The sequence below is a fragment of the Shinella oryzae genome (genome assembly GCF_023038235.1).
Lineage (GTDB): Bacteria > Pseudomonadota > Alphaproteobacteria > Rhizobiales > Rhizobiaceae > Shinella > Shinella sumterensis.
Genome location: NZ_CP081987.1, coordinates 167753 through 223210, shown reverse-complemented (window position 1 = coordinate 223210; position 55458 = coordinate 167753). Strand labels below are relative to the sequence as shown.

Here is a 55458-nt window from a genome sequence, read left to right as displayed (position 1 = left end):
CCCCGGCCCGGCCGGGATGAGGAAGCGAGGGGCCACCCTCGCTTTTTTCATGTCTGCTGTCATGGCGGATGGACCCTGCCCCGCGCGTCGTCCCATCACCGAATTCGATGCATGTGTCAAAGAAACGCGCGTGAATGGTCCTGCAAAACCGGTTAGAGCTTGGTGACCCCGCCCGACGGGCACGTCTTGTCGCGATTTTCCGGAGAGATTTGCATGACCATCGCCGAAAGCCTCAGCCCCCGTTCGCTTCGTGCGCCGGAGAGCGGCATCGTCGAAGTCGTGAATTATGCGCGCGGCCGCGAGGGGCTGATCCCGCTCTGGGTGGGCGAAGGGGACCTGCCGACGCCGGATTTCATTGCCCGCGCGGCCTCCGATGCCCTGATGCGCGGCGAGACCTTCTACACCTGGCAGCGCGGCATTCCCGAGCTCAGGGCAGCGCTGTCGCGCTACTATGCCCGGCGCTTCGGCATCTCGCTGCCGGCCGAGCACTTCTATGTCGTCGGCTCCGGCATGCAGGCCATCAAGCTCGCCATCGAAGCGCTGGTCTCTCCCGGCGACGACATGGTCTATCTCACGCCGGCCTGGCCGAACTTCGCGGCGGCGGCCGAGCTTTCCGGCGCCAATCCTATCGCGGTGCCGCTCGATTTCGCAAACGGCCGCTGGCAGATCGATCTGGCCCGCGTGGAGGCCGCCATCACGCCGAAGACCCGCGTGCTCTTCATCAATACGCCATCCAATCCGACCGGCTGGACCGCGACGCGCGAGGACCTTTCGGACCTGCTTGCGATGGCCCGCCGCCATGGCCTGTGGATCATGGCCGACGAGATCTACGCGCTCTACCACTATGCCGGCGGCCGCGCGCCGTCCTTCCTCGACGTGATGGAAGAGGGCGACCGCGTCATCTTCGTCAACTCCTTCTCGAAGAACTGGTCGATGACCGGCTGGCGCGTCGGCTGGATCGTCGCGCCGCCGGAAATGGGCCAGGTCATCGAGAACCTCGTCCAGTATTCCACCTCGGGCGTGCCGCAATTCCTGCAGCAGGGCGCCATTACCGCGCTCGACGAGGGCGATGCCTTCGTGCAGGCCAATATCGACAAGGCGGCGAAGAACCGCGACGTCTTCTGCGACGCGCTGATCGCGACCAACCGGGTGGAAACGCTGAAGCCCGACGGGGCGCTCTATGCCTTCCTGAAGATCGACGGCGTCACGGATTCGCGGCGTGCCGCCCTCGATATCGTCGACCGCACCAATGTCGGCCTCGCCCCGGGCACTGCCTTCGGGCCGGGCGGCGAATTGTTCATGCGCGCCTGCTTCCTGCGCGACCCCAAAGACATCCTCGAAGCGGCCGACCGGCTGGCACGGTACATCGCGGCACGCTGACGGCTCTCACAGCCGGGCAAGCACGAAATCCGCCCGCGCCTCCACCGAAACCTTCGGCAGCACGACCGTTTCGTATCCGAGGCGCGGATAGGCCTGCTCCAGCTGCGCATATTCCTCCAGCGCGGCATCGAAGCCGTGCCGGCGTTCCGCATCCCCGGCATAGATTTCCGGCCATGGCGGCGTGAGGAACACCTTGCGATGATAGCGGTGGGCGGCGGCCAGGCTGTCCAGAACCCGCTCGCCGCCATGGGCCGCCAGCGCGCAGGCCGCATCGATGAGCCCGCGGTCGAAGAAGACGAGGCCGGGATGGTCCTGCATGCGGGCCCGGTCCGCCAGCGCGGCATCGAAGCCGTGCCGGCGTTCCGCATCCCCGGCATAGATTTCCGGCCATGGCGGCGTGAGGAACACCTTGCGATGATAGCGGTGGGCGGCGGCCAGGCTGTCCAGAACCCGCTCGCCGCCATGGGCCGCCAGCGCGCAGGCCGCATCGATGAGCCCGCGGTCGAAGAAGACGAGGCCGGGATGGTCCTGCATGCGGGCCCGGTCCGCCAGCGCGAGATCGATGGCACGGCGGGCAAAGGCGGCCATGTCGCGCCACGGCAGGGCGCTGCCGCCCGCCGCCAGTTCCGCCTGCACGATCCGGCGGCCGGGCTCCTCGACCGTGGCATGGCCGCGTCGGCGCAATTCGTCGAGCAGGGTCGATTTTCCGCCGCCGGAGCAGCCGGACAGCACGATGAAGCGATCGGACATGCTGCATCCCTCATATTGGTGTGCCGGCACCGCACAATAAGCGGTTGCGTCTTCCGGGCAGGCAGAGTGATATGCCTGAAATTCAGGCGATTCGGAGATTTTCCATGGCGGTTCTTGTCACAGGGGGCGCGGGCTATATCGGCAGCCATATGGTCTGGGCGCTGGTGGATGCCGGGGAAGACGTCGTGGTGCTGGACCGCCTGTCCACGGGCTTCCGCTGGGCGGTGGCGCCCGAGGCGCGGTTCTACGAGGGCGATATCGCCGATGCTGCGCTGCTTGCCACGATCTTCGCCGAAAACAGTATCGACGCCATCATCCACTTCGCCGGCTCGATCATCGTGCCGGAATCGGTCGCCGATCCGCTCTCCTACTACGAGAACAACACCGTCAAGTCACGCGCCTTGATCGCCGCCGCCGTGGCGGCGAAGGTGCCCTATTTCGTCTTTTCGTCCACGGCCGCCGTCTATGGCACGCCCGATGGCACCGAACCCGTGCTTGAAAGTGCGGCCCTGCGCCCGGAATCGCCCTACGGCTCCTCCAAGCTGATGACGGAGATCATGCTGCGCGACACCGCCGCCGCCCATGACTTCACCTATACGGCGCTGCGCTACTTCAACGTGGCCGGCGCCGATCCGCGTGGCCGCACCGGCCAGTCGACGGCGGGCGCGACGCATCTCATCAAGGTGGCGAGCGAAGCCGCACTCGGCAAGCGCAACGGCATGGATGTCTACGGTACGGACTACCCGACCCCCGACGGCACCTGCATCCGCGACTATATCCACGTCTCCGATCTTGCCAATGCGCATCTGAAGGCCCTGCAGCGCATGCGCGCCGGCGGCGGCTCGATCGTCGCCAATTGCGGCTACGGGCGCGGCTTCTCCGTGCTGGAGGTGCTGGAGCAGGTGAAAGCCGTCTCCGGCAAGGATTTTCCGGTCCGCATCGCCGGCCGCCGCCCGGGCGACGCGGTTCTGATCGTCGCCAATCCTTCGGTCGCGATGAAGGAGCTCGGCTGGACGCCGCAATATGACGACCTGCCCTTCATCGTGCGGACCGCGCTGGAATGGGAAGACCATCTGGGCAAGCGCAACCAGCGCTGACCCGCGGCACTTCAGCCCTCGCCGAGCTGCGTCTTCTCATAGGCGATGGCGTGCTCGATGAGCTGCGCCCAGATCTCCTCGTAGAAATCGCCGTCGAGGCCATGGGCCTGCGCGTTGCGGTTGGCATTGTCGCGCACTTCCTTCACGCGCGCCGGGACATCGGCGGGAATGCCAAGGCCCGCCTTGATCTGCGCAGCACGGCGGATGAAGCTCCAGCGTTCCTCGAAAAGCGCCATCAGGGCTTGGTCGACCCGATCGATGTTTTCCCGGATTTCCGCCATCGTCGTGCAGTCTGCCGCAGTCTTCACCATTCCGGTCTCCTTCATGAGCACCCGGATAGCAGAGGAATGTTTGGGGGGAAAGGCATCTGTCGGCGACGGGACACAAGGCCACATGCAGGCCCGGGGCGTGAGCGGAAGGAGGGTGCGGTCCTGTCTTCTGCTGGCGGGCCTGCATGCTGGCCGACGCGGAACCTAAAGCGGCAAGCTGGCGTCAGGCTGGAGCAATTGACGTTACGTGAGCTCAGGTTCCGATCGCCAGCTTGATGACGAAACCGACGGCGGTGACCGTCAGGACGCCGGCCATCCACAGCGCCACGAACCACAGCAGTTTGCGGCCGAGAGAGCGTTCCGCCATCAATGATAGCCCTCCTCCGGATCGACCTTTCCGCGGAACACCCAGTAGGCATAAACGGTGTAGCAGAGGATCATCGGCACGAGCACCAGCGCGCCGACGATGAGGAAGGCAAGGCTCTCATGCGGTGCCGCCGCCTCCCAGATCGTCAGCGAGGCCGGCACGATATAGGGATAGAAGCTTATGCCGATGCCGGCGAAGCCGAGCACGAAGAGACCGAGCGCCGCGACGAACGGCCAGGCATCGTGCCGGGTCTTCAGGCCGTAGACGAGCAGCGCGAAACATCCTAGCACGAGTGCCGGCACGAGCACGCTGAAGATGACGGTCGGCCAGCCGAACCACCGCTCGAAGTAGAGCGGCTCGGTAAACGGCGTCCAGAGGCTGAAGATGCCCATGGCGGCGAGCGTGCCGATGCCCGCCCGCATGGCATAATGGCGGGCGCGGGCGGCGAGATCGCCGCTCGTCTTCATCACCAGCCAGGTGGCGCCCAGCAGCGCATAACCGACAAGCAGCGCCAGACCCGTCGCGATGGAGAACGGTGTCAGCCAGTCCCACCAGCCGCCGGCATAGGCGCGGTTCTCGACCTCGATGCCCTGCACCAGCGCCCCGAGCGCCACCCCTTGCGTGAACGAGGCAACCATCGAGCCGCCGGCAAAAGCGAAGTCCCACAGGAATTCGCCGCGCCGCGTGCGCCAGCGGTATTCGAAGGCGACGCCCCGGAATATGAGACCGAGCAGCATGAGGATGAGCGGCATGTAGAGCGCCGGCAGGATGGTGGCATAGGCCAGCGGAAAGACCGCCATCAGCCCGCCCCCGCCCAGCACGAGCCACGTCTCGTTGCCATCCCACACGGGCGCGACCGAGTTCATCATGACATCGCGGTCATGCTTTTCCTTGAAGAAGGGAAACAGGATGCCGACCCCGAGGTCGAAACCGTCGAGAATGACATAGGCAAGCACCGCGAAGGCGATGATCGCCGCCCAGAGGAAGGGAAGGTCAAGCGCCATGGTGCTGGCTCCCGGGTTTGGTGGCAATGGCAGGGGCCGGCGTGATGCCGGCGGAGCGTATCGGCCCCTCCCCGAGGTCTGGCATCGGATCGCGCGGCAGGCGGCCCATCAGGCGCAGGATGTAGAAGGTGCCGGCACCGAAGATCAGGAAATAGACCACGATGAAGGCGATCAGCGATGTCGCGACCGCGGGTGCCGCGATGGGCGCCACCGATTGCGAGGTCAGCAGATGGCCATAGACGGTGTAGGGCTGCCGGCCGACCTCGGTCGTCACCCAGCCGGCGAGCACGGCGACGAAGCCGGCCGGTCCCATCACGACGGCGGCGCGGTGCAGCCATCTGTTCTCGCCGAGCGTGCCGCGCCAGCGACACCATAGCGACCACAGGCCGAGGCCGAGCATGGCAAAGCCGATCCCCACCATGATCCGGAAGGCCCAGAAAACGATGCCGACGGGCGGGTGAAGCTCGCGCGGCACCGTATCGAGGCCGGCGAGCGGCGCGTTCAGGTCATGCTTGAGAATGAGGCTCGAAAGTTTGGGGATTTCGACGGCGTAATCCACCCGCTGCTCGGCGGAATTCGGAATGCCGAACAGGATGAGCGGCGCGCCGTCGGGATGGCTCTGGTAATGCCCTTCCATCGCCATGACCTTGGCGGGCTGGTGCTCGAGCGTGTTGAGGCCGTGCATGTCGCCGGCAAAGATCTGGATCGGCGCGACGATCGCCGCCATCCACATGGCCATGGAGAACATCTTGCGGGCGCGCTTGGGCGCATCGCCGCGCAGCAGGTGAAAGGCGCCGACGCCGCCGACCACGAAGGCGGTCGTCAGGTAGGCGGCCAGCACCATGTGCACCAGCCGGTAGGGGAAGGAAGGATTGAAGATCACCGCCCACCAGTCGACGGGCACGAACTGGCCGGCATCGTTGACGGAGAAACCCGCGGGCGTCTGCATCCAGGAATTGGCCGCGAGAATCCATGTCGCCGAGATCAGCGTGCCGACGGCGACCATGAGCGTGGCGAAGAAATGCAGCTTCGGACCGACGCGATTGAGCCCGAACAGCATGATGCCGAGGAAGCCCGCCTCCAGGAAGAAGGCGGTCAGCACCTCATAGCCCATCAGCGGCCCGATGACGGGGCCGGCCTTGTCGGAGAAGACGCTCCAGTTCGTACCGAACTGATAGGACATGACGATGCCGGACACGACGCCCATGCCGAAGGCGAGCGCAAAGATCGTCTTCCAGAAATTGAAGAGCGCGAAATAGACCTCGTCCTTCGTCCAGAGCCACAACCCCTCCAGCACGGCCAGGTAGCTGGCAAGCCCGATGGAGAACGCCGGGAAGATGATGTGGAAGGACACCGTGAAGGCAAACTGAAACCGTGCAAGCAGCGTTGCGTCCAGGGATTCGAACATCGGGCCGGCCTTTCTGAAGACGTCGCAACGCTTCGGGCGCTGCGTCTCTTCAAGGATGTTCCCCTGCCTGGCAAAGGTCAATTCCGCCCGCCTGCCCGCATTGCCGCACCGCGACAATCACACGCGTGCGGCATTTCGCACCGCCACGAACCCTTCCTTCAAACGCACGAAGCTCCTGATGTTTCCGTAAGACGCCACGAACGTTTCGGGCCGATCGGCCGGGGATTACCTGATCACGCCGGGCGAAGATAATGCTCCGCGAGTTCGGTCCAGAAGGCGGCGCCGACGGGGAGCAGGTCGTCGTTGAAGTTATAGGCGGGATGGTGGAGCGAATGGTCGTTCTCGCCGCTCTTGCCGCCGAGGAAGAAATAGGTGCCCGGGCGTTCCTTCAGCATATAGGCGAAATCCTCGCTGCCCATGAAGGGTCGCTCGAGATCGACGACCTTGTTGGCGCCGGCAAAGCGGATGGCAAGGTCCCGCACCAGATCCGTCTCCGCCTTGTGGTTGATGGTCGCATCGTAGAAGCGCTGGTAATCCACCGTCGCCGTCATTCCGTAGCTTTCCGCCTGCCCACCGGCGACGAGGCGGATGCGGCGCTCCAGCGCATTGCGCACATCGGCATCGAAGGAGCGGACGCCGACCACGATCTCGGCGCGGCTGGGAATGATGTTGCTTGCCGAACCCGAATGGAACGAACCGACCGTCACCACCGTCGGATCGATCGGGTGGATGTTGCGCGACACGATGGTCTGGAGCGCCATGACGATGGAAGCGCCGCAGACGATGGGGTCGAGCGTCTCCTGCGGTTCCGCGCCATGGCCGCCGCGCCCGTTGACGGTGATGCGCGCCTCGTCCACCGCCGCCATGATCGGGCCTTCGCGCAGCGCGAACTGGCCGAAGGGAAGGCCGGGCTCGTTGTGAAGCGCAAAGACCGCGTCGCAGGGGAAGCGGTCGAACAGCCCCTCTTCCACCATGATCTTCGCGCCGCCGAAATTCTCCTCTGCCGGCTGGAAGATTAGATGCACGGTGCCGTCGAAATTGCGCCGCTCGGCAATGGCCTTCGCCGCGCCGAGCAACATGGCCGTGTGGCCGTCGTGCCCGCAGGCATGCATCCGGCCCGGCGTCTTGCTGGCATAGGGAAGGCCGGTTTCCTCCAGGATCGGCAGCGCGTCGATATCGGCGCGAATGCCGATGGATTTGCGGCTCGTACCATTGGTGAGCGTCGCCACGAGGCCCGTGCGGGCCAGGCCGCGCGACACCGTGTAGCCGTAGCTTTCGAGATGGCGCGCGATGACGTCGGACGTACGCACCTCCTCCAGGCCGAGTTCGGGATGCTCGTGCAGGTCGCGGCGAATGGCCACCATTTCGGGCATGTTGTTGATGAGCGTCGTGTGGATGGTCATGTCTTCACCGGCATCAGGCGCCCCGTGTCGGGATCCTGCTTTCGAAATAGCGAAAGCCCACCACGAGAAGCGCGGTCAGGCAGAGATAGATGAGCGCCAGGAGAAGCAGCGGCTCGTAGGTGATGTAGGTCTCCTGCCGCACCTTGGAGACGACGGCGTAGACGTCGATCACGGTGATCGTTGCAACGAGCGGTGTCGCCTTCAATTGCAGCACCGTCTCACCGTTCAGCGTCGGCAAGGCGCGATGGATGGCGCGCGGCAGCCAGATGCGGCGGAAGACGGTAAAGGGGCTCATGCCATAGGCGCGCGCGGCTTCCAGTTCGCCGGGCGGCACGCCGGCAAAGGCGCCGCGCATCACCTCGCCCTCATAGGCGGCAAAGGAGATGGTGAGGGCGGCCACCCCATAGGGCCATGCCTCGCGCAGATAGGGCCAGAGGAAGGAATTGCGGATTTCCGGAAACTGCGGGAAGAGCGAGCCGAGACCGTAATAGAGCAGCCACAGTTGCAGCAGCAGCGGCGTGCCGCGCACGATGGTGCAGAACCCCTTCGCGAGCATCTTCAGCGGCCACGGCCCAGTGACCTGCACAAGGCCGATCGGTACCGCGAGCAGGAAACCGAAGATCGATGTCACGAACAGCAGCATGAGCGTGACGCCGACGCCATGGACGAGACGGCCGGAATATTTCGGCACCCAGTCCCAGCGCATGAACCAGACGATGCAGAAGACGAGCACGGCGGCGATCGCCATCAGCACGATGCGGTGCGGCTTGAAGAAGCTCTGCCTGGTCGGCAGTTCGGTCAGCGCCATGGCGGCGACGGTCGGATCGCTCATCGCACGGTCTCCGGCATGCCGCGCCGGTAATGGCGCTCGATGAAGCCGATCAGCACGTTCGAAACCAGCGTGATCATCAGATAGAGCGCCCCTGCCGCGCAGAAGAAGAGCAGGTAGGCCTTGGTGCTGCCCGCCGCCTGACGGGTCACCAGCGTCAACTCACTGAACCCGACGACGGCCAGAAGTGCGGTATCCTTGGTGGCGATCAGCCAGAGGTTCGACAGGCCGGGAATGGCGTGCGGCAACATGGCCGGCAGCGTGATGCGCCGCATAATCTGCAAGGGCGACATGCCGTAGGCGCGCGCGGCCTCGATCTGCCCGGCCGGCACCGCCTTGATGGCACCGCGCAGCACCTCCGTCGAATAGGCGCCCTGCACGACGCCGATCACGAAGATGCCGGCAGCAAGGCCGCTGATATCGACGGGCCCCCAGCCGGCGGCGCTCGACAACCGGTTCAGCACATCCGTGCCGGCGTAGTAGAGAATAAGGATCAGCACGAGCTCCGGCACCGCGCGCACCAGCGTGGTGTAGACCTCCAGCAGGTCCTTTGTGACGGGGCCGCCGTAGAGCTTGCCCATCGCGCCGCCCGTGCCGAGCACCAGCCCGAGCGCATAGCCGCCGATGGCGATCTGCACGGATTGCCACAGACCTCCCAGAAGCACGCCGCCCCAGCCGGGCGGGTCAAGCGCAAGCAGGCTCCAGTTGATCAGCGATCCGGCATCGGCCATGGGGTCTCGTATCCATTCGGGAAGGAAGCGCGGCGGTGACCGGCACCGCCGCGGTGGTCGTCAAAACCCGATCAGCCCCCGTAAACGTCGAAATCGAAGTACTTCTTGGTGATCTCGTCATAGGTGCCGTTGGCACGGATGGCCTTGATCGCGGCGTTGATCTTTTCCTTTAGCTCTGTCTCGCCCTTGCGCAGGCCGACGCCGACGCCCAGCCCGAGGATTTCAGGGTCGTCCTTGACGTTGCCCTTCAGGTCGCAGCAGGCAGCGCCCTGCTCGGATTTGAGGAAGGCGGACAGCGCGATGGAATCGGCCTGCACCGCATCGATGCGGCCGGCGGCGAGGTCGTTGTTGGCCTCGTCCTGCGTCTGGTATTCCTTCACCGTCGCGCCGTTCTCGCCGAAATACTTGTTGGCGTAGACCTGGTGGATGGTGGCGACCTGCACGCCGATGGTCTTGCCCTTCAGGCCTTCCGGGGTCGCTTCGAAGCTTTCGCTCTTCGGGCCGATGACGGCCGTCGGGGTGTTGTAATACTTGTCGGAGAAATCGATCGTCTGGAGGCGTTCGGCGGTGATCGACATCGAGCCGATGATCATGTCGATCTTGTTGGAGGTCAGCGCCGGGATGATGCCGTCCCAGGCAACGGGCGTGATCACGCAATCAAGCTTTGCTTCGGTGCAGATCGCCTTCATGAAGTCGACTTCCCAGCCTTCCCAGTTGCCGGAAGCATCCGGCGAGGTGAAGGGCGGATAGGGCTCGGCGGCGAAGCCGACACGGACCTGCTGGGCCGCAGCGCCCGAAACGGCGGCGATACCGATGGCGGCAGCAAGGGCGATTGTCTTCAAGGCATTCTTCATGATCTTCCCTCTGTTGGTCTTGTGATTTTCAGTGGATGGAGCTGATGAATTTCTTCAGCCGTTCCGATTTCGGCGATCCGAACAGTTCGTCCGGCGGACCCTGTTCCTCGATGACGCCATTGGCCAGGAAAACGACATGGCTCGCGACGTTGCGGGCGAATTTCATTTCATGCGTGACGAGGATCATCGTGCGCTTTTCCTTGGCGAGATCGCCGATGACGGAAAGCACTTCGCCCACCAGTTCCGGGTCGAGCGCGGAGGTGGGTTCGTCGAACAGCATGACATGGGGCTGGATGGCGAGCGCGCGGGCGATCGCCGCGCGCTGCTGCTGGCCACCCGAGAGGAAGGCGGGATAGGCATCGCGCTTCTCGTGAAGGCCGACGCGCCGCAGCAGCGTTTCGGCGCGGTCGACCGCCTCGTCCTTGCGCACACCGAGCACATGCACCGGCGCCTCGATGACGTTTTCGAGGATCGTCATGTGCTGCCACAGATTGAAGCTCTGGAACACCATGCCGAGGCGGGAGCGGATGCGCTGCACCTGCTTGCGGTCGGACGGCAGCTGCCCGCCATGGCCGTCCTTCTTCATGGCGATGGTTTCGCCGTGGATGGTGACCGAACCGGCGCTCGGCAGTTCCAGCATGTTGATGCAGCGCAGCAGGGTCGACTTGCCCGAGCCCGAGCCGCCGATGATGGCGATGACGTCGCCCTCATGCGCCGTGAGCGATACGCCCTTGAGAACCTCGAGCGGTCCGAAGCGTTTGTGCAGGTCCCTGACCGCGATTGCCTCGGCACGCTCCATCATCGTGCGTCTGCCTCGCGCGCACGGAAAGTCGATGCATGACTCATGCCAAATTCCCCTGTTTTTCAACGTTCCCGCGGGCATCTTCGGCCCGTCGTTTCCTTTGTTAAAGTCATCGTGGCACTTGTTAAGAAATTGTTCAAGCGTATAATAATCGTCACGCCGACTTTTATTCCGGCGCCCGTCCATCGATCCCGTTTCCGCCAGGAGTATTGAATGACCGCCTTCGGTTCGCAGGAAATGTCTGCCCCTCTTCAGCGCGTTCTCATGCGCCGCCCCGGCGCAAGCCTGCGCGCTGCCGATCCGGCCAAATGGCATTACGGGCCGACCTTCGATGGCGAGCGCGCGGTCGCACAATATTCGGCCTTCGCGGAGATGGTGGAACAATCCGGCGCCGAAATCATCTGGCTGGAGGACGATGGCGACGGCCTCGCCGACGCGATGTTCACGCATGACCCGTCGCTGATGTCGGATCACGGCGCCGTTCTGCTGCGCATGGGCAAGCCGCTGCGTGTCGCCGAAACCGCGCTGCACGAAAAGGCCTATGCCGAGCGGCAGATTCCGATCCTCGGCCGTATCACGGGCGACGGCACCGTCGAGGGCGGCGATTGCATCTGGCTCGATGCGAAGACGCTCGTCATCGGCCGCGGCGTGCGCACCAACCAGGAGGGCATCGACCAGATCACGCGCATCCTCGCGCCGCATGGCGTGAGCGTTCTCGCCTACGATCTCCCGCTCTGGCAGGGCGAAGAAGCGTGCCTCCACCTGATGAGCGTGATGAGCCCGCTTGCCGACAATCTCGCGCTCGTCTTCGCGCCGCTCCTGCCCGCCGCCTTCTACCAGCTCCTGAAGAAGCGCGGCATACAGCTCATCGAAGCCCCGGCCGACGAGTTCCATGCCAGCAACGGCCTGTCGCTCAACGTCTTGCCGACGAAGCCCTACGAGGTCATCATGGTCGACGGCTTCCCGGCCACCAGGGCGGCGATGGAAGCCGCCGGCTGCACCGTCCAGACCTTCGAGGCGGACGCGCTCTGCATCGCCTGCGAAGGCGGGCCGACCTGCCTGACGCGGCCGGTGCTGCGCCGGGCGGCCTGAAGCAGATCAGCCAGCGCATTCGGGCGGACGCGCCGTGGACGCCGCCCGGCCCGAGAGCCAGAACGAGAGCCAGAACGAGAGGATGACATGGCCCGCCGGACCTTTCATCGCGCCCCCGAGGCCGAGCGCCGCCACGACCTGATCGAGGCGACGCTCGACTGCATCGCGGAATACGGCCTGCAAGGCGCGACGGTCCGGCAGATCGCCATCAAGGCCGGCGTCACCGCCGGGCTGATCCGGCACTATTTCCAGTCGAAGGAGCACATCCTTCAGGAAGCCTATCGCGTCGTCATCGCGCGGCTGACCGAAAAGGCCGAGCGCGTCACCGGCGACGCCGAAACCAGGCTGCGCGACTTCATCGTCATCAACCTGACGGAACCGGTCGCCAACAGCCGCAGCCTTTCGCTCTGGGCCTCGTTCATCAGCCGGGTCAGCGTCGATCCGGAACTGGCGGCAATCCATCGCGAAGGCTATCTGAGCTTCCGCGATGCGCTCGAAACCCTGCTTGCGGACTTTCTGGCGGAGCGCAACGTGGATGCCTCGCCGGAGCGCTGCCGCCGGCTGGCCATCGCCATCAACGGCCTTCTCGACGGCCTCTGGCTGGAGTGCTGCCTTGCCGGCGAACTCTTCGGTGAAAGCGAGCTCGTCGAGATCGCGCTGACATCCATCGAAACGCTGCTCGGGCTGCCGCTGAGACCGGCCGATGCCGGGCCGCGATCCTAGACTCATCATTCCATGCGGAGGACAGCCATGCGCTACGCATCCATCACAGACCGGCTCGCGAATCTCGGCTCCGAGAAATGGGCGATCCATGCGGAGGCACGGCGCATGAAGGCCGAGGGCCGGCCGATCATCGAGCTGACCATCGGCGAGCCGGACGTGCCGCCGGATGCGACCCTTCTGGCAGAGGCGGTGCGCGCCATGCATGCCGGCCGCTACCGCTACTCCAACGGCCGCGGCGAGCCGTCCGTCGTCAGTGCGCTGGTGCGCAAGTACGCCAAGCGCCGGGCCGGCGTGACGGAGGAGAACGTGCTCTGCTTTCCCGGCACGCAGACCGCACTTTTCGCCGTCATGCTGGGCCTTGTCGAGGCCGGCGACGCCGTGCTCGTCGGCGATCCGCTCTATGCGACCTATGAAGGCGTCATCCGCGCGACCGGCGCAGCACAAATCACCGTGCCGCTGCGCCCGGAAAACGGCTTCCACATGAAGGCCGCCGATCTCCAAGCCGCCATCACGCCGCAATGCCGCGCGGTGCTACTCAACACGCCGCACAATCCCACCGGCGCGGTGCTGACGGCGAGCGAGATTGCCGAGATCGGCGCGGTCTGCCGCAGGCACGAACTGTGGATCGTCTGCGACGAAGTCTATGAACAGCTGATCTTCGGCGGCGCCTTTGCCTCGCCCTTCGACAATCCGGATCTGGCCGAGCGCACCATCGTCGTCTCCTCCATTTCGAAGTCCCATGCAGCACCCGGCTTCCGCAGCGGCTGGGCCATCGGCCCGGCGGAATTCTGCACGCGCCTGCTGTCGGTTTCGGAGACCATGCTATTCGGCGGGCAGCCCTTCATCGCCGACATGACCGCCCATGCGCTGGACAACCCCATCGGCACCGCCGCCACGATGCGCGAGACCTACAAGGCACGCGCCGCCCGCTTCGCCGAGGCCCTCGCGCGCGCGCCGGGCCTCGTGCCCCTGCCGCCGGAAGCTGGGATGTTCATCGTCGTCGATGTCTCCGGCACCGGGCTCAGCGGCGAGGAATTCGCCTGGGCGCTGCTGCGCGAGGAGGATGTCGCCGTCATGCCGGGCTCTTCGTTCGGCGAAGAGGCAAAGGGTTTCATCCGCCTCAGCCTCACCGTCCCCGATACACATATAGACGAGGCCTGCACGCGCATCGCAGCGCTTGCCACCCGCGCCACAAGCCCGAAGGAGCGCTACGCATGACCACCAAGACTGTCGGCGAAGTTCTGGTCGACCTGCTCGAAGCCAATGGCGTGGATGTCGTGTTCGGCATTCCCGGCGTGCATACGGTGGAGCTCTATCGCGGCCTCGCTGCGTCGAAGATCCGCCACATCACGCCGCGCCACGAACAGGGCGCGGGCTTCATGGCGGACGGCTATGCGCGGGTCTCCGGCAAGCCGGGCGTCGCGCTCGTCATTACCGGCCCGGGCCTCACCAACACCATCACGGCGATGGCGCAGGCGCGGCAGGATTCCGTTCCCATGCTGGTGATATCGGGCGTCAACAAGCGGGATTCGCTCGGCCACGGGCGCGGGCTTCTGCATGAACTGCCGGACCAGCACGGCATGATGAAGACGCTCGCCCTCTATTCGCACACCCTGCTCAATCCCGCCGACCTGCCGCTCGTCGTGGAGCGTGCCTTCGCCGTTCTCCTGTCGGGCCGTCCCGGCCCCGTGCATATCGAGATCCCGACGGACGTGATGGCAAAGCCCATCGAGACCGGCAGCTTCAAGCCGGCGGTCGCGACACGCCCGCGTGCCGACGCCGAAACGCTGCAGCGCGCCGCGATCCTCTGCACCAATGCCTCGCGCCCGGTCATCCTGGCCGGCGGCGGCGCGGTGACCGCGGAAGACGAGATCCGCGACCTTGCAGAGCGCATCGGCGCGCCGGTCGTGACCACCGTCAATGCGCGCGGCATGCTTGCCGGCCATCCGCTGCGCGTGCCGGCCAGCCCCAGCCTCAAGGCCGTGCGCCGCCTGCTGTCGGATGCCGATCTGGTCATCGCCTTCGGCACAGAGTTCGGCCCGACCGATTACGACATCAATGTCGACGGCGGCTTTCCGCGGCTCAAGTCGCTGATCCGCGTCGACATCGACGCCGCCCAGCTCGCCCGCACGCCGCAGATGGGCCTTTCCGTCTTCTCCAGCGCCAAGACGGCCGCTGCGGGCATGCTCGGTTTCCTCGAGGGCCACAAGCCGATCGGCAACGGCAACCAGCGCGCGGAAGCCGCCCGCAAGGGGTCGTGGGGCGAACTGACGGCGAAGATGCAGGCCGAAGTCGGCGTCATCGACGCGATCTGGCGCACGCTGCCCAGGGCGATCATCGTCGGCGACTCGACCCAGGCCGTCTATGCCGGCAACTACTATTGCGATGCGCCGCGCGCCCGCAGCTGGTTCAACGCCGCGACCGGCTACGGCGCGCTGGGCTTTGCGCCGCCCGCCGCAGTGGGCGCCGCCCTCGCCGACCCGGCCGCGCCGATCGTCTGCCTTGTCGGCGACGGCGGGCTTCAATTCTCGCTTTCGGAAATCGGCTCCGCGGTCGATGCCGATGCCCGCGTCATCTTCCTCGTCTGGAACAATGACGGCTATCAGGAAATCGAAAACTACATGATCGATGCCGGCATCACGCCCGAGGGCGTCAAGCCGTCCGCGCCGGACTTCATCGCCATCGGCACGGCCTATGGCGTACCCTCGGAACGGCTTGCGGATGTCCGCGACCTGCCGGAGGCACTGGAGCGCGCCGCGGCCCGCAAGGGTCCGAGCCTTGTGGAAATCCACCAGACCAGGACGGCCGGCGCGACGGCCTGACAAACGAAAAGGCCCGGTCTCCCGGGCCTTTTCTCATGCTCGAAGCAAATCGCCTCAGACGACCGGGCGGCTCTGGCTTTTCAGGAGATCGCGGATCTCGGTGAGCAGCTGCACGTCTTCCGGCGGCGGCGCGGCCTCGGGCGTGCCGGCGGCCTTTTCCTTTTCCAGCGATGCCCGCATGCGGTTCACGCCCTTGATCATCAGGAAGATGATCCAGGCGAGGATGAGGAAGTTGATCAGCACGGTGATGAAGTTGCCGTAGGCGAAGACGGCGCCCTGCTCACGCGCCGCAGCCAGCGACGTCGCCGTGACATTGCCCGACAGCGCGATGAAGTAGTTGGAGAAATCGAAACCGCCCCCCGTCAGCGCGCCGACGATCGGCATGACGAGGTCGTTGACCACGGATTCGACGATCTTGTTGAAGGCAGCGCCGATGATGACACCCACGGCGAGGTCCATCACATTGCCGCGGGCGATAAACTCCTTGAACTCATTGAGCATGAGGGCCTCCTTTTGCTGCGAGTGACAAGGAAACTAATTGAGTTTTACTTCCGATGGAACTGCGAACTGTCAATCGCCTGACGGTTACACACCGCCATTTCGCGGGCAGCCGTTGCCGCCTGCCTTCGCGCAGCCTTGCGTCTACACCCAAGGCATCATTTGCTTCCTTGCCGCTTTCGCCTATTCTCGGGCAAAAGGCCGAAGGACTGCGGGAGGAAGCATGCCGGGCTCGCTGATCATCGCGCTCGCGCTCGCCTATCTGCTGCTGCTTTTCGCGGTCGCAAGTTACGGCGACAGCAAGGCCCGGCGCTCCGAACGCGCGTCGAAGGGCCGGCCGCTCGTCTATGCGCTGAGCCTTGCGATCTACTGCACTTCCTGGACCTATTTCGGCGGCGTGGGCCTCGCCACCACGCATGGCCTTGAATTTCTCGGCATCTATATCGGCCCGATCCTGATGTTCACGCTCGGCATGCCGCTGCTGCGCCGCATCGTGACGCTCGCCAAGTCCGAGCGCCTCACCTCGATCGCCGATTTCGTGGCCGCCCGCTACGGCAAGAACCCGGGTGTGGCCGCCGTCGTCGCACTCATCTCGCTGATCGGCTACATTCCCTATATCGCGCTGCAATTGAAGGCCGTGTCGAGCTCGGTCGCCGCGATGGTGGACACGACCGGCTTCGGCATCGCCGCTTCCGGCGGCCTCATCGACCTGCCGCTGGTCGTTTCGCTGTTCCTCGCCTGCTTTGCCATCGTCTTCGGCACGCGCCACACGGATGCGACCGAGCATCAGGACGGGCTCATCCTCGCCATCTCCATGGAATCGGTGGTCAAGCTCATCGCCATGGCCTCGGTCGGCTTCTACGTCATCTTCTTCATGTTCGACGGCCCCGGCGATCTCTGGCAGCGGGCGTCCGAAAGCGTGCCCGTGATGCAGGCGCTGACTTACGAGACGCCGCTCGCGCGCTGGATCCTGCTGATCGTGCTGTCGGCCTTCGCCATCGTCATGCTGCCGCGCCAGTTCCACGTCACGGTCGTGGAAAACCGCACGATGGGGGAATTGCGCACGGCGGGCATCCTCTTTCCGCTCTACCTCATCGCCATCAACCTCTTCGTCCTGCCCGTCGCGATCGGCGGCGTCTTGACCTTCAACGGGCAGGGCGATGCCGATCTCTACGTTCTCACCCTGCCCTTCGCGCTCGACCAGCCGCTCCTGACCCTGATCGCCTTCATCGGCGGCTTTTCGGCCGCCACCGCCATGGTCATCGTCGCCTCGGTGGCGCTGTCCATCATGGTGTCGAACGACATCGTCATCCCGGTCGTGCTGAGGCGCAACCTCATCGGCGGCGTCGAGCAGCAGGACGACCTGTCGCGCATGCTGCTGCGCATCCGCCGTCTCGCCATCTTCTTCGTGATCCTGCTCGGCTACGCCTATTATCGCGCGACGACCGCCAACGCCGGGCTCGCCTCGATGGGGCTTCTGGCCTTCGCCGCGGTGGCGCAGGTCGCGCCCGCGCTGCTCGGCGGCCTGTTCTGGCGCAATGCCAATGCACGCGGCGCCATGGCGGGCATGATCTGCGGCCTCGTGGTCTGGGCCTACCTGCTGTTCCTGCCCAGCATCGGGGTCGCCGACAACGCCTATGTCGCCGAAACCATCCTCGGCTTCCTCTTCCCCGGCACCACGCTCTTCACCGGCGAGGCCGCGGATCCGCTGGTCAACGCCACGCTGGTCGCCATGATGGTCAATGTCGGCGCCTATGTGATCGGCTCGCTGACGCGCAATCCGACATCGCTTGAGCGTCTTCAGGCCGGCACCTTCATCCGCTCCAAGCCCCGCCTGGAGCGCGCCTTCCGCGGCCGCCGCACCAAGGTCACGGTCCGCGACCTCAAGACCACCATCGCCAAATATCTCGGCGAAGAGCGCATGCAGCGCTCCTTCCACACCTATGAGCGGCAGGTCGGCCGGTGGCTGGAGGACAATGCGCCGGCGGATGCCGCCATCGTGCATTTTTCCGAACAGCTTCTCGGCAGCGCCATCGGTTCGTCCTCGGCCCGCCTCGTGCTCTCGCTCGTGCTCCAGCGCATCGACGACACGCCGACGGACACCGACTGGCTGCTCGACCAGGCCAGCGAGGCGCTGCAATACAATCAGGACATGCTCCAGACCGCGCTTGGCCAGATGGACCAGGGCATCGCCGTCTTCGACAGCGACGGCAATCTCACCGTCTGGAACCGGCGCTTCCGCCAGTTGCTCGACCTGCCGGAATATGTCGGCCAGGTCGGCTTCCCGCTCGCCGATATCGTCGAGATCCTCGTCGAGCGCGGCGATATCGCGGAGAACGACAGGGAAACCGCGATTTCCCGCATCATGACCTTCGACGAGGCCTTCCCGCTGGTGCTGGCCGGCGGCGAGCGCATCGTGGAGGTTCGCACCAATGCCATGCCGGAAAAGGGCTTCGTTTCCACCTATACCGACATCACCGACCGGGTGGCGGCCGACCGCGCGCTCAAGCAGGTCAACGAGACGCTGGAACATCGCGTCGCCGAGCGCACGGCGGAGCTGACCCGTGTCAACACGGCGCTGGCCGAGGCCCGCGCCGCCGCCGAGGAAGCCAATATCGGCAAGACGCGCTTCTTCGCCGCGGCCGGCCACGACATCCTCCAGCCGCTGAATGCCGCCCGGCTCTACTCCTCCTCGCTGGTCGAGCGGCTGGGCGATACGGAAAACCGCGAGATGATCCACAACATCGATTCCTCGCTGGAATCGGTGGAGGCGATCCTCGGCGCCGTGCTCGACATTTCGCGCCTCGATACCGGAGCGATGAAGCCGCGGGTGCAGACGGTCCTGCTCAAGGACCTGCTGAAGCGCATCGAGACCGATTTCGCTCCCATCGCGAGGGCCAAGGACCTCCGCTTCAAGGTGCTGCCGAGTTCGCTCGCCATCCGCACCGATCCCAACCTGCTGCGCCGCGTCGTGCAGAACCTCGTGTCCAACGCCATCAAGTACACCCAGTCCGGCAAGGTGCTCGTCGGCGTGCGGCGCAAGGGCGGGCATGCCGTGATCCAGGTGCTGGATTCCGGCATCGGCATTCCCGCATCGAAATTCCGCACCGTCTTCAAGGAATTCGCCCGCCTCGACGAGGGCGCCCGCACGGCGCCGGGCCTCGGGCTCGGGCTTTCCATCGTGGATCGCATCTCGCGCGTGCTCTCGCATCCCGTCGAGTTGCAGTCGATGCCCGGCCGCGGCACCAGCTTCAAGGTCCGTGTGCCCATCGATGCCATGGCAAGCCGGCCCGTGGCCGAAAACTCCGCACGCGCGCCGGTGAGCGAAGAGCCGCTGAAGGGCCTGCGGGTGCTGTGCATCGACAACGAACCCAGGATCCTCGATGGCATGCGTCTGCTGCTATCCGGCTGGGGCTGCACCGTGACGCTCGCGGATTCCGTCGCGGCGGTCGAAGCGATCGTGGCGGAGGACGCAGCCGGATTCGATGCCGTGATCGCCGACTATCACCTCGACGACGGGACCGGGATCGCGGCGATCGCGAGGCTGCGCAAGGCGCTTGGCCGCGAGGTGCCGGCGCTGCTCGTCACCGCCGACCGTACGCCGGATGTGCGCGCCGAGGCGGAACGCGACAATATCCTCGTGCAGAACAAGCCCGTCCGCCCCGCCTCGATGCGAGCCTGGCTTACGCAGCTTTCAACGGTGGAGCGCGCGGCCGCGGAATGACGTCAGGCCGCAGCCTGCGCGGCGCCGATCTTGCCGAGCTGGATGACCGCCTGGGTGCGGCTGTCGACATTGAGCTTCAGCAGAATGGCCGAGACATGGGCCTTGATGGTCGCCTCGGATACGCCGAGCTCATAGGCGATCTGCTTGTTGAGCAGGCCTTCGGCCAGCATGGCCAGCACGCGCGACTGCTGCGGCGTCAGCGTGCGCACGCGGGCGATGAGGTCTGCCACCTCGCCGTCCTGTTCGGGCGCGCGTACATAGCCGCCCGGCGTATAGACATTGCCTGACAGCACCGAGCCGATGCCTTCGCGGATATCGTCGATGGAGGCGGATTTGGAAATGAAGCCGGACGCGCCGAGGTCCAGTGCCCTGCGGATGGTGGCGGGATCGTCGCTGGCGGAAACGATGACGACGGGCAGGCTCTGGAACTCGGCCCGAAGCGCGATCAGGCCCGACAGGCCGCTGACGCCGGGCATGGCGAGATCGAGCAGCAACAGGTCGGCATCCGGACAGGCTTCGGCAGCCTTGCGCGCTGCCTCGAAATCCCCCGCCTCAACGATATCGGGATTGCCCGCCATTCCGGTCAGCGCCTGTTTCAGCGCGCCGCGGAACAGCGGATGGTCATCCGCAATGATGATCGTAAGTGCCGATGCCATGCGCTCCCTCCCAAGAGTTGATGGACCCTGCGACGGAACAGGCGCGGCTTAGCCGGCAAAACGCTCCGTCAGGTCTTCTGCGGGACCGCGTCCTTCCCGGGGGCGGGCTCCTCCTTGCCGTCCTCCAGGTTTTTCACGATCCCCATGAACCTTTGCATCATCTTTTCCATGATGCTCATGGTCCGGTCAATCTCTTCATCCGATGGTAGAGCAGGTTTTGCGGTTGACTGGCCGGTTGCAACCGCTTTTTCCAGCGCTTCGACGCGTTTGGTCAGGAGATCGAGTTCCTTTTCGAAGGCCGCGCGCTCGTCGGCCGCCATGCGGCAGACGATCTGCCCGTCCTTTTCCTGGCAGAGCGAAAGGTCGCCCGAGGCGGTATCGAGCCGCACGAAGCCGGTATCCGTCTTCTCCATGCGGTAGCGGCCTTCGCCTTCGGCATGGGCGGCGCCGGCGGCGAGCGCGGCAACGAGGGTCAGGGGAAGAGCAGAAATTCGCATGCAAAATCCTCCAAGAGCCGGTTTGCCGGGCTGTGGCCGGTGGACATTCGCCGTTCTTTGCGGCAAGCGCTAGCATGGAACGCGCCAGGCGGGAGAAACGGACGAGATGACCAAGACAATCTACAAGATCGTTCCGTCAAGTCTGTGGCAAAAAGCGAAGGCGGCCGGAATATTCGAAGGCGCGGCCATCGACCTCTCGGACGGCTACATCCATTTCTCCACCGCATCGCAGGCGAGAGAAACCGCCGCACGCCATTTCGCCGGCCAGGGCGACCTTCTCCTCGTCGCGGTCGACGGCGATGCGCTGGGCGATACGCTCGTCTACGAACCCTCGCGCGGCGGCGATCTCTTTCCGCATCTTTATGCCGCGCTTCCTCTCTCCGCCGTCCTCTGGGAGAAGCCCCTGCCGCTCGGGCCCGACGGCGCCCACCAGTTTCCGGAGATGCCGCTCTGATGTCATTGCTTTCCTCGCTCGGCCGCAAGGGCCTCTTCCTGTTCGACCCGGAAACCGCGCACGGCCTGTCGATTGCGGCGCTGAAGACCGGCATCGTGCCCGCCTGCCCGGCAAAGGCCGATCCGCGCCTCGCGCAGACCGTCGCCGGCCTGCATTTTCCCAATCCGCTCGGCATGGCCGCCGGCTATGACAAGAATGCGGAGGTGCCCGAAGCCCTCATCCGCCTGGGCTTCGGCTTTGCGGAGGTCGGCACGCTGACGCCGCGCGCGCAGGAGGGCAATCCCAAGCCGCGCATCTTCCGCCTCGTCGCCGACGATGCCGTGATCAACCGGCTCGGCTTCAACAATGCCGGCCATGCCGCCGCCCTCGAACGCCTGAAACGCTGCCGGCGCGATGCGCTGATCGGCGTCAATATCGGCGCCAACAAGGACAGCGCGGATCGCATCGCGGATTATGTGGCCGGCATCCGCACCTTCTACGATGTCGCCCGCTACTTCACCGCCAACATTTCCTCGCCCAACACGCCGGGCCTGCGGGACCTGCAGGCGAAGGAAAGCCTGCACGCGCTGCTGTCGTCCGTGCTGACGGCACGGGCCGAGGAAGCGACCCGCAGCGGCCGGCAGGTGCCGGTCTTCCTCAAGATCGCGCCCGATCTCACCGAAGAAGGCTTGGACGATATCGCCGAGGTGGCGCTGGCCCATCCGCTCGACGGGCTGATCGTTTCGAACACGACCCTCTCGCGTGACGGGCTGCGCGACACAAGCCAGGCCGGTGAGGCCGGCGGACTTTCCGGCAAGCCGCTCTTCGAGAAATCGACCGTCGTGCTTGCCAAGATGCGAAAGCGCGTCGGCGACGACCTGCCGATCATCGGCGTGGGCGGCGTTTCGGATGCTGAGACCGCGGCGGAGAAAATCCGCGCGGGCGCGAACCTCGTGCAGCTCTATTCCTGCATGGTCTATGCCGGCCCCACCCTGCCCGGCACGATCGTCAGTGGCCTCTCGCGCCTGTGCGATCGCGAGCAGGTGTCGTCGATCTCGGCGTTGCGCGGCAGCCGTATGGCGCACTGGGCCGACCGCAACATCTGACGACCGTTACGGAACAAAAGACAGTCCTAATGGATTCTTGGTGAGGCGGGTGGAGTGTTCGGCAAAAGCGGTTCACATCGACGGTAGCCTGCACCGACCCCGCCATAATGGCCGAATGGCCAAGGAGGGACGCACCATGGAAGACCAGGACGACAGGATTCGCAGAAGGGCTCATGAAATCTGGAAACAGGAAGGCAGCCCCGAAGGGCGGGAATATTCCCACTGGCTGCGCGCCCGAGCGGAGATCCGCGATGAGGATGCCAACACCATCACTCAGGATCTCTACAGGGTCGCGCAGCTGAACAGGTCGTTTTGAAGTGGCGGTGAACGCTCAGCGTTGATTTGAACGGATTTCGTCCAGTTTACCGATAACCACCGCTATTGCGAAGCAAACGGACCCGAGGCCGAAGGATATGGTTCCGAGAGTCAATCTTGGAACCGCTTCGGCCTCCACAATGAACAACAGACCGATTGCCATCTGGATCAGCGCAAGAAGGAAGACGGCGATCTTCATTTGATCACCGCGGCGCAGTCGAATTTGATGGCGTCCACCTCGCCGGAGGCGACGTTGTATTCACTCATCTGCAGAAACGAGCAGACGTAGATCTTTTCCTCGTTCTGCAGGAAGACATAGTTTCCGCTCGTCGATTTGATTTCAAATCCCTGTGCGGCGAGATCCAGAATGGTCGGCCGTGTTTGGGCGCTGGAAGCGGACGTCATCGCAATAAAAACGACGGTTGCGGTCAAAAGGCTTTTCATTTTCATCATAGACTCTGTCAGTTTCGTGTGTTCCGGGGAGCAAACGAAACGCAGAGTAGTCGGGCCAAGGCAGGGTTCAACCCTAAAAGCGCCTCTAGACGCGGCTTTGCCCGGCAAATTGCCGCCCCGCCAGCGCCGGCAGGCGCAGCGCCAAGAACAGGCCCCGGAAGGCGAGGAACAGGTTGAGCGCGAGCCACAGGCCGTGATTGCCCAGGAGCGGAACGAACAGCGCCAGCGCCAGGAGATAGCCGGCGAAGGCCGCCAACATCATGTTGCGCATCGCGCCGGACCATGTCGCGCCGATGAAAACCCCGTCCATCTGGAAGGCGAGCGCCCCGGTGACGGCCGTCAGCGCGGCCCAGGGCAGGTATTTGGCGGCTTCCGCGCGCACGCTTTCCGTCGTCGTCAAGAGGCCGATGATATCGGTGCCGAAGACGAGAAACAGCAGCGTCGTCACGATGCCGAGCCCGAAGGACCAGAAAAGCGTGAGCTTCACGGCGCGGTCGAAGGCCGGCCGGAAATTGGCGCCGAAGGCCCGGCCGACGAGTTGTTCGGCGGCATTGGCAAGGCCGTCGAGATAGTAGCCCGCGACGAGAAAGATGTTCATCAGCACGGCATTGGCGGCCAGCACCAGCGGGCCCATGGAGGAGCCGATGCGCGTCATGATGGCGAAGGCGCCGATCAGCACGAAGGTGCGGATCATGATGTCGCGATTGAGCGAAAACAGCGCCTTCAGCCGCTCGCGTTCGAAGATTTCCGCCCGCGCGGGCCGCTGCGCCCGGTCGAAGCGCGACACGACGAGCGCCAGCCCCGCCAGCATGCCGGTCGTCTCGCCGACGACGGCGCCCCAGGCGATGCCGGCGATGCCCCAGCCCCACCAGAGGCCGAGAACGATCGACAGGACGATGTTCACCCCGTTGATGATGGCCTGCAGCATCAGCCCCGTCATGCCCTGCCCGCGCCCCAGCACGAAGCCGAGCAGCGCGTAATTGCCGAGCGCCATGGGGGCGGCGAGCGCGCGGATGAGGAAATAGGTCGAGGTCACGACCGCGACATCCGGCGACGGCGCCATCAGGAACAGGCCGGCCGACAGCAGGAACGGCGAGAGCAGCGCGATCGCCAGCCCGCAACAGAGCGCGATGATGAGCGAACGCCAGTAGACCGCCTGCTCCTCGCGCCGGTCGCCCCGGCCGAAGGCCTGCGCGACGAGGCCGGTGGTAGAGGCGCGCAGGAAGTTGAAGCTGCCGAGCAGCAGGTCGAACAGGACGGCGCCCACGGCCATGCCGGCCAGCGCATTGGCCGAGCCGAGCCGCCCGGCCACGGCCGTATCGGTGAGCCCGATCAGCGGCGTCGTGAGAAAGCCGAGCGTCATGGGTATGGCGATGGAAAGCACCAGCCGGTGCGTCACCTCGAAGGGGCCGGCGCCTTCGTTTTCACCTACCGCCGATGCATTCATGCTCTACCCCCGGTGGCTTTACGTGTTCAGCTCGACAGGACCATCGCCCAGTACGGCCGGTTGCCGGAGGCGGGATTGGAGACGACCGCCACGCCGAGGCCGCGATAGCCGGCACCCAGCATGTTCGTCAGGTGCCGGGGCGAGCGATACCAGGCATCGAAGGCCGCCGCCGCCGTGCTCTGCCCGACCGCGATATTCTCGGCCGCCGGAAGCGGCACCTCCATGCCCTTCATGCGCTTGAGGAAATTCGCACCGAGGCCGATGTTGTGCTCCATCTTACCGGCAGACGCCATGCGGCTCGCCTGGTCCATCGCCGCGCGCTGCGCCTGTCTGTCGATGGTAAGCGGCGGCAGGCCGCGCTCTGCCCTCAGCTTGTTGACGAGGGCGAGCGAGGTGGCCGTCTGGTCGCTGCCCGTCCCGGCAGAGGGCGCGAGAACGCTGGTGGTGGAACAGCCTGCGGCGAGCGCGGCGATGGCGGCCGCGGAGGCGGCGAGGAAGGTGCGGCGTGTCAGCATGGTCAGCGCTTGTAGCTGAACAGGCGGATGAGGATGAAGATCGGCACGACGATGACGGCACCGAGCAGGAGATAGTCGCCAAGCCGGCCGAGCGTCTTGAAGCCGGTGTTCCAGAGATTCAGCACGAAATCGCGGGCGGCGAAGAGGATATCGTCGGGGTAGAGCCCGAAGATCGACATCAGGAAGCCCACGGCCACCGACAGGATCAGGAGCTTGATGATCACGCGCAGCGGCGAGTCGCCGAGGAACCCGTTCACGCCATTGGACATCCGCTGATTCTCCATAAATTCGTCTGCACTCCAGATAAGCCCTCGCCGATCCGGCGGCAAGCGAAGCCTCCGTGTGAGAATTCACTTGCGTTTTGTCATGGCCCTGCCATGTAGCGGCATCCGCTTCCCGTTTCCGAGCCCCCATGACGAGCCCGCATTTCTCCTCCGGCGATCTCATCGCCGACCGCCGCGCCGATTACGCCCGCATGTTCGCGGAATCGGGGGAGTATGCGGAGGCTGCGGAGCTGATGGAACAGGCGCTCGAACAGGTGCCCGGCTGGGCCGCCGGCTGGTTCCGGCTGGCCGAATATGCCGAGAAATCGGGCCAGAAGGAGGCGGCCGCCACGGCGCTGCGCACGGTCGTCGCGCTCGACCCGGCGGATATTTTCGGCGCCGGCCTCAAGCTTGCCGTGCTCGGCGTCACGGAAGCGCCCGCCGCCCCGCCGACGCCCTATGTCGAACGGCTCTTCGACGACTATGCCGACCGTTTCGACACCGCCCTTGTCGAGCGGCTGGAATACACCGTTCCGCAAACGCTCGCGGCCCTCGTGCGCAAGCATACTGGAGACGATGCGCGGTTCGGCCTCGTCTCGGATATCGGCTGCGGCACCGGCCTGTTCGGCGTGGAAATCCGCGGCAATGCCGTGCGGCTCGAAGGCTTCGACCTGTCTGCCGGCATGCTGGCCAAGGCCGGCGAAAAGGCGGTCTACGATCACCTCGCCCAGGCCGACCTGTCGCTGCCGGCCCCCGCAAGCGGCCTCTTTGCCGCTGGAGCGGAGGGGCGCGCCGATCTCGTCAGCGCCGCCGACGTGCTGATGTATCTCGGCGATCTCGCGGAAGTCTTTCCGAGCGTTGCCCGCCTTGCGCGACCGGGCGGGCTCTTCGCCTTTTCGGTCGAGGATGGCGGACCGGGCGAGACGCCGCTGCTGCGGCCCTCGTTGCGCTATGCCCATCCGGAAGGCTTCATCCGCCGCAGGCTTGCCGAAAACGGCTTTGATCTGCTGACGCTGGAGCGCAGCGTGATCCGCCGCGATGCCGGCGAGCCCGTGCACGGCCTTCTCTTCCTGGCCCAACGCCAGGCATAGGCTTGCGTCCGACGCGCGGCGCGATACAACAACAGAACACAAGCGGAGATCGGCCATGGACGGCGACAAGCGGCGTTTCGGCTTCTGGAATCCCACCCCCACGCGCCACACGCCGCTGGAGGATGCGCAGGGCCTGCTTGCCAGCAGCATGATCGCCGCATTGGGCCTTGCCCTCATGAGCAGCGCCGGGCTCGTTGCGAGCGGCACCGCCGGCGTCGCCTTCATCCTGCATTACCTGACCGGCTACAGCTTCGGCCTCTTCTACACGGTCGTGAACGTCCCCTTCTATCTGCTCGGCTTAAAACGCCTTGGCCGCGGCTTCACCGTCAAGACGATCATCGCGGTCTCGCTGACATCAGTGATTACCGAATTGCAGCCACATTTCGTGCGCATCGAGAGCATCCATCCCATGTGGACGGCGGTGCTCGCGGGCATCCTGCTCGGCTTCGGCCTGCTCGGGCTCTATCGCCACCGCGCCAGCCTGGGCGGCGTGGGCATTCTCGCCGTCTATCTTCAGGATCGCTTCGGCATACGCGCCGGCCTCGTGCAGCTTGCCTTCGATATCTTCGTGCTGGTCGCCGCCTTCGCGGTCGCTGCCCCGTTCATCGTGCTCTGCTCGGTCGTCGGCGCGGTGGTCCTCAATCTCTTCCTGACCATCAACCACCGCGCCGACCGCTATATCGCGATGTGAGCGTCATGCCGCCTTCGTCGCTGCATCCAGCGGGTGCTGGCTGCGGAAGCTGACGGCGACGCGGTTCCAGATGTTGATCGTGCCGATCGCGATCGTCAGCTTGGCGATTTCGGCCTCCGTGAAAAAGGCCTTCAGCGGTTCGTAGGCCGCGTCAGGCGCTCCGGTGTCGGCCACGCGCGTCACGGCCTCGGTCCATTCCAGAACGGCGCGTTCGAGCGGGGTGTAGACGGGCGATTCGCGCCACACCGACAGGAGGTTGATCCACTGTTCGGACAGGCCGTGATGGCGCGCCTCCTTCACATGCATGTCGACGCAATAGGCGCAGCCGTTGATCTGCGACGCGCGCAGCTTGATCAGATGGATCAGGGCCGGCGCGAGGCCGGAATCCCGCGTGATATAGGTCTCCAGCCCCATGATCGCCTTGTAGGCATCGGGCGCCACCTTGTAGCCGTTCAGTCGTTCCTGCATGGTCGTTCTCCGGTTGTGGGCGTCATGCGCCCTGTTTGCGTTCATGAATGGCCAGAAAGGCGCAGCCGCGCGCCGCAATCGAGCCGTCGTCGCCTGCTGCCACGTCGGCGAGGATATCGGCCACCGTCACGCGCCGCAGTTCGGCGCGATAGGCCTTCTCCGCGCGCAGCATGGCGGCATTGATCTCGCACGGCCGCGTCGGCTTGCCGGGCAGCGGGTTGGGGCCGCGCTGGCGGATTTCCAGGCAGCGGAAGGCAGGTTCCGGCCCCTCGACGGCGAGCACGATATCCAGAAGCGTGATCTGCTCGGCCTTGCGCGCCAGACGGTAACCGCCCCGGGGGCCGGGCAAGGTGGAGAGCAGGCCGGCCCCGGACAGGGCCTGGAGATGCTTCAACAGATAGCTCGTCTTCACGCCGTGATACGCCGCGAGCGAAGCGGCCGACAGCACGCCGTTGGCGGAAAGCTGCGCGAGCATCGCCACGCTGTGGATCGCCTGTTCGACACCTTCACTGAGCTTCACTGGCACCTCCCATAATCATGGACAACAATTATCCATGATTCTTTTCCGAGTCAATCGCCGGCCTGCGGTTCTTTTCTTTCGGGGAGGATGGACTAGCTTGTCTTCGACATGACCGATTCCGCCGAAGCCGCCCGTGCCCTGCTGCCCGCGACCTTCTCTGCATGGTTCGCAGGCAAGGGCTGGCAGCCGCGCGCCCATCAGATGGAGCTTCTCGCGCGCGCCACGGCGGGCGAGAGCCTGCTGCTCATTGCGCCCACCGGTGCGGGCAAGACGCTGGCCGGCTTCCTGCCGGCGCTGACGGACCTGACGCGCCGCGGCAAGATTCCGCCGGGCTCGGCCTTCACGGGCATCCACACGCTCTACATCTCGCCGCTGAAGGCGCTGGCCGTCGACATCGAGCGCAACCTGATGAAACCCGTCTCGGAGATGGGCCTGCCCATCACCATCGAGACGCGCACCGGCGATACGCCGCAGGCCAAGCGCCAGCGCCAGCGGCTGAACCCACCCGATATCCTTCTGACCACGCCCGAACAGGTGGCGCTGCTCATTGCCAACGGCGAGGCGGCGCGTTTCTTCAAGGACCTGAAATACGTCATCTTCGACGAGCTTCATTCGCTCGTCACCTCCAAGCGCGGCCACCTGCTGTCGCTCGGCCTCACGCGCCTGCGCCGCCTTGCGCCCGGTCTCAGGACCATCGGCCTTTCCGCCACCGTGGCCGAGCCGATGGACCTGCGCCGCTGGCTGGTCGCGCAATCCGCCGATGAGGAGAACCATGCCGGTCTCGTCACCGCGCCGGGGGGCGCAAGGCCCATCATCACCATCCTGAAAAGCGAGGAGCGCGTGCCGTGGTCCGGCCATCAGGCGAAATACGCCATGCCGGAGGTCTATGAGGCGATCAAGCAGCACAAGACGGCGCTGCTCTTCGTCAACACGCGCAGCCAGGCGGAAATCCTCTTCCAGGAACTCTGGAACATCAACGAGGATACCCTGCCGATCGCCCTGCACCACGGCTCGCTCGATGTCGGCCAGCGCCGCAAGGTCGAGCAGGCCATGGCGGAAAACCGCCTGCGCGCCGTCGTCGCCACCTCGACGCTCGATCTCGGCATCGACTGGGGCGATGTGGATCTCGTCATTCATGTCGGTGCGCCGAAGGGCGCCTCGCGGCTCGCCCAGCGCATCGGGCGCGCCAACCACCGCATGGACGAGCCGAGCCGCGCCATCCTGGTGCCCGCCAACCGCTTCGAGGTCATGGAGTGCCAGGCGGCGCTCGACGCCAACTATATCGGCGCGCAGGATACGCCGCCCGTCGGCGATGGCGCGCTCGACGTGCTCGCCCAGCATGTGCTCGGCATGGCCTGTGCCGCGCCCTTCGATGAGGACGACCTCTTTGCCGAAGTCACCTCCGCCTCGCCCTATACCGGCCTGCCGCGCGAGAAATTCGGCCGCATCGTGCAGTTCGTCGCGACCGGCGGCTATGCGTTGAAGACCTACGAGCGCTATGCCCGCATCCGCAGGACGGCGGACGGCCTCTGGCGCGTCTCCAATCCCGGTGTCGCGCAGCAATACCGGCTCAATCTCGGCACCATCGTGGAAATGCCCATGCTCAATGTGCGCATGGTCAAGCGCGGCGCGAAGGGTGCGGTCGGGCGCGGCGGCGCGTCGCTCGGCAAGGTGGAGGAATATTTCCTCGAAATGCTCTCGCCCGGCGATACCTTCCTGTTCTCCGGCAAGGTGCTGCGCTTCGAGGGCATCCGCGAGAACGAATGCCTCGTCAGCCAGGCTTTCGCGCTCGACCCGAAGGTGCCGGCCTATGCCGGCGGCAAGTTCCCGCTCTCCACCTACCTCGCCGATCAGGTGCGCGGCATGCTGGACGATCCCGCACGCTGGGGGGCGCTGCCCGATCAGGTGCGCGACTGGCTCGCCTTGCAGCGCGACGTCTCGTCCCTGCCCAGGCGCGACGAGCTGCTGATCGAGACGTTCCCGCGCGGCAGCCGGCATTACATGGTGGCCTATCCCTTCGAAGGGCGGCTTGCCCACCAGACGCTCGGCATGCTGCTGACGCGCCGGCTGGAGCGCGCCGGCCGCCGGCCGCTCGGCTTCGTCGCCACCGATTATTCGCTCGCCATCTGGGCGCTGGACGACCTCGGCCATGCCTTTGCCGTCGAGCGCCCGTCGCTGTCGGCGCTCTTCGACGAGGACATGCTGGGCGACGACCTGGAGGCCTGGCTCGACGAAAGCTACATGCTCAAGCGCACCTTCCGCAATTGTGCCGTGATTGCCGGCTTGATCGAGCAGCGCCATCCGGGCAAGGAAAAGACCGGGCGGCAGGTCACCGTTTCCGCCGACCTGATCTACGACGTGCTGCGCAGCCACGAGCCGGACCACATCCTGCTCGAGGCAACACGCAACGATGCGGCGGCGGGGCTTTTGGATATTCAGCGATTGGGCGATATGCTGGCCCGAATCAAAGGGCACATCACCCACCGGCAACTGACCCGCATCTCGCCGCTCGCCGTGCCGATCATGCTGGAGATCGGCAGGGAAACGGTGGCGGGCGAGGCGCAGGATTCGCTGCTGGCGGAAGCCGCCGACGACCTGATCGCCGAAGCCATGGGCGGGCCTGATATTTAGGAAAGACGAAGGCGTGCAGCGACTGGCATTGGCATCGACGGAGATACAGGATTTCGGCGCGGTTTCCGCGCGCACCGTCATTGCCGGCGTCGAGGCCGTCTGCGATCCGCTGGGCGCGCTCTACCTGCCGGAAACCCGCCTGCTCGTCGTCTCCGACCTGCACCTCGAAAAGGGCGCCGCCTTTGCCCGCCGCGGCATGATGCTGCCGCCCTATGATACGCTCGCCACGCTGAAGGTGCTGGAAGCGGTCATCCGAAGGCACGACCCGGCCATCGTCATCAGCCTCGGCGACAATTTCCACGACCGCATCGGTTCCGCCCACCTGCCGGAGATCTTCCGCGCGAAGATCGTGGAACTGGCGCACGGCCGCGAATGGATCTGGATCAACGGCAACCACGACCCCGACGGCACTGTGAACCTGCCGGGCCAGTCGGCCGACGAGTTGCATTATGCCGGGCTCGCCTTTCGCCACGAACCGTCGCTCATCGCGCCGGAAGGGGAGATCGCCGGGCATCTTCATCCCGCCGCCACCGTCATCCGCCGCGAAAAGGCGGTGCGGCGGCCGTGCTTCGCCACCGATGGCCGGCGCCTGCTGATGCCGGCCTTCGGGATCATGACGGGCGGGCTCGACCTGCGCCACCGGGCGATGACCGGTCTTTTCGACCGGCCAAGCCTGGTCGCCCACATGCTCGGCCGCGACCGTATCTACTCCGTGCGGTTTGCCAATCTGCGCGGCTGAGCGCCGGCGCCCTAGCGCTTCACCAGCCGCAGGATCGTCGATTCGCCGCCGCCGCGCGGTTCCGTCACGGCGAAGACCGAACCGTCGGACGCGACCTTCACGTCGCGGATACGGGCGTCGAGCGGAACGCGCTCTTCATGCGCCACCTTGTCGCCGTCCATGTGCAGCACCACGAGGCCCTGGCTGACGAGGCCGCCGATCAGGAAGGCGCCCTTCCATTCCGGGATCGCGTCGCCGTCGTAATAGGCCATGCCGGACGGGCCGATCACCGGATCCCAATAATAGACCGGCTGCTCGGTGCCTTCGAGCGCGGTGATGCCCTCGCCCACCTTGCCGCCGCTATATTCGACGCCGTAGGTCACCTTCGGCCAGCCGTAGTTCTTGCCGGCCTCCGGGCGGTTCAGCTCATCGCCGCCCTTCGGCCCGTGCTCGACCGTCCAGAGACGGCCCTGTCCGTCGAGGGTCGCCGATTGCAGGTTGCGGTGGCCGTAGCTCCAGATCTCCGGCAACGCGCCGTCCTGCGTGGCGAACGGATTGTCGGCATGCGCCTTGCCTTCCGCATCGAGACGGAAGACCTTGCCGAAGCCGCTGCCGAGATCCTGCGCGCCGACGCGGGTTTCGGCGTCGGACCGTTCGCCGACGGTGACATAGAGCTCACCCTGCGGCCCGAAGACCAGACGCGAGCCGAAATGCTTGTCGCCGTCATAGGTCGGCATCTGCTGGAAGATGACCTTCACATCCTGCAACGAGAATTTCCCGTCCTGCTCGGCCAGCGTCGCGGACGCCACCGACGTGCCGTTACCGCCCTCGCGCGGCTCCGAATAGGAGAAGTAGATGCGGTTGGAGCTTTCGAAATCCGGGGCCAGCGCCACATCGAGCAGGCCGCCCTGCCCGTCGGACATTACCTCCGGCACGCCTTCAATCGCAGGGCTCGCCTCGCCGTTCTCCTGCGAAACGACGTGCATGGTGCCTTCCTTGGCCGTCACGAGCATGCGCCCGTCCGGCAGGAACTCCATGGCCCAGAGATGCGGCAGGCCCTGCGCCACCACATCGACGGCGATCTCGGGCGTGCTGTCGGGCAGCGTCGCGCGCGTCTGGCCTTCGAAAGCCGGCTTCTGGTCGGGCGCATTTGCCTGGCCGGTTTCGGCGGTGCGTGCGGTCTGGGCAAAGGCCGGCGCCGCAAGAAGCGTGGCGGCAAGCATGGTTCCGGCGAGGAAGAAGCTGGTCGTGCGCATGGTGGTTCCCTTGTTGATCGAACATGATGGCCCGCTTGGACGCGCGCCACCCTGACGTCGCAAGGGTGCGAAAGCGTGATTTGTTTCAACACATCATTTCAAGAAATGTTTATCGCCACGGGCGCTGCCCGGGCGATCAATCCTTGCGGAACACGACGCTCGCCAGCCAGCCGGTCAGCGCGGCCAGGAACACCGAGAACGCGCCATAGGCCAGCGAATGGTCATAGGCCGCCGTCGAGATCATCTGCTCGATACCGGTCTTCATGACGCGCAGCGGCAGCGCCTTTTCCGAGATGAAGACGCCATCGCGGAAAAGATGCGCGCGCACGATATGGGTGCCGTTGGGCACGTTTGCCGGCAGCTTCACCGTGGCCTTGAACAGGCTGGCGCTGATGAACTGCACGCCGCCCGGATCACGCTGGTAGAAGCCGCCGCTCTCCTTCAGGCGGCGGAACGCGTCCCGGAACTCCGTAAGGTTGCTGCCGTCGCCGACGAAGCCGACGGGCGTAAGACGGATATGCTGGATACCGACGCCCACGCCGTTCAGCACGGCGGGATCGGCGATGGTCTCGACATCGCGCGTGCTCGACAGCGAATAGGATTCCGGCACCAGTTCGAAGGTCATCGAGCGGCGGTTGACCCAGATGCCGAAGACGCGCTCCTTGATGCGCACCGTGTTGTTGTCCTTCGGCCCCTCCAGCGCCACGACGATGTCGTATTTGCGCTGGGCGAGCAAAGCCGGATCGTACCCTTCGATCGCGCCGAAGATCGTCAGGTCCGCGCCGCGGAAATCCGAGGAAATGGCGATCTCGTCGGTGGAGATGCCGATTTCCAGCTTCTCGAGCGCTTCGGCCGGCCTGTCTTCCTGCGCGGCGGCAAGAGACACGAGGCTGACGAAGAGCAGCAGGAGCAAGGCAAGGGCTCTCATCGATAGACCCCCTCGCTGATGACCGAGTAGACATCGTCGGGCGTGACCACCAGGTCGACGGCGAGACGGGCGCCGACGGCGAGCACCAGCAGGGCGAGCAGCGCGCGAAGCTGTTCGCCGCGCAGCTTCTGCCCGACCCGCACGCCGTATTGCGCGCCGATCACGCCCGCCACCATCAGGATGAAGGCGAGCACGATATCGACGGAATAGTTGGTCGTGGCCTGCACCACGGTCGTATAGGCGGTGACGAAGATGATCTGGAACAGCGAGGTCCCGACGACGACATTGGTGGGGATGCGCAGCAGGTAGATCATCGCCGGCACCATGATGAAGCCGCCGCCGACACCCATGACGGAGGTGAGGATGCCGATGCAGAAGCCCAGCCCGATAACGGGGATGACGCTGAGATAGATCTTTGATTTCTTGAAACGCATCTTCAGCGGCAGGCGATGCACCCAGTTGTGCTGGCCGGGCCGGCGCAGCGAGACGGGCTGGTTGCTCGCCGAGCGGCGCATGGCGCGGATGCTTTCGAGCAGCATCAGCGTGCCGACCGTGCCGAGCAGCACGACATAGAGCAGCGAGATGACGAGATCGAGCTGGCCGACGCTGCGCAGCAACGCGAAGATCCAGATGCCGACGGTCGCGCCCGCAAGACCCCCGAAGAGCAGCACCGTGCCGAGCTTCACATCCAGCGTGCCGCGCCGGAAATGCGAGAGGGCGCCGGACATGGACGAGGCGACGACCTGGTTTGCGCCGGTCGCAACCGCGACGACGGGGGGGATATTGTAGAAGATGAGCAGCGGCGTGATCAGGAAGCCGCCGCCGACGCCGAACATGCCGGACAGGAAACCGACGGCCGCACCCATGCCCAGAATGATGAAGATGTTCACCGAGAGCTCTGCAATGGGCAGGTAGACAGTCACAACGGAACCCCGATCGGCAGTTTTGCCCTTGCGGGCTTACCTTGGCAGTCGCTTTTCACCCTATGCCTGCCGCCGCGGCGCCTCTTCGGCAGGCTGCGAATGCAGGAAAGCGCCCCGTCGTTGAAGGGGATGCCCCCGTCACGGCTGGTCACGCCTTGCATCACGCAAGAATTCGTCACACGGCGGCTGCCTTCCGGCCCACCATGGCCGCCGTCACAATGATAACGTTTGAGGAACGGATATCATCCTGAAGCGGCTTTAGATTTGCACCGCATAATTCCGTAAATCAGGGCCGATTTATGGATGGAATCATGCCGTGCATTCAAAATGCCACAGCCTTCTTTACATGGCGTGAACGACATTCGGCTTGGCTTTTGTCATGCCTGCGGGTTGGGGGCGTGTCAACCGAATAGGGCCCCTGTTCGGGGCCCTTCGCGAAAAGCCGGTCAGCCCGGCTGCTTGTTGCGCTTCAGAAGCTCGGTGACGAGCGCGTCGTCGATCTCGCCCGTCTGCTTCTGGCCGACGGATTTCTGGAAGGCCTTGATGGCCGCCACCGTCTTGTTGCCCATCTCTCCATCCGGCGTGCCGGCATTAAAGCCGTTGTTGTTGAGGATGGCCTGGATGTTGCGGATGGCCTTCTTCATGTCGACGCTGGCGGTCTTGACCGCCGCGCCGGCCCATTCGTCCGGCAGTTCGGCGGAGTTGGCCTTTTCATCGAGCGGCTGCGGCTTCCACAGCTCGACCTTCGCCTTGGCGCTGGTCAGCTGCTCGGGGCGCATGGCGTTGGCCACCTCGTCGCGCTTGCCGGCGGCGTCGCGGTCGCCGTCGCGGGCGGCGATGGCGAACCACTTGTAGGATTCTTCCAGATCCTGCTTCACGCCGTTGCCGCGCGCATAGAGGATGGCGAGGTTGAACTGGCTGTCGCGCACGCCGAGTTCGGAGGCCTTCTGGAACCACTTCGCCGCGCCGTCGAAATCCGGCGCCGCGTTGCCGATGCCGGTGGCGAGCAGGACGGCGAGATTGTGCATGGCGCTCGCATTGCCCTTGTTGGCCGCGACCTCGTAGAGCTTGCGGGCATGCTCCAGGTCGCGTTCGACGCCCTGGCCCTTTTCGTAGAGATTGGCGAGCCGGTATTCGGCCGGTGCGAATCCGCGGGCGGCGGCAAGCTCGTACCAGCGGGCGGCTTCCTTGAGATCGACCGCGACGCCGCGACCGTCCGTGTAGCGCGCGCCGATTTCGAACAGGGCGAGCGGATCGCCGCCCTTGGCCGCCGTGGCCAGCGATGCGGGCGTGATCGCTTCGGGAACGACGATCGCCGCCGTCTGCGTCTGGTCGACCGGCGCGGCCTCCTGCGTTGCGTTCACATTGTCCTGGCCGGCCAGCGGCGCCGCTTCCGGCGTCGTCACCGGTTCGAAGCCGGCAGTGTCGGCGTCTTCGGTCACCGAGGGCGTGGTCAGCATATCGGCACCCCGCGTGGAGGCGGACATCGGTGTGGTGCCGTCGGCGGTGTTCGTGCCGTCAATATTGCGCTCTGCCGGGGCCGGATCGGTCACGGCCTTTTCGCCGGCGACCGGCGTGCCGGCATTCGCCGTTGCCGCTTCGCCCGTTTCGGTGGCGGCGGGCGTGGTATTCTCACCGCTCACCGCCGTCTGCTCGATGACGACGGGCGCGCTGTCGCCGCGCACCAGCGTGTTGACGAGCGGATAGGACATGATGGCGAGCAGTGCCGCGCCGACGGCCAGAAGGATCGGCCGGCGGTGACGGGCAAAGGCCGATCCCGATGCCGGCTTCGCGTCCTTGGCGGGCTTTTCGCCCTTCTTCGCCGGGGCGACGCGGGCCATCGCATCGCTTTCCTCGGCGGCAAGGCGCGCGGCGCGGCGGGCGGCGGCGATGTAATCGGCCTTGTCCGTCTCGGTTGCGGCGCTCGAACGGTTGCCGGAGGCCTGGCCGGCGCGCACGCGCTCCAGGATGCGCCGGACGTCGGGCGTGCCCGAGCCGGGCTCGAGAAGTTCGTTGGCTACCTCAGGCGCCAGTTCGTCGGCCGCATCGAGCGACGGCGTCGGCTCGATATGCTGCCGCTCGACCGGCCGCGCGGCAGGCTCCTTGCGGCCGGGCGACAGCCGCCGCTTCAGGCCGGCCAGCAGGCCCTTGGGTTGCTCGTCCCGGACGCCATCGTCGGAGAGATCGGCTTCGGCGGCAGAGGCCAGCGCGTCGTGCTGCTCCTCGCGTTCCGGGGCGGGGATGTGCTCGACCGCGATCTCCGGGAAGCGGGTTTCCTCATGGTCGTCGACAGGGGCGTTGCGGCGCTGCTGCGTGCCGAAACCATCATCGTCGAACGGATAGTCGTGAGCGCCGACGCTTTCGGCGTAGGCGGTTTCCATCGCCGGCATTTCGGCACGCGGCATGGCGGCGGGTTCGCGGCGGCCGAAGCTTTCGCGCGGCGCGTCGAAATCCTCAAGCCGGCCGGCGATCTGCACCAGCGTCTCGTGAAGCGCGTCGAAGGTGCGCGCCGTGCGGTCCTCGCTCGACCGCGTCAGCTCCTCGAGCGCACGCAGGTCGGAAGCAAGGCCGGCGATCGCGTCCATGTCGGTGTTGCCGGCAACGGCCGGGCCGGCGTGGCGATAGGCCTCCATGACGGCTTCGGCGGCCTGGCGGGCCGCCTCGACGATATATTCGTCATTGGTCGCCATATAGTCTTCGATGGTGGCGAGCCGGCTTTCGACATCCGACGGCACGCCGCCGAAGGCCGCCGGCGCGGAGGGCGTGCCGATCAGCGTGGAAAGGTGGGCGATCTGCGCTTCCAGCCCGCGCAGCGCTTCATGGTCGCTTGCGGGCGCCGTGCGGGTGGCGTCCAGCCGGTCGGCGATGGCGGTGAGGCGTCCCTCGATCTCGGAGAAACGATCCTCCTGGAACGGGCTGCCGACGGGCGTATCGAGCCGGTCGATGCGGCGGGCGAGCGTATCGAGACGCTCGGCGAGCTCGCCGTTGACGCTGCCTTGATCGAGCGCGTCGATCTTGCGGGAAATGTCGGAGAGGTAATAGGCAAGCTCGTCGCCGCCGACGAGCGGCGTGACCTGCTGGCTCTGCTCCAGCATGCGCGACAGCTCTTCGATGCGCTCTTCGAGGCGCAGCGCCGTGCGCTCGTTCGACAGTTCCTCGATCCGGCTGGCCAGCGCCTCCAGACGCAGGCCCAGACCCTGTTCCTGCGCGGGCGCCGGACGGCGGGCGATCATGTCGAGCTGCCCGGCAAGGTCGGCGATCCGGCCTTCGAGGCGCTGCATCATGCCGGTGTCTGCGGACGCGCCCTGCTGCATGCGCCCGGCGGCGGCAATCGCGCGGGTGATCTCGTCGAGGCGCGCGTCGAGCCCCTCGAACTGCGAGGAGACGGCCGTCACGAAGCGGCCGCCATCCGGTTCGACGCGGCGGCCGAGGCCGTCGATCGCGTCGGCGATCATCTCGATCTTGTCTTCCAGCGCGCGGATGGCGGGCGTGGCGCTCATCGCGCTGATCTGGTTCTTCAGCTCGTCGAGGCGGTAGGCCAGTGCCACGAGCTCGTCGTCGCGCGCCTGGTCGAAGACCGACAGCTTCTGCTCGACGCCGTTCCAGCGGTCTTCCATGCGGCGCACGGAATCCTCGCGCGCCAGCCCGTCGAGCACGGAGCGCAGCTCGTCGAACTCGACGCGCAGGCCATCCGTATGGCCGGACTGGCGGCCGAGCTGGTTGATGCCGGTGGCGAGGCGCTGCAGTTCGGCGCGCAGATCGTCCGTGTTGCCGCGGCCTTCGGCCATCTGGCGGATGCCGCGGATTTCGGAGCGCAGCGTGTGCATCTCGCGTTCCAGCCCGTCGGCGATATCCTTCTTGAGGTCCTGACGCAGCGAAACGAGCGCCTTAGCGATATCCTCGATGGAATTGTCGCCGCGCGCCGGCGCGGTGGCCGAATGGCTGCCATAGGCGGCCTGCGCCTGCTGGGCGGCGGCATGGTGATCGGTCGAGAGCGGGCGGCGCTCGGCACGCTGGGCGGCGCGCTCGCGCGTGCCGTCGATGGCGCGCTGGCGCTGCAGGATTTCCGAAACCGGATCCTCGCGCAACGGAAGGTTGCGCTGCGGCTCGTAGCGGGACTGTTCAGCACGCGGCGTATAGCGCTCTTCGGCACGCCCGCGCGGATCGCGGCCGCCCATCAGCCCCTCGATGCGGGCTTCCAGCCCCTCGATGGTGCGATTGAGCGCGTCGAGCGAAGACCGTTCGCCATGACGTTGCGGGTTTCGCGATCCGTTCATCTTGCCTCGCTTTGGCGGCCACCGGCCTGCCGGGAGATACCCTTGACGGCGCGGCCCGCCCGGCTGCGCCCTTCCTGCGTTTTGCGGGAAACCGTACCGTCCCTGCCTCACCCGGATCCCCGATCCAGGCACCGCAGAGGAAAGCCGAAATGATTCCCGATCCCACGCCCTCAGGCGCCACAATTCATGAAACGTGGTAAACAAGGGGTTAACCCGCGCGGAATTTTTTTAACGATTTGCTCATAGACTGGCTTTGGCAAGGCGGTGCGCCCCGTTGTGGCACCGCAACGTGCCCGCGAAGCTTCGCCGCGGCTGAACACGACAGCGATCGTTACCGTCCCCGTCCCCGCCCGGAATGAGAATTTCGTCACACCGTGCGTTTTGACGTTTACGCAAACGTCAAAATTTCATACTATCCTTCTCAAGGAGCGGACCGAGGTCCGCGGGATAGGTGAGGAACGCAGACGATGCCGATTTACAAGGCCCCCGTGAATGACACGCTTTTCATCCTGAACGACGTCCTGTCGCTGGAGCGCTACAACAACCTGCCCGGCTTTGCGGACGCGACGGGCGACATGGTGGAGGCGATTGCCGGCGAGGCCGCCAAACTTGCCGAAGAAGTGCTGTTTCCCGTCAACCTTTCCGGGGATCAGGAAGGCTGCAAGCGCGCGGACGACGCCACGGTGACGACGCCGAAGGGCTTCAGGGAAGCCTACGATCTCTATCGCCAGGGCGGTTGGATCGGCCTTGCCGTGCCGGAGGAATTCGGCGGCCAGGGCCTGCCTTACGTGCTGCACACCGCCGTGGGCGAATATATGTCGTCGGCCAACATGGCGCTCACCATGTATCCGGGCCTCACGCAGGGCGCGATCGCCGCGATCCTGGTGCACGGTTCCGAGGAGCAGAAGGCCGCCTACCTGCCGAAGATGGTCGAGGGCACCTGGACCGGCACCATGAACCTGACGGAACCCCATTGCGGCACCGACCTCGGCCTGCTGCGCACCAAGGCCGTGCCGCAGCCCGACGGCTCCTACAGGATCTCAGGCCAGAAGATCTTCATCTCCGCCGGCGAGCACGACATGTCGGAGAATATCGTGCATCTCGTCCTCGCCCGCATCGAAGGCGCGCCGGAGGGCACCAAGGGCATCTCGCTCTTCATCGTGCCGAAATTCATCCTGAAGGACGACGGCACGCCGGGTGAGCGCAACGGCGTCACCTGCGGTGCGATCGAACACAAGATGGGCATCCACGGCAACGCCACCTGCGTCATGAATTACGACGAGGCGACCGGTTTCCTCATCGGCACAGAGAACAAGGGCCTCAACGCCATGTTCGTCATGATGAACGAGGCCCGCCTCGGCGTCGGCCTCCAGGGCCTGTCAATCGCCGAAATCGCCTACCAGAACGCCGCCCAGTATGCCCGCGAACGCCTCCAGGGCCGTTCGCTCTCCGGCGCCAAGAACCCGGACGGCAAGGCCGATCCGCTGATCGTGCATCCCGATATCCGCCGCACGCTGATGACCATCAAGGCCTGGACGGAGGGCGGCCGCGCCTTCACGCTGTGGACGGCGCTGAAATCGGATATCGCCCATCGTTCCGCCGATGAGGCCGAGCGCCAGGCGGCCGACGACATCCTCGGCCTGATGACCCCCATCCTCAAGGGCGTGCTCACCGACAAGGGCTTCGACCACGCCGTCATGGCCCAGCAGGTCTTCGGCGGCCACGGCTATATCGAAGAGCACGGCATGAGCCAGTATGTGCGCGATGCGCGCATCGCCATGATCTACGAGGGCGCCAACGGCATCCAGGCGCTCGACCTCGTCGGCCGCAAGCTCGGCATGAACGGCGGCCGCGCCGTCATGGCGCTATTCAAGGAAATCGGCGATTTCTGCGAGGAGAACCGCAGCGACGAGGCGCTTGCGCCTTTCACGAAGGGTCTCAAGAAGGGCTTGAACGACCTTCAGGCCTCCACCATGTGGTTCATGCAGAACGCCATGGCCAAGCCCGACAATGCCGGCGCCGGCTCGACCGATTACATGCACCTCTTCGGCCTCGTCGTCATCGGCTACATGTGGGCGAAGATCGCCAAGGCCGCGGAAGCGGGCCTGGCCGGCGGTGCGGGCGAACGGGAGGATTTCCTGAAGAACAAGCTCGTCACGGCCAAGTTCTTCATGGAGCGCCTGATGCCGGAAACCGCCCTGCGCAAGACCCGCATCGAGGCCGGCGCGGACACGGTGATGGAACTGGCGGCGGAGGCATTCTGAGCGGATTGTGAGCGGAGGAGGAAAGTTATATATTCGTATAACTTTTCATGGAGGTGACGATGGCAACGTCTACACTGCGCAATGTCGGCGGATCGGTGATGATGACCGTGCCCAAGCCGGTGCTTGAGGAACTTGGCATAGAAGCCAATACGAAGCTCGATATTTCGGTACAGGATGGCAAGATCGTCGCCATTCCTCGCAAGCGCCCGAAATACACGCTCGAAGAACTCATCGCGCAATGCGACTTCGATGCGCCCTGGAGTGAAGAAGAGCGCGAATGGATGGACGCTCCCGCCGTCGGAAACGAGATTATCTGATGGACAGGGGCGACATCTGGTTTGCCGATCTGGAGCCAACGCGGGGCCGTGAACAAGCAAAGGCCCGGTATGTGCTCATTCTCTCCCCCCGCCCGTTCAACAATCTCGGGGTCCAGATCATCGCGCCGATTACCAGTGGCGGCGAATTTGCGCGGGCAAAAGGGTTTACGGTTTCCTTGTCGGGAGCCGGAACCCAGGCAAACGGGGTGATCCTGTGTCACCAAATGCGCAGCATTGACATCAAGGCCCGGGGCGGCCGCTTCGTCGAAAAGGCCCCAGCTTTCATCGTGGAAGAAGCGCTGGCTCGCGTTGCCGCATTCTTCGAGTAGTCGAACGGTTTGGAGAGCGGCAAGCCGCCAGGGAGAAGAGAATGACCGACGTCTTCATCTATGATCATGTGCGCACCCCGCGCGGGCGCGGCAAGAAGGACGGATCGCTGCACGAAGTGCCGTCCGTGCGGCTTGCGGCGAAGGTTCTGGAGGCGGTGCGTGACCGCAACGGCCTCGACACGGAGAAGGTCGACGACATCATCATGGGCTGCGTCGATCCCGTCATGGATGCTGGCGCCGTCATCCCGAAGGCCGCAGCCTTCGAGGCCGGCTACTCCACGAAGGCGCCGGGCATGCAGATCTCGCGTTTCTGCGCCTCAGGCCTCGATGCCGTGAATTTCGGCGCGGCGAAGATCGCGCAGGGCGCCGACGACCTCGTCGTCGCCGGCGGCGTGGAATCCATGTCGCGCGTCGGGCTCGGCATGTCGGGCGGCGCCTGGTTCATGGACCCCTCGGTCAATTTCCCGGCCTATTTCATGCCGCAGGGCGTCTCCGCCGACCTGATCGCCACGAAATACGGCTTCTCCCGCGACGATGTCGATGCCTATGCCGTCGAGAGCCAGAAGCGCGCCGCCCATGCCTGGCAGAGCGGCTACTTCAACAATTCCGTCGTGCCGGTGAAGGACATCAACGGTCTCGTCATCCTCGACCGTGACGAGCACATGCGCCCCGGCACCGACATGCAGGCGCTCGCGCAGTTGCAGCCGTCCTTCCAGATGCCCGGCGAGATGGGCGGCTTCGAGGCCGTCGCCATCCAGGCGCATCCGGAAATCGAAGGCATCAACTATGTGCACCATGCCGGCAATTCCTCCGGCATCGTCGACGGCGCCGCCGCCGTGCTGCTCGGCTCGAAGGAAGGCGGCGCGATCCTCGGCAGGAAGGCGCGCGGCCGCATCAAGGCCTTCGCCAATATCGGCTCCGATCCGGCGCTGATGCTGACGGGCCCGGTCGACGTCACGGAAAAGCTGCTCGCCCGCACCGGCATGCAGCTTTCCGACATCGACCTCTTCGAACTCAACGAAGCCTTCGCCGCCGTCGTCCTGCGCTATATGCAGGCCTTCGACATCCCGCACGACAGGATCAACGTCAATGGCGGCGCCATCGCCATGGGCCACCCGCTCGGCGCGACCGGCGCGATGATCCTCGGCACCGTGCTCGACGAACTGGAACGCCGCGACCTCAACACTGCCCTCGTGACACTGTGCATCGGCGCCGGCATGGGCACGGCGACGATCATCGAACGGGTTTGAGAGAGGTAAGCCACGCTCTCTCCGGTCGTCATCCTCGGGTTTGACCCGAGGATCCACAGCCCGGAACTGGATGGTCGGGTTCAAGCCCGACCATGACGGAGGAGAGGACAGCGTGTGAAGCCACATCGATTTCAAGGGAGAGGAATCCCATCATGAGCGCATACAAGAACTTCACCATCGAGACCGACGCCGACGGCATTGCGCTGGTCACCTGGGACATGCCCGATAAGTCGATGAACGTCTTCACCGTCGAGGTGATGGACGAGCTGGACAAGATCATCGACCAGGTCGCGGCCGACAGCGCCGTCAAGGGTGCGGTCATCACGTCGGGCAAGTCCTCCTTCTCCGGCGGCGCGGATCTCTCGATGATCAAGGCGAGCTTCGACCTCCTGAAGGACGCGCAGGCCGCCGATCCCGCGACCGCCGTGCAGAAACTGTTCGAAACCACGGGCCGCATGACCTGGCTGTTCCGCAAGCTGGAGACATCGGGCAAGCCCTGGGTCTCCGCCATCAACGGCACCTGCATGGGCGGCGCCTTCGAAATGTCGCTCGCCTGCCACGGCCGCGTGGCCTCGAATGCCAAGTCGGTCAAGATCGCGCTGCCCGAGGTCAAGGTCGGCATCTTCCCCGGCGCCGGCGGCACCCAGCGCGTGCCGCGCCTTGCCAACGCGCAGGACGCGCTGCAGATGATGACGACCGGCTCGTCGCTGACCGGCGCGCGCGCCAAGGCGATGAACCTCGTGCATCAGGTCGTCGAGCCCGGTGAGCTCATCCCCGCTGCCAAGCAGATGATCAAGGACGGCCTGAAACCCGTCCAGCCCTGGGATGAGAAGGGCTTCAAGGCCCCCGGAGGCGGCATCTGGACGCCCGCCTCCGCCCAGCTCTGGCCGGCCGCCCCCGCCATCCTGCGCCGCGAGACCGCGGGCAATTATCCGGGCGCGCTCGCCATCCTGAAATGCGTCTATGAAGGCCTTCAGGTGCCGTTCGAGACGGGCCTGAGGATCGAGCAGCGCTACTTCACCCATATCCTCCAGACGACCGAAGCCTTCTCGATGATCCGGTCGCTGTTCATCTCCATGCAGGAGCTCGGCAAGGGCGCGCGCCGTCCGGCCGGCATTCCCAAGGCGGAGTTCAGGAAGGTCGCCGTCGTCGGCGCCGGCTTCATGGGCGCCTCCATCGCCTATGTGACGGCCGCCGCCGGCATCCCGGTGGTCCTCATCGACCGCGACCAGGAGGCCGCCGACAAGGGCAAGACCCATTCCGAAGGCCTCGTCACCGGCGCCATCGGCAAGGGCCGCATGTCCAGGGAGGACGGCGAAAAGCTGCTGTCCCTCATCACACCGACCCCCGATTATGCCGCGCTCGCCGATGCCGACCTCGTCATCGAGGCGGTCTTCGAGGACCGCACGGTCAAGAAGGAGGTGACCGAGAAGATCGAGGCCGTGCTGCGCGAGGACGCCATCTTCGCCTCCAACACCTCGACGCTGCCGATCACGGGCCTCGCCAGGAATTCGAAGCGGCCGGACCAGTTCATCGGCATCCACTTCTTCTCGCCGGTCGAGAAGATGATGCTGGTGGAGGTCATCCTGGGCAAGGAGACGGGCGACAAGGCGCTCGCCACCGCGCTGGATTACGTCGCCGCCATCAAGAAGACGCCGATCGTCGTCAACGATACGCGCGGCTTCTACGTCAACCGCTGCGTCTTCCGCTACATGGCCGAAGCCTATGACATGCTGATCGAAGGCGTGCCGGCGGCGATGATCGAGAATGCCGCCAAGATGGCCGGCATGCCGGTCGGCCCCCTGTCGCTCAACGACGAGGTGGCCGTCGATCTCTCCTACAAGATCTTCAAGGCCTCCATTGCCGATCTGGGGCCCCAGTCTGTCGATCCGCGCCACATGGAACTGGTGACGAAGCTGGTGGAAGGCGAAGGCCGTCTCGGCCGCAAGGCCGGCAAGGGCTTCTACGACTACCCGCTGAAGCCGCAGAAGAAGAAGCTCTGGCCCGGCCTGAAGGACCTCTACCCGCAACAGAAGCCAGAGGATGTCGATATCCAGGTGCTGAAGGAGCGCCTGCTCGTCACCATCGCGCTGGAAGCCGCCCGCACCATGGAAGAAGGCATCGTCACCGATCCGCGCGAGGCCGATGTCGGCTCCATTCTCGGTTTCGGCTTCGCCCCCTATACCGGCGGCACGCTGTCCTACATCGACGGCATGGGCGTGAAGGCCTTCGTGGCGCTCTGCGAGAAACTGGCCGCCCAATACGGCAGCCACTTCCAGCCGACGCCGCTCCTGAAGGACATGGCCGCCAAGGGCGAAACCTTCTACGGCCGCTTTGCGCCGGAGGCGAAGAAGGCCGCCTGAGCGCGCCGTACTGCATACGGGAACCCGGGGCGGCTTTTGGGCCGCCCTTTTCTTTTGCGCACCCTGATTTCAAGCAAAAATAAAACGGCGTTTTCGGTAAATTGAATTTTGAAAAACGGCGGCAGATCACCGTATTTTCCGGCGTCTCGTCCAAATCTCTCCAGAAAAATTTTGCAAAACCATTGCATTATCGGGAATAAACTTTATATAGAAGCCATCGATAACTGCTTGCGACCTTTGCCACCGAGCCCTGCTCTTCGTCAGATTTCCTTTCAAGATCGATCAATAACGGGAAAAACATCTCCCGGTTACACTAGCGATGAAAAGGATATCGTTATGAATTCAGGTACCGTAAAGTGGTTCAACAGCACCAAAGGCTTCGGCTTCATTCAGCCTGACGATGGCTCGACCGACGTGTTCGTGCATATCTCGGCTGTCGAACGTGCGGGCATGGGCTCGCTGAACGAAGGCCAGAAGATCACGTACGACATCGTCCGTGACCGCAAGTCCGGCAAGAACTCTGCCGACGGCCTCCGCGCCGCATAAGAATTGTCGTTCCTCCTCGCTGACCACGGATGTACTGGCAGTGAAGAGTTCGAATGACGGGAAGAGGTCGGGGTAACGCCCGGCCTTTTTGTTTCGACAACCTTGCGGGCACCCGCAAAGGAGATTTTCATGAGCCGTAAAACCTACGCCATCGGAGACCACGTCGTCCTCAGGGCCGGCCTCTCGCGCGCGACCACGGGTGAACGGGCCTGCCGCATCGTCGGCGTGCTGCCGGCGGACCACGGCGAGGTTCAGTATCGTGTGCGTCTGGAAGGCGAGAATTTCGAACGCCGCATCGTGCAGAGCGACATCGAGGCGGGCGACAAGACCGCCGGCGCGCCGCGCACGAACGGAAAGCGCGAAGCGCCCCGTGCGGGCAGCCCCTGGCTGAAACCGCTCACCATCCGCCCCGCGCGGTAATCCGGACCGGATTGCCGCTGCGAAATCCCACCCAGTGCGGCTATGCCGCGAGAAAGGACATACCTTGCAGGTTCTCGTCAGAGACAACAATGTCGATCAGGCACTGCGTGTGCTGAAGAAGAAGATGCAGCGCGAAGGCCTCTTCCGCGAAATGAAAGCGCGCAGCGCCTTTGAAAAGCCGTCGGAAAAGCGCGTGCGCGAAAAGGCCGAGGCCGTGCGCCGCCAGCGCAAGCTCGCGCGCAAGAAGATGCAGCGCGAAGGCCTGCTGCCCGCGCCCAAGAAGGCAGTGCGTCCGGGACGCTGACAATTGCACCGGGTGACGACCGCGTCACCCGGCAAGCCCGCCCAGAACGGTTCAGAAAGGTGATATCATGGACATGACCAAGGATATGCTTTCCGCCCCGGTCAAACCTTCCTCGCAGGCCAAGGCTGCCGCAACGGACAGTGCCGCGCGCACCATCATTGCCAGCGAAGCGACCGCCCGCGAGAAGAAGACCGCACGCCTGCGTGCCCTGCGTCTGGAGCAGGAGGCCATTCAGGAGAAAGCCGAGCCGGCGGCCAAGAGCAAGAAGCCCGCAGCCGCCAGGAAGCGCTGATCGCGCCGCCTATTTCGTCACAACGAGCCTGGCATGCATGCCGGCCTCGTAGTGGCCCTTGATATTGCAGAGCAGAAGATAAGTGCCGGGTTGCAGCTTTGCCTTCAGCATCCCGTCTGCGCCCGGCTTGAGGTCGGCGACCTCGCCCAGGCTCTTCAGCTTCTTCTCGTCCACGCGATGCTTTGCCGCGACGACAGGGATTTTCTGGTCCGGCGATTTCAACTTCACCAACACCATCTCATGCTCTTCGCTTACCGCGTCGTTGTGGACCTGGAACACGACGTCGCCGGCCTTGATCGTCGGCTGATCGATCGACAGCGTCATCGGCCCGCCGCCCTCCCCGCCCTCGACGACTTTCACGGTCGTTGCGGCGAATGCGGGAGCTGCGAGGCAGAGCGCGGCGAGAACGGCAAGCGAGGGGATGCGATAAACCATGGGCGTCAACCTTTCTTGAAAGCCTGACGCCCTGCTAGGCCGGTTTGCTGACAGGCGGCTGAACGGCTGCCGTCAGAACGTGATCGTTACGGACGGCGCGCTGCGCGTGTGCGGACCGTGGAAGACCGCCTCGATATTGTTGCCATCAGGGTCGAGCAGGAAGGCGGCGAAATAGCCGGGATGATAGGCGCGCTTTCCCGGCGCGCCATTGTCCGTGCCGCCGGCAGCAAGGCCCGCTTTGTAGAAGGCCTCCACCATCGCCTCGTCCGCAGCCTGGAACGCCAGGTGATGCCGCCCGGTCAGGGCCCCTGTCGCGGCCGCGCTGTCGCTGCCGGAGACGAACAGCTCATCGAACCAGAAATATTTCTCCTCCGCACCGCCGAGCGGAATGTTCAGCGCGCCGAGCACCGCCTCATAGAACCTCCGGCTGGCCTCAAGGTCGCGCACGACGAGCTGGATATGGTCGATCAGCCGGCCGCGATGCAGTTCATTGGTTTCCATCTGCTGTCCTCCTTTTCTCCAACGAGATACTAGGCCGGCGGGCCGCCTCGGCAATATCTGTTTGCGCTTTCCTTCGCCCTGCACCCCATGCAATCCGCCACAAACCGTGGGGCTGCCTTTTTCCCACGCATCTCTTCTGGCGTCATCCTCGGGCTCGACCCGAGGACCCACAGCCGCATGCGTCGCCGTCCTCACCGTTCCTTATCCGGGGACGCAAACGCATCGCGCCCGCTGATTTACCTACAAAATCCCGCCTCGATTTCCCCGCCGTCTCCACCCGTGCCTACAATGCCTCCATCCCGCCCTCGGATACACCGCAAGGCGTTGCGGCGAGGCGGGGTCGGCGCGGGGCGTGGGGGGATGACGCGAAACCTCATGCAACGGGCTTGCGGAAAATGGTCTCCCTCCGGCGACACGGGGGAAATGGCGGGATGTCGGACCGATCCTGTCGTTTCATGCCCCGAACGGCGCGCCGGGCGTGCCTGTGCGGCACACAAGGGGATCGGGACTGGCGGATGCGTCGGCATCGTCCGCCGGGTTGGAAACAGGCCGGGAGGTGGAGACACCTTTCACGGAGCGCCAAGGCGTGCGCGACGGATGTCAAACGGCACTGGCCATTCCGGAAACCGGCGAAGGACACCACCATGTCGATCTTTGCAGAGAGACCGGAGTCGCGGGCAAAAACCGCCGAACGGGGCGCCGGAAGGTGTCACCTAAATATCTTTCAGTCGAGGCAGCTTCCGGCGCCCCGTCCGAATGCTTTTTGAAACCACGGGCGAAACCGCCGCGTGGCGCTCGGCCTGTGCCGTTTTCCAGGAGGCGGGATTTTGTCAGCGCGACGGTTCGACGATACGCACCAGCAGTTCGGCGCGCGTTCCGATTTCCCGCGCCGCATAGTCGAGCCGTGCCCCGAGGCTGGTGGCCATGGCACCGATGATCTTGGAGCCGAGGCCCGTGCCGCGCACGGGACCTTCGCCGCGCCAGCCGATGCCGTCGTCTTCCACGAACAGCAGTGCATTTTCGCCATCGAGCCGGGTGAAGCCGACGCGCACTTCGCCGCCCGTTTCGCCATAGGCATATTTGAAGGCATTCGTGACGAGTTCCGTCACGATCACGCCGAGCGACACCGCGCGATCGGTCGGCACATGCAGCGGCTCCAGCGTGCGGTTCAGCCGCACATCGCGGTCCTGGCCCTGCATGGAAGCCCCAAGCTCGGTCAAAAGGGTCGAGAGATAGGCGCCCATGTCGACATTGCGCACATCCTCGGACGTATAGAGACGGCGATGGATGCCGGCGATCGCGGTAATGCGCGCCTGCGTTTCGGAAAGCGCCTCCTTGACCGCGTCGTCCACGGCGCTCGACATCTGCAGGCGGATGAGCGCGGCGGCCAGCGCCAGCGAGTTGCCGACGCGGTGGTTCACCTCTGCCAGCAGCACTTCCGCACGCTCCTTGGCCGCGCGGATCTCCTGCTCGGCTTCCAGCTTCAGGCGCTTGAGCTGGGCGTTTTCCAGCGCCTGGCCGAGCGCATTGGCCAGCAACGGCATGAAATCGTCGCCGACGGACTTGATGACATAATCCGCAGCGCCGGCCTTCAGCGCCTCGACGGCAACCTGCGCGTCGTTGGACCCCGTCACATAGACGACCGGCACCGCGCCCGGCGCGTTGGCGAGCTCCTTGAGAAAGGAAAGCCCGGTGCCCGATGCTAGGAAATGATCGAGCACCACGGCGTCGAAGCCGCCTTCGGCGAACAGCTCGCGGCCCAGTTCCACATCCTCCGCGTGCACAACGACATAGCCGACACGGCCAAGCGCGCGCTCGGCGAGGCGCGCCAGGATCGGATCGTCATCGATGTAGAGGAGACGGAACGGACCTTCTCTCATTCACTGCGACTCGGGTATCTGGATCACGGAGAAGAACAGGCCGAGCTGACGGATCGCATGCGCGAAGCTTTCATACTCGACCGGCTTGGTGATGTAGACGTTCGCGCCCAGATCGTAACAGCGCTGGATTTCCCGCTCGTCGTCCGTCGTCGTGAGAATGACGACCGGCAGGCGCTTGGTGTGGGTGTTCGTCTTGATCTTCTGGAGGATATCGATGCCGGACATGTCGGGCAGGTTGAGATCGAGCAGGATCAGCAGGAAGCGTCCCGCGCTCGCCATGCCGGACCGGTCCTTGCCCAGTATGAAATCGAGCGCGTCGGTGCCGCTCGTGAAGGGCACGACCTCGTTGTGCACACCGGCCCGGCGGATGTTCTTCTCGATGAGACGCGCGTGGCCCTCATCGTCCTCGATCATCACGATGGTGACTTCCTTGCCCAATCCGTTCATGCCTGCATACTCCTGACAACTTTGCTGAGGTCGGGCGGCAGACGCAGAACGAACGTCGTCCCCTGCCCGATTTCGGATTTCACGACGATATCACCACCGAGATTTCGCATCAGTGAACGAACATGGGCGAGCCCGATTCCCTCACCCGGCTTGTCCTGTGTGCCGGAGCGACGGAAAAGCTCGAAGACACGCTCATGGTCTTCAGGGGCGATACCCCTGCCGTTATCGGCGAATTCGATGACGAAGCCTGCCCGACCCGCATTGCGCGCTGTGATTGAAATACGCAACGGCCGCTCGGTCAAGCGGTACTTGATGGCATTGTCGAACAGATTGCCGAACACCTGCTCCAGCGAAAGCCGATCGGACACGACCGTCGGCAGGTTGTCGGCGATGGTGATGACGCCGTCGGCTTCGCTCACCTGATGGTTGACCGCGGCAGCACCGGCCTCGACGAGGCCCTTGAGATTGACGCGTTCGATCTTGAGCTCGCGGCGGCCGTCGCGCGAAATCTTCAGGATGGCATTGATCAGCCCGTCCATTTTCTTGGTGGAGGACCGGATGAAGCCGATCGCCTCCGGCAGGTCTTCGCCCGCCGCACGGCGCGCCTCGAGAATATCCGCCTCGCTCGGCGTCTTGCCATCGGCGAGCACATAGCTCTGGATGGCGGCGAGCGATGCCTGAAGCTCGCTGGTAAAGCCCATGATGTTGACCAGCGGCGCACGAAGGTCGTGCGTGACGATATAGGCGAAGCGCTGCACTTCCTGGTTGGCGCGGATCAGCTCCTCCGTGCGCTCGTCCACGCGCTTCTCCAGCGTGGCGTTCAGCAGCTCCACCTCGCGCCGCGCCGCGAGGTTGTCGCGGGTATACTGCACGATGATGATGATGGCGCCGCCCAGCACGGTGATGATGGCGATGGCGCCGATCACCGTCGTCCATTGAAGGGCGCCCGCCGACCACAGCGTATCCACCACGCCCCTGCGCAGCTGCTCGTCCGCATCGTCCATGATGTTGCCGAGACGATCGCGGATTTCGTCCATCAGCATGCGGCCGCGGTCGGTCTTGACCTGCGCGATCGCTTCCGCCTGGCGACCCTGCAACATGAGGTCGACGGTGCCGGCCAGTTCGTCGAGTTTTTGGACCACCAGCTGCTGGACGCGTTCAGCGTCCCCGGCATATTCGGGCAGCCCGGCCAGTCTGTCGGCAAAGGCCTGCTTCTGCTCCGCGACCCCGCGCAGCGCGTCGTCATAGGGCGCGCGGAATGCCGGATCGCCCGTGATGATGAAACCGCGCTGCCCGGTTTCCGCATCCTTGAGGATCGAAAGAAGATCGGCGGACGCCCGGCGCGCCTCGCGCTGTTCGACGAAACCGGTGAAATAGGACTGCACCTTGCCGACGAGCCACAACGATGTACCGACAATGCCGAGCAGTGCGAAAACGCCGGCGACGAACAGAATTATGGTCGAGCGCACGAATGCGGCGTTCGATATCGGCATTCCACCCCCCGGTTTCGCCGCTTCATATGCGCCGGACATTATCGCTCCGCCGCTGGATTGAAAACAGCGGATCAGCGTAACGCCCGGATTCTTTTGAAAGACTGCGGCAGCGTGTGTGTATCGCGCAATATAGTGCTGGCAAGGCCGACAGCTAGAGGCGCAGGAAAAATTTCCTTGCCGCCGGAGCCGGCACGAAATATCGGTTTTACGCAGTTTCGGCGTGCAAGCGCCGCGCTGCGGGTATATGCGCAAGGGCATGGACTCCAAACGAACCGGCTACGTCTTTACCCTCCTGGCCATCCTGATCTTCAGCCTTCAGGATGCCATTTCAAAACATCTCGGCAGCCTCTATTCGCCCATCTTCATCGCCATGCTGCGGTTCTGGGCGTTCGCAGCCTTCGCCTTGGTCATGGCCGCGCGCAGTTCCGGCGGGCTGGGGGTCGCCATCCGGTCGAAACGTCCCTTCCTCCAGATCCTGCGCGGCACGCTGCTCGCGCTCCAGATCGTCGTCGTCATCACGGCCTTCAATGCCGTCGGCCTCGCGCATACCCAGGCGATCCTCGCCTCCGGCCCCATCTTCGTCGCGCTCCTGTCCATGCCGCTGCTCGGCGAGCGGGTGGGCTGGCGGCGCTGGACGTCGATCTCGGTGGGCCTCTTGGGCGTGCTGATCATCATCAACCCGACGGACGGCGCGTTCGATTCCAGCGTGCTCGTGCCGCTGGCGGCCGCGCTGATGTTTGCGCTCTACGCCATCACCACACGCCTCGCCAGCCGCGACGATTCCTCGCTGACGAGCTTTCTCTACACCGGTCTTGCCGGCGCGGCGGTGCTTTCGCTGATCGGTCCGTTCTTCTGGACCAACCTCATTCCCGTCGACTGGCTCTGGATGGGGCTGTTGTGCATGACGGGCATTTCCAGCCACTATTTCCTCATCCGCGCCTACGACCTGCTCAATGCCGCCGCCGTGCAGCCCCTCACCTATCTCCAGGTGGTGATGGCGGCGATCATCGGTGTTACCGTCTTCGGCGAGACGTTGAATGTGAACATGGTGCTGGGCTCCGCGATCGTCGTGGGCGCCGGCATGTTCACCGTCTGGCGCGAAAGCGTCGTGGCCCGGCGGATCGCGGCAGAGAACCGCGCCAAACGCGAAAAAGGAATATAATCCTTTTTTCTTTACTCGAAAAACGTCCTTCGCTATAGTCCGCCTCATCGGACAGGCTTTGGCTGGTCCAACGCCTTGGCAGGGTTTTCGCAGTATGTTTTCCCATGACCGGATATGGGCGGCGATCGACGCCCTCGCCGAGCGCAACCGTCTTTCCCCGTCCGGGCTTGCCCGCCGCGCCGGGCTCGATCCGACGTCCTTCAACAAGTCGAAGCGGCAGGGTGCCGACGGCCGCCAGCGCTGGCCCTCGACGGAATCCATCGCCAAGGTGCTCGACGCCACATCCGCGACCATCGACGAATTCTTCGCGCTGGGCGACACGGGCCGCGACAGCGGCCTGCCGCAGGGCGCCTTTCCGCCGCAGACCGGCACGATACCGCTGCTCGGCTTCGCACAGGCCGGTGCCGGCGGCTTCTTCGACGATGGCGGCTTTCCCGCCGGCCAGGGCTGGGATGTGGTGGAGTTTCCCGCCTCTCCCGACCGGAAGCCCGGCGTCTACGCGCTCGAGGTGCAGGGCGACAGCATGCTGCCGCTCTACCGCGACGGCGATATCCTGATCGTCGAGCCGGGCGCGCAGGTGCGCCGGGGCGACCGGGTGGTCGTCAAGACGCGCGAGGGCGAGGTCATGGCCAAGATGCTCCACCGCCAGAGCCCGCGCGCCATCGAGCTCCTGTCGCTCAATCCCGAGCATCCGAACCGCAGTTTCGACATGGAAGAGGTCGACTGGATCGCCCGCATCATCTGGGCGAGCCAGTAACGCCCGCCCTCACCCGCCGTAGAGGTTGATGGGGAAATAGCGCAGATAGATTTCCTGCAGGCGCCCGCTGCGCGACAGGGCGAGAAGCGCATGATCCATGGCCCCGGCCAGGGCTTCGTCCTCCTTGCGCACCATGATCGTCAGCCCCTCGCCGAGAAACGTCTCGGACAGATAGGGGCCATCGAACAGGCGGCAGCAACCGGCCGATTCCGAACCGCTCGTCCAGAAGGCGAGTTGCATGCCGTCGCCGAAGACCGCATCGACCTTGCCGTCCTTCAAGGCCGCAAGCAGCGCCGCGCGGTCGGGAAAGGCCTGCGCCGCCACACGCGGGAAGAAGGCCTTCAACATGGCCTCATGGGCGCTTGCCGCAACGACCCCCACCGCCTTGCCGTCGAGCGCGGCCGCCGTCTCGCCGGCGGGCAGCCGCGCCTTTGCCACGGCAAACCGGGCGGGAAGGCGCATGAACGGCCGCGAGAAGGCGAAGCGCTTGCGCAGGTCCGCCGTCACGGCGACGCCGGCAACGATCGCCTCGCCGTTGCCGTCGCTCAGCGCGGTTTCGAGTTCCGGAAAGGTCACGGCCTGGATCTGGCAATTGTCGGTGAGCTGCAATTCGCGGCAGATCTCGCGCACCAGATCGACATGAAAGCCGGCGAGCTTGCCCGTCTGGTCGATGAAGTTGAAGGGCGGAAAATCCACCGTCGTCAGGAAGCGTAGCCGCACGATGCCCGAGAGATCCGGCCGGGCGATGCGCTCGCGCGTGTCGAACAGGATCGGAAGATCGACGGTGCTGCGGTCCTGCGCCACGGCCGGCAGCGGCGTGGCCGCCATCATCGACAGGCAGAGCGCCAGGAACCCATAAATTTTAGGGGATGAAATTTTGCGCGACCACATTACAATCAACTTGGGGTTTAAATGGGGACAGCCGTGAAAGCGGCTGCAGGGCTGCATGCGACTGGCAGAATATCCCGACGACATCGCTTTCGCTACCGCAATCGGCGTCCTGCCGGCACGTCATGTGGCGCGGCCGGCGCATCCATCCGTCCCGCCGAAATTCCTGACGGAAGCGCACCTCTTCCGCCAGCTCGGGATTTCCAAGGTGCTGATATCGAACATGCTGGTGCGGGCGAACCGCAACGGCACCACGCTGGAGGCCGAACTTCTGGCCAGCGGCGCGGTTCTCGAAAGCACCTATTACGAAGCGCTTGCGGAGATCCTCGATCTTCCCTTCCTGCCCGAGCTCGACCCCGCACAGGTGGAGGATATGGCGGGCGCCGACAGCCAGCTTCTCGATCCCACGGTCGTTCGTCTGCGCCATCCCGTGCGGCCGCCCGTCACCGCGATCGTGCCGAACGCGGCGCGGCTCGGCGATCTGGCGGAGCGGCTGGCGCAGTCGCCGGACCTGCGCACGACGCTTGCGGCAACGACACCATCGGCCCTGCGGTCCGCCCTCTGGCAGGCCGGCCGGAAGCGACGGCTGCGTGAAAGCGTCGACCGGCTCTTCGGCAGCGCGCCAGAGGCAAGCGCCCGCATCACGCTATGGGGGCGGCAAGGCTTTTACACCGGCGCAGCGCTCACGCTGACACTTGCGCTCACCATCGCGGAGCCGACGGCGGCGCTCCTCGTGCTGCATATCGTCCTCAGCTTCTTCTTCTTCGCCACGTTCTTCATCCGCCTCGTGGCGCTCGTCGCCACGAAACGGCAGCAGAAACGTCTGCGCCCGGCACCCCCGGCCGGCCGCCGGCCCGTATATTCGGTCT

At 65.1% G+C, this 55458-nt stretch carries 55 protein-coding genes (1 of these 55 running past the window's edge); 26 read left to right on the top strand and 29 right to left on the bottom strand.

Going from position 1 to position 55458, the window contains the following annotated elements:
* Positions 1-213: 213 nt before the first annotated feature.
* The gene (locus tag K6301_RS01110; protein ID WP_247218743.1) at positions 214-1380 is read left to right on the top strand and encodes a pyridoxal phosphate-dependent aminotransferase; all 1167 of its coding nucleotides are present in this window, start codon (positions 214-216) and stop codon (positions 1378-1380) included.
* 6 nt (positions 1381-1386) lie between these two features.
* Here K6301_RS01110 and K6301_RS24995 read toward each other — a convergent pair whose 3' ends face one another.
* Positions 1387-2130, bottom strand: a complete 744-nt coding sequence (locus K6301_RS24995) for an AAA family ATPase (protein ID WP_281505873.1) — start codon at positions 2128-2130, stop codon at positions 1387-1389.
* A 104-nt stretch (positions 2131-2234) separates the two neighbouring features.
* Here K6301_RS24995 and galE point away from each other — a divergent pair, with 104 nt between their 5' ends.
* A complete protein-coding gene (galE, locus tag K6301_RS01095) occupies positions 2235-3227 on the top strand; it encodes a UDP-glucose 4-epimerase GalE (RefSeq protein WP_241947348.1) in 993 nt (330 codons plus the stop codon).
* A gap of 11 nt (positions 3228-3238) precedes the next feature.
* Here the strand turns inward: galE and K6301_RS01090 are convergent, their stop codons facing one another.
* From K6301_RS01090 to K6301_RS01055, 8 genes are all read right to left on the bottom strand, one after another.
* Entirely contained in the window at positions 3239-3538 is a 300-nt protein-coding gene (locus K6301_RS01090; RefSeq protein WP_247218741.1) for a chorismate mutase family protein, read from the bottom strand.
* Positions 3539-3862: 324 nt separating this feature from the next.
* On the bottom strand, positions 3863-4867 hold the full coding sequence (gene cydB / locus K6301_RS01085; RefSeq protein ID WP_247218739.1) for a cytochrome d ubiquinol oxidase subunit II: 1005 nt from the start codon (positions 4865-4867) through the stop codon (positions 3863-3865).
* A complete protein-coding gene (locus tag K6301_RS01080) occupies positions 4857-6275 on the bottom strand; it encodes a cytochrome ubiquinol oxidase subunit I (protein WP_247218737.1) in 1419 nt (472 codons plus the stop codon). The genes cydB and K6301_RS01080 overlap by 11 nt, the downstream gene beginning before the upstream one ends.
* Positions 6276-6508: 233 nt before the next feature.
* Positions 6509-7678, bottom strand: coding sequence for a M20 aminoacylase family protein (locus K6301_RS01075; protein ID WP_247218735.1), 1170 nt, complete (start codon positions 7676-7678; stop codon positions 6509-6511).
* Between the two features lie 13 nt (positions 7679-7691).
* A complete protein-coding gene (locus K6301_RS01070) occupies positions 7692-8510 on the bottom strand; it encodes an ABC transporter permease (protein WP_247218733.1) in 819 nt (272 codons plus the stop codon).
* Positions 8507-9238 carry an ABC transporter permease gene (locus K6301_RS01065; RefSeq protein WP_160870105.1) on the bottom strand — a complete coding sequence of 244 codons (732 nt, stop codon included), beginning with the start codon at positions 9236-9238 and terminating at the stop codon, positions 8507-8509. Before K6301_RS01065 ends, K6301_RS01070 begins: the two co-directional genes overlap by 4 nt.
* A gap of 71 nt (positions 9239-9309) precedes the next feature.
* Positions 9310-10092: a transporter substrate-binding domain-containing protein gene (locus K6301_RS01060; protein ID WP_247218731.1), complete on the bottom strand. Its 783-nt coding sequence runs from the start codon at positions 10090-10092 to the stop codon at positions 9310-9312.
* Positions 10093-10120: 28 nt separating this feature from the next.
* Positions 10121-10894, bottom strand: a complete 774-nt coding sequence (locus tag K6301_RS01055) for an ABC transporter ATP-binding protein (RefSeq protein ID WP_134650857.1) — start codon at positions 10892-10894, stop codon at positions 10121-10123.
* 213 nt (positions 10895-11107) lie between these two features.
* On the opposite strand from K6301_RS01055, the gene K6301_RS01050 reads away from it, so the two are divergent.
* The 4 genes from K6301_RS01050 to K6301_RS01035 all read left to right on the top strand — a co-directional run bounded on the left by K6301_RS01050 (position 11108) and on the right by K6301_RS01035 (position 15531).
* Positions 11108-11986, top strand: coding sequence for a dimethylarginine dimethylaminohydrolase family protein (locus K6301_RS01050; protein WP_247218730.1), 879 nt, complete (start codon positions 11108-11110; stop codon positions 11984-11986).
* A gap of 87 nt (positions 11987-12073) precedes the next feature.
* A complete protein-coding gene (locus K6301_RS01045) occupies positions 12074-12709 on the top strand; it encodes a TetR family transcriptional regulator C-terminal domain-containing protein (protein WP_134650855.1) in 636 nt (211 codons plus the stop codon).
* A 27-nt stretch (positions 12710-12736) separates the two neighbouring features.
* Complete coding sequence (locus K6301_RS01040; RefSeq protein WP_247218729.1) at positions 12737-13927, top strand: pyridoxal phosphate-dependent aminotransferase; 1191 nt, start codon at positions 12737-12739, stop codon at positions 13925-13927.
* Positions 13924-15531: a 5-guanidino-2-oxopentanoate decarboxylase gene (locus K6301_RS01035; protein WP_247218728.1), complete on the top strand. Its 1608-nt coding sequence runs from the start codon at positions 13924-13926 to the stop codon at positions 15529-15531. Before K6301_RS01040 ends, K6301_RS01035 begins: the two co-directional genes overlap by 4 nt.
* Before the next feature lie 54 nt (positions 15532-15585).
* Here the strand turns inward: K6301_RS01035 and mscL are convergent, their stop codons facing one another.
* Complete coding sequence (mscL, locus tag K6301_RS01030) at positions 15586-16032, bottom strand: large conductance mechanosensitive channel protein MscL (RefSeq protein WP_247218727.1); 447 nt, start codon at positions 16030-16032, stop codon at positions 15586-15588.
* 220 nt (positions 16033-16252) lie between these two features.
* On the opposite strand from mscL, the gene K6301_RS01025 reads away from it, so the two are divergent.
* Complete coding sequence (locus tag K6301_RS01025) at positions 16253-19753, top strand: hybrid sensor histidine kinase/response regulator (protein ID WP_247218726.1); 3501 nt, start codon at positions 16253-16255, stop codon at positions 19751-19753.
* Positions 19754-19755: 2 nt separating this feature from the next.
* Here the strand turns inward: K6301_RS01025 and K6301_RS01020 are convergent, their stop codons facing one another.
* On the bottom strand, positions 19756-20409 hold the full coding sequence (locus tag K6301_RS01020) for a response regulator (RefSeq protein WP_247218725.1): 654 nt from the start codon (positions 20407-20409) through the stop codon (positions 19756-19758).
* A gap of 68 nt (positions 20410-20477) precedes the next feature.
* Positions 20478-20906, bottom strand: coding sequence for a hypothetical protein (locus tag K6301_RS01015; protein ID WP_134650849.1), 429 nt, complete (start codon positions 20904-20906; stop codon positions 20478-20480).
* A 106-nt stretch (positions 20907-21012) separates the two neighbouring features.
* Here K6301_RS01015 and K6301_RS01010 point away from each other — a divergent pair, with 106 nt between their 5' ends.
* From K6301_RS01010 to K6301_RS01000, 3 genes are all read left to right on the top strand, one after another.
* A complete protein-coding gene (locus tag K6301_RS01010) occupies positions 21013-21360 on the top strand; it encodes a DUF952 domain-containing protein (RefSeq protein ID WP_247218724.1) in 348 nt (115 codons plus the stop codon).
* A complete protein-coding gene (locus K6301_RS01005) occupies positions 21360-22445 on the top strand; it encodes a quinone-dependent dihydroorotate dehydrogenase (RefSeq protein WP_247218722.1) in 1086 nt (361 codons plus the stop codon). The genes K6301_RS01010 and K6301_RS01005 overlap by 1 nt, the downstream gene beginning before the upstream one ends.
* 136 nt (positions 22446-22581) lie before the next feature.
* Positions 22582-22761, top strand: a complete 180-nt coding sequence (locus tag K6301_RS01000; RefSeq protein ID WP_247218719.1) for a DUF2934 domain-containing protein — start codon at positions 22582-22584, stop codon at positions 22759-22761.
* Positions 22762-22776: 15 nt separating this feature from the next.
* Here the strand turns inward: K6301_RS01000 and K6301_RS00995 are convergent, their stop codons facing one another.
* The 5 genes from K6301_RS00995 to K6301_RS00975 form a co-directional block, all read right to left on the bottom strand.
* Positions 22777-22959 carry a hypothetical protein gene (locus tag K6301_RS00995; RefSeq protein ID WP_247218717.1) on the bottom strand — a complete coding sequence of 61 codons (183 nt, stop codon included), beginning with the start codon at positions 22957-22959 and terminating at the stop codon, positions 22777-22779.
* Positions 22956-23210, bottom strand: coding sequence for a hypothetical protein (locus K6301_RS00990; RefSeq protein WP_247218713.1), 255 nt, complete (start codon positions 23208-23210; stop codon positions 22956-22958). The genes K6301_RS00995 and K6301_RS00990 overlap by 4 nt, the downstream gene beginning before the upstream one ends.
* An 88-nt stretch (positions 23211-23298) precedes the next feature.
* Positions 23299-24660 (bottom strand): MATE family efflux transporter, encoded by a 1362-nt coding sequence (locus K6301_RS00985; RefSeq protein ID WP_247218712.1) that lies wholly within the window; start codon positions 24658-24660, stop codon positions 23299-23301.
* Between the two features lie 26 nt (positions 24661-24686).
* Positions 24687-25175 carry a CAP domain-containing protein gene (locus tag K6301_RS00980; protein WP_247218710.1) on the bottom strand — a complete coding sequence of 163 codons (489 nt, stop codon included), beginning with the start codon at positions 25173-25175 and terminating at the stop codon, positions 24687-24689.
* Between the two features lie 2 nt (positions 25176-25177).
* Positions 25178-25444 carry a DUF6460 domain-containing protein gene (locus K6301_RS00975; RefSeq protein WP_247218708.1) on the bottom strand — a complete coding sequence of 89 codons (267 nt, stop codon included), beginning with the start codon at positions 25442-25444 and terminating at the stop codon, positions 25178-25180.
* Positions 25445-25587: 143 nt separating this feature from the next.
* Between K6301_RS00975 and K6301_RS00970 the strand changes: the two genes are divergently transcribed.
* Entirely contained in the window at positions 25588-26529 is a 942-nt protein-coding gene (locus tag K6301_RS00970) for a class I SAM-dependent methyltransferase (RefSeq protein WP_247218706.1), read from the top strand.
* Between the two features lie 55 nt (positions 26530-26584).
* Positions 26585-27220, top strand: coding sequence for a DUF6198 family protein (locus tag K6301_RS00965; protein ID WP_247218704.1), 636 nt, complete (start codon positions 26585-26587; stop codon positions 27218-27220).
* 3 nt (positions 27221-27223) lie between these two features.
* On the opposite strand, the gene K6301_RS00960 is transcribed toward K6301_RS00965, so the two are convergent.
* A complete protein-coding gene (locus tag K6301_RS00960) occupies positions 27224-27688 on the bottom strand; it encodes a carboxymuconolactone decarboxylase family protein (RefSeq protein ID WP_247218702.1) in 465 nt (154 codons plus the stop codon).
* Positions 27689-27710: 22 nt separating this feature from the next.
* Positions 27711-28208: an RrF2 family transcriptional regulator gene (locus K6301_RS00955; protein ID WP_247218701.1), complete on the bottom strand. Its 498-nt coding sequence runs from the start codon at positions 28206-28208 to the stop codon at positions 27711-27713.
* Between the two features lie 108 nt (positions 28209-28316).
* On the opposite strand from K6301_RS00955, the gene K6301_RS00950 reads away from it, so the two are divergent.
* Together K6301_RS00950 and pdeM are read left to right on the top strand one after the other, a co-directional pair.
* Positions 28317-30839 carry a ligase-associated DNA damage response DEXH box helicase gene (locus K6301_RS00950; RefSeq protein WP_247218700.1) on the top strand — a complete coding sequence of 841 codons (2523 nt, stop codon included), beginning with the start codon at positions 28317-28319 and terminating at the stop codon, positions 30837-30839.
* Positions 30840-30852: 13 nt separating this feature from the next.
* Positions 30853-31578, top strand: coding sequence for a ligase-associated DNA damage response endonuclease PdeM (gene pdeM, locus K6301_RS00945; protein WP_425475360.1), 726 nt, complete (start codon positions 30853-30855; stop codon positions 31576-31578).
* A gap of 11 nt (positions 31579-31589) precedes the next feature.
* Here pdeM and K6301_RS00940 read toward each other — a convergent pair whose 3' ends face one another.
* From K6301_RS00940 to K6301_RS00925, 4 genes are all read right to left on the bottom strand, one after another.
* On the bottom strand, positions 31590-32813 hold the full coding sequence (locus K6301_RS00940; RefSeq protein WP_247218699.1) for a PQQ-dependent sugar dehydrogenase: 1224 nt from the start codon (positions 32811-32813) through the stop codon (positions 31590-31592).
* Between the two features lie 136 nt (positions 32814-32949).
* Complete coding sequence (locus K6301_RS00935; RefSeq protein WP_247218698.1) at positions 32950-33741, bottom strand: TIGR02186 family protein; 792 nt, start codon at positions 33739-33741, stop codon at positions 32950-32952.
* The gene (locus K6301_RS00930) at positions 33738-34664 is read right to left on the bottom strand and encodes a sulfite exporter TauE/SafE family protein (protein WP_247218697.1); all 927 of its coding nucleotides are present in this window, start codon (positions 34662-34664) and stop codon (positions 33738-33740) included. The genes K6301_RS00935 and K6301_RS00930 overlap by 4 nt, the downstream gene beginning before the upstream one ends.
* Positions 34665-35110: 446 nt before the next feature.
* Positions 35111-38941 carry a peptidoglycan-binding protein gene (locus tag K6301_RS00925; RefSeq protein WP_247218696.1) on the bottom strand — a complete coding sequence of 1277 codons (3831 nt, stop codon included), beginning with the start codon at positions 38939-38941 and terminating at the stop codon, positions 35111-35113.
* 467 nt (positions 38942-39408) lie between these two features.
* Between K6301_RS00925 and K6301_RS00920 the strand changes: the two genes are divergently transcribed.
* The 9 genes from K6301_RS00920 to K6301_RS00880 all read left to right on the top strand — a co-directional run bounded on the left by K6301_RS00920 (position 39409) and on the right by K6301_RS00880 (position 47026).
* On the top strand, positions 39409-41205 hold the full coding sequence (locus K6301_RS00920; protein ID WP_247218695.1) for an acyl-CoA dehydrogenase C-terminal domain-containing protein: 1797 nt from the start codon (positions 39409-39411) through the stop codon (positions 41203-41205).
* A gap of 59 nt (positions 41206-41264) precedes the next feature.
* Positions 41265-41522, top strand: a complete 258-nt coding sequence (locus tag K6301_RS00915) for an AbrB/MazE/SpoVT family DNA-binding domain-containing protein (RefSeq protein ID WP_247218692.1) — start codon at positions 41265-41267, stop codon at positions 41520-41522.
* Complete coding sequence (locus K6301_RS00910; RefSeq protein ID WP_247218690.1) at positions 41522-41851, top strand: type II toxin-antitoxin system PemK/MazF family toxin; 330 nt, start codon at positions 41522-41524, stop codon at positions 41849-41851. Before K6301_RS00915 ends, K6301_RS00910 begins: the two co-directional genes overlap by 1 nt.
* 41 nt (positions 41852-41892) lie before the next feature.
* On the top strand, positions 41893-43101 hold the full coding sequence (locus K6301_RS00905) for an acetyl-CoA C-acetyltransferase (RefSeq protein ID WP_247218688.1): 1209 nt from the start codon (positions 41893-41895) through the stop codon (positions 43099-43101).
* 152 nt (positions 43102-43253) lie between these two features.
* Positions 43254-45464 carry an FAD-dependent oxidoreductase gene (locus tag K6301_RS00900; RefSeq protein ID WP_247218686.1) on the top strand — a complete coding sequence of 737 codons (2211 nt, stop codon included), beginning with the start codon at positions 43254-43256 and terminating at the stop codon, positions 45462-45464.
* A 336-nt stretch (positions 45465-45800) separates the two neighbouring features.
* Positions 45801-46010, top strand: coding sequence for a cold-shock protein (locus K6301_RS00895; RefSeq protein WP_134650825.1), 210 nt, complete (start codon positions 45801-45803; stop codon positions 46008-46010).
* A gap of 129 nt (positions 46011-46139) precedes the next feature.
* Positions 46140-46430 (top strand): cold-shock protein, encoded by a 291-nt coding sequence (locus K6301_RS00890; RefSeq protein ID WP_247218684.1) that lies wholly within the window; start codon positions 46140-46142, stop codon positions 46428-46430.
* Between the two features lie 64 nt (positions 46431-46494).
* Entirely contained in the window at positions 46495-46734 is a 240-nt protein-coding gene (rpsU, locus tag K6301_RS00885) for a 30S ribosomal protein S21 (protein WP_247218682.1), read from the top strand.
* A gap of 67 nt (positions 46735-46801) precedes the next feature.
* Positions 46802-47026 carry a hypothetical protein gene (locus tag K6301_RS00880; protein ID WP_247218681.1) on the top strand — a complete coding sequence of 75 codons (225 nt, stop codon included), beginning with the start codon at positions 46802-46804 and terminating at the stop codon, positions 47024-47026.
* Between the two features lie 9 nt (positions 47027-47035).
* Here K6301_RS00880 and K6301_RS00875 read toward each other — a convergent pair whose 3' ends face one another.
* From K6301_RS00875 to K6301_RS00855, 5 genes are all read right to left on the bottom strand, one after another.
* On the bottom strand, positions 47036-47461 hold the full coding sequence (locus tag K6301_RS00875; RefSeq protein WP_247218680.1) for a sulfocyanin-like copper-binding protein: 426 nt from the start codon (positions 47459-47461) through the stop codon (positions 47036-47038).
* 72 nt (positions 47462-47533) lie between these two features.
* Positions 47534-47962 (bottom strand): VOC family protein, encoded by a 429-nt coding sequence (locus K6301_RS00870; RefSeq protein ID WP_247218679.1) that lies wholly within the window; start codon positions 47960-47962, stop codon positions 47534-47536.
* Positions 47963-48792: 830 nt separating this feature from the next.
* Positions 48793-49842 (bottom strand): sensor histidine kinase, encoded by a 1050-nt coding sequence (locus tag K6301_RS00865; RefSeq protein WP_247218678.1) that lies wholly within the window; start codon positions 49840-49842, stop codon positions 48793-48795.
* Complete coding sequence (locus K6301_RS00860) at positions 49843-50289, bottom strand: response regulator (RefSeq protein WP_269470863.1); 447 nt, start codon at positions 50287-50289, stop codon at positions 49843-49845.
* The gene (locus K6301_RS00855) at positions 50286-51782 is read right to left on the bottom strand and encodes a sensor histidine kinase (RefSeq protein ID WP_247218677.1); all 1497 of its coding nucleotides are present in this window, start codon (positions 51780-51782) and stop codon (positions 50286-50288) included. The genes K6301_RS00860 and K6301_RS00855 overlap by 4 nt, the downstream gene beginning before the upstream one ends.
* 256 nt (positions 51783-52038) lie before the next feature.
* On the opposite strand from K6301_RS00855, the gene K6301_RS00850 reads away from it, so the two are divergent.
* Both K6301_RS00850 and K6301_RS00845 read left to right on the top strand, forming a co-directional pair.
* Positions 52039-52944, top strand: coding sequence for a DMT family transporter (locus tag K6301_RS00850; RefSeq protein ID WP_247218676.1), 906 nt, complete (start codon positions 52039-52041; stop codon positions 52942-52944).
* 94 nt (positions 52945-53038) lie between these two features.
* Positions 53039-53701, top strand: coding sequence for a S24 family peptidase (locus K6301_RS00845; RefSeq protein ID WP_241947386.1), 663 nt, complete (start codon positions 53039-53041; stop codon positions 53699-53701).
* 9 nt (positions 53702-53710) lie between these two features.
* On the opposite strand, the gene K6301_RS00840 is transcribed toward K6301_RS00845, so the two are convergent.
* Positions 53711-54592, bottom strand: coding sequence for a transporter substrate-binding domain-containing protein (locus tag K6301_RS00840; protein WP_343298936.1), 882 nt, complete (start codon positions 54590-54592; stop codon positions 53711-53713).
* Between the two features lie 55 nt (positions 54593-54647).
* On the opposite strand from K6301_RS00840, the gene K6301_RS00835 reads away from it, so the two are divergent.
* Positions 54648-55458, top strand: the start of a protein-coding gene (locus K6301_RS00835; protein WP_247218673.1) for a glycosyltransferase family 2 protein. Its footprint extends 1157 nt past the window's final position; 811 of the gene's 1968 nt are visible here — the first part of the coding sequence; its start codon is at positions 54648-54650; its stop codon lies beyond the right edge, outside the window.

What these genes read in the sequence shown, in the direction of transcription:
- K6301_RS00940 (WP_247218699.1), bottom strand. Translation starts at nt 32,813, where the DNA reads ATGCGCACGACCAGCTTCTTCCTCGCCGGAACCATGCTTGCCGCCACG.
- K6301_RS00965 (WP_247218704.1), top strand. Translation starts at nt 26,585, where the DNA reads ATGGACGGCGACAAGCGGCGTTTCGGCTTCTGGAATCCCACCCCCACG.
- K6301_RS00845 (WP_241947386.1), top strand. Translation starts at nt 53,039, where the DNA reads ATGTTTTCCCATGACCGGATATGGGCGGCGATCGACGCCCTCGCCGAG.
- K6301_RS01035 (WP_247218728.1), top strand. Translation starts at nt 13,924, where the DNA reads ATGACCACCAAGACTGTCGGCGAAGTTCTGGTCGACCTGCTCGAAGCC.
- K6301_RS00880 (WP_247218681.1), top strand. Translation starts at nt 46,802, where the DNA reads ATGGACATGACCAAGGATATGCTTTCCGCCCCGGTCAAACCTTCCTCG.
- K6301_RS00870 (WP_247218679.1), bottom strand. Translation starts at nt 47,962, where the DNA reads ATGGAAACCAATGAACTGCATCGCGGCCGGCTGATCGACCATATCCAG.
- K6301_RS01080 (WP_247218737.1), bottom strand. Translation starts at nt 6,275, where the DNA reads ATGTTCGAATCCCTGGACGCAACGCTGCTTGCACGGTTTCAGTTTGCC.
- K6301_RS00890 (WP_247218684.1), top strand. Translation starts at nt 46,140, where the DNA reads ATGAGCCGTAAAACCTACGCCATCGGAGACCACGTCGTCCTCAGGGCC.
- K6301_RS00875 (WP_247218680.1), bottom strand. Translation starts at nt 47,461, where the DNA reads ATGGTTTATCGCATCCCCTCGCTTGCCGTTCTCGCCGCGCTCTGCCTC.
- K6301_RS00850 (WP_247218676.1), top strand. Translation starts at nt 52,039, where the DNA reads ATGGACTCCAAACGAACCGGCTACGTCTTTACCCTCCTGGCCATCCTG.
- K6301_RS01005 (WP_247218722.1), top strand. Translation starts at nt 21,360, where the DNA reads ATGTCATTGCTTTCCTCGCTCGGCCGCAAGGGCCTCTTCCTGTTCGAC.
- K6301_RS01015 (WP_134650849.1), bottom strand. Translation starts at nt 20,906, where the DNA reads ATGCGAATTTCTGCTCTTCCCCTGACCCTCGTTGCCGCGCTCGCCGCC.
- K6301_RS00910 (WP_247218690.1), top strand. Translation starts at nt 41,522, where the DNA reads ATGGACAGGGGCGACATCTGGTTTGCCGATCTGGAGCCAACGCGGGGC.
- K6301_RS00900 (WP_247218686.1), top strand. Translation starts at nt 43,254, where the DNA reads ATGAGCGCATACAAGAACTTCACCATCGAGACCGACGCCGACGGCATT.
- K6301_RS01040 (WP_247218729.1), top strand. Translation starts at nt 12,737, where the DNA reads ATGCGCTACGCATCCATCACAGACCGGCTCGCGAATCTCGGCTCCGAG.
- K6301_RS00855 (WP_247218677.1), bottom strand. Translation starts at nt 51,782, where the DNA reads ATGCCGATATCGAACGCCGCATTCGTGCGCTCGACCATAATTCTGTTC.
- mscL (WP_247218727.1), bottom strand. Translation starts at nt 16,032, where the DNA reads ATGCTCAATGAGTTCAAGGAGTTTATCGCCCGCGGCAATGTGATGGAC.
- K6301_RS00905 (WP_247218688.1), top strand. Translation starts at nt 41,893, where the DNA reads ATGACCGACGTCTTCATCTATGATCATGTGCGCACCCCGCGCGGGCGC.
- K6301_RS01075 (WP_247218735.1), bottom strand. Translation starts at nt 7,678, where the DNA reads ATGACCATCCACACGACGCTCATCAACAACATGCCCGAAATGGTGGCC.
- galE (WP_241947348.1), top strand. Translation starts at nt 2,235, where the DNA reads ATGGCGGTTCTTGTCACAGGGGGCGCGGGCTATATCGGCAGCCATATG.
- K6301_RS01110 (WP_247218743.1), top strand. Translation starts at nt 214, where the DNA reads ATGACCATCGCCGAAAGCCTCAGCCCCCGTTCGCTTCGTGCGCCGGAG.
- K6301_RS00935 (WP_247218698.1), bottom strand. Translation starts at nt 33,741, where the DNA reads ATGAGAGCCCTTGCCTTGCTCCTGCTGCTCTTCGTCAGCCTCGTGTCT.
- K6301_RS01025 (WP_247218726.1), top strand. Translation starts at nt 16,253, where the DNA reads ATGCCGGGCTCGCTGATCATCGCGCTCGCGCTCGCCTATCTGCTGCTG.
- K6301_RS00915 (WP_247218692.1), top strand. Translation starts at nt 41,265, where the DNA reads ATGGCAACGTCTACACTGCGCAATGTCGGCGGATCGGTGATGATGACC.
- K6301_RS01060 (WP_247218731.1), bottom strand. Translation starts at nt 10,092, where the DNA reads ATGAAGAATGCCTTGAAGACAATCGCCCTTGCTGCCGCCATCGGTATC.
- K6301_RS00895 (WP_134650825.1), top strand. Translation starts at nt 45,801, where the DNA reads ATGAATTCAGGTACCGTAAAGTGGTTCAACAGCACCAAAGGCTTCGGC.
- K6301_RS00840 (WP_343298936.1), bottom strand. Translation starts at nt 54,592, where the DNA reads ATGTGGTCGCGCAAAATTTCATCCCCTAAAATTTATGGGTTCCTGGCG.
- K6301_RS01090 (WP_247218741.1), bottom strand. Translation starts at nt 3,538, where the DNA reads ATGGTGAAGACTGCGGCAGACTGCACGACGATGGCGGAAATCCGGGAA.
- K6301_RS01070 (WP_247218733.1), bottom strand. Translation starts at nt 8,510, where the DNA reads ATGAGCGATCCGACCGTCGCCGCCATGGCGCTGACCGAACTGCCGACC.
- K6301_RS00860 (WP_269470863.1), bottom strand. Translation starts at nt 50,289, where the DNA reads ATGAACGGATTGGGCAAGGAAGTCACCATCGTGATGATCGAGGACGAT.
- K6301_RS24995 (WP_281505873.1), bottom strand. Translation starts at nt 2,130, where the DNA reads ATGTCCGATCGCTTCATCGTGCTGTCCGGCTGCTCCGGCGGCGGAAAA.
- K6301_RS01065 (WP_160870105.1), bottom strand. Translation starts at nt 9,238, where the DNA reads ATGGCCGATGCCGGATCGCTGATCAACTGGAGCCTGCTTGCGCTTGAC.
- K6301_RS00970 (WP_247218706.1), top strand. Translation starts at nt 25,588, where the DNA reads ATGACGAGCCCGCATTTCTCCTCCGGCGATCTCATCGCCGACCGCCGC.
- K6301_RS01050 (WP_247218730.1), top strand. Translation starts at nt 11,108, where the DNA reads ATGACCGCCTTCGGTTCGCAGGAAATGTCTGCCCCTCTTCAGCGCGTT.
- K6301_RS00995 (WP_247218717.1), bottom strand. Translation starts at nt 22,959, where the DNA reads ATGAAGATCGCCGTCTTCCTTCTTGCGCTGATCCAGATGGCAATCGGT.
- K6301_RS01000 (WP_247218719.1), top strand. Translation starts at nt 22,582, where the DNA reads ATGGAAGACCAGGACGACAGGATTCGCAGAAGGGCTCATGAAATCTGG.
- K6301_RS00960 (WP_247218702.1), bottom strand. Translation starts at nt 27,688, where the DNA reads ATGCAGGAACGACTGAACGGCTACAAGGTGGCGCCCGATGCCTACAAG.
- K6301_RS00985 (WP_247218712.1), bottom strand. Translation starts at nt 24,660, where the DNA reads ATGAATGCATCGGCGGTAGGTGAAAACGAAGGCGCCGGCCCCTTCGAG.
- K6301_RS01055 (WP_134650857.1), bottom strand. Translation starts at nt 10,894, where the DNA reads ATGATGGAGCGTGCCGAGGCAATCGCGGTCAGGGACCTGCACAAACGC.
- K6301_RS00975 (WP_247218708.1), bottom strand. Translation starts at nt 25,444, where the DNA reads ATGTCCAATGGCGTGAACGGGTTCCTCGGCGACTCGCCGCTGCGCGTG.
- K6301_RS00920 (WP_247218695.1), top strand. Translation starts at nt 39,409, where the DNA reads ATGCCGATTTACAAGGCCCCCGTGAATGACACGCTTTTCATCCTGAAC.
- K6301_RS00925 (WP_247218696.1), bottom strand. Translation starts at nt 38,941, where the DNA reads ATGAACGGATCGCGAAACCCGCAACGTCATGGCGAACGGTCTTCGCTC.
- K6301_RS00990 (WP_247218713.1), bottom strand. Translation starts at nt 23,210, where the DNA reads ATGAAAATGAAAAGCCTTTTGACCGCAACCGTCGTTTTTATTGCGATG.
- cydB (WP_247218739.1), bottom strand. Translation starts at nt 4,867, where the DNA reads ATGGCGCTTGACCTTCCCTTCCTCTGGGCGGCGATCATCGCCTTCGCG.
- K6301_RS01045 (WP_134650855.1), top strand. Translation starts at nt 12,074, where the DNA reads ATGGCCCGCCGGACCTTTCATCGCGCCCCCGAGGCCGAGCGCCGCCAC.
- K6301_RS00865 (WP_247218678.1), bottom strand. Translation starts at nt 49,842, where the DNA reads ATGAGAGAAGGTCCGTTCCGTCTCCTCTACATCGATGACGATCCGATC.
- K6301_RS00980 (WP_247218710.1), bottom strand. Translation starts at nt 25,175, where the DNA reads ATGCTGACACGCCGCACCTTCCTCGCCGCCTCCGCGGCCGCCATCGCC.
- K6301_RS01020 (WP_247218725.1), bottom strand. Translation starts at nt 20,409, where the DNA reads ATGGCATCGGCACTTACGATCATCATTGCGGATGACCATCCGCTGTTC.
- K6301_RS01010 (WP_247218724.1), top strand. Translation starts at nt 21,013, where the DNA reads ATGACCAAGACAATCTACAAGATCGTTCCGTCAAGTCTGTGGCAAAAA.
- K6301_RS00950 (WP_247218700.1), top strand. Translation starts at nt 28,317, where the DNA reads ATGACCGATTCCGCCGAAGCCGCCCGTGCCCTGCTGCCCGCGACCTTC.